Source organism: Streptomyces azureus, from assembly GCF_001270025.1.
GTDB lineage: Bacteria > Actinomycetota > Actinomycetes > Streptomycetales > Streptomycetaceae > Streptomyces > Streptomyces azureus.
In genome coordinates this window covers 1-55,851 of the sequence record NZ_DF968186.1, presented here as the reverse complement: position 1 = coordinate 55,851, position 55,851 = coordinate 1, and the positions used below count along the sequence as shown (strand labels likewise).

Below are 55,851 nucleotides of genomic sequence, written 5' to 3'. Positions count from 1 at the left end.
GTTCCTCGGGGACAGCCAGCTGGGCGAGCAGTTCACGAAGAAGGGCAGGCCCGTGGCCGTGACGGTCCGGCTGGACAAGTCGTCCGCCACGAAGAGCGGTTACAAGTGGTCGTCCGTGGACGGGCCGCCGTTCAAGCTGACCTCCATGACGCTGGCCTCGGGGTCGATCCGGCTGGCCGAGCAGCATCCCGTCGACTGGCTGCTGCCGTGACCGCGACCGCACCGGACGCCCGGGGGCGCCGCCGCGCCGCCCCCCCGAAGCGCAAGGTGCCCAAGGCCGGGGCGAAGACCGTCCGCACGCCCACCGTGCTCCAGATGGAGGCCGTGGAGTGCGGCGCCGCCTCCCTGGCGATGGTGCTCGGCCACTACGGCAAGCACGTCCCGCTGGAGGAGCTGCGCATCGCCTGCGGCGTCTCCCGCGACGGCTCGCGCGCCAGCAACCTCCTGAAGGCGGCCCGCAGTTACGGCCTGACGGCCAAGGGCATGCAGATGGACCTGGCCGCCCTCGCCGAGGTGAAGTCGCCGGCCATCCTGTTCTGGGAGTTCAACCACTACGTCGTCTACGACGGCATGGGCCGCCGCTTCGGCCGCCGTGGCGTCTACATCAACGACCCCGGCAAGGGCCGCCGCTTCGTCCCCATGGAGGACTTCGACGGCAGCTTCACCGGTGTCGTGCTGGTCATGGAGCCCGGCGAGGACTTCACCCGGGGCGGCCGCAAGCCCGGCGTCCTGGGCGCGATGCCCGCCCGGCTGCGCGGCACCGCGGGCACGATGCCCGCCGCGGTCCTGGCGAGCTTGCTGCTGGTGGCGGTCGGCGCGGCGGTGCCCGCACTCAGCCGCACCTACATCGACGAGTTCCTGATCGGGAACCAGACCTCGCTGCTGCCGACGCTGTTCACGGCGATGGCGGCGTGCGTCCTGTTCACCGTCGTCCTCACCTGGCTCCAGCAGGCCAACCTGCTGCACGGCCGCATCATCTCCTCGACCCTCTCCAGCGCCCGCTTCCTGCGCCATCTGCTGCGGCTGCCGGTGACGTTCTTCTCCCAGCGCAGCCCGGCCGACCTGGTGCAGCGGCTCCAGTCCAACGACGCGGTCGCCGAGACGCTGTCCCGCGACCTCGCGGCGGCGGGCGTGGACGCGGTCGTCGTCGTCCTGTACGCGGTGCTGCTGTACACGTACGACCCGCAGCTGACGTTCGTCGGCATCGGCGTGGCGCTGCTGAACGTCGTGGCCATGCGGGTCGTCATCCGGCTGCGGGCCACGCGCACGGCCAAGCTGCGCGCCGACACGGCCCGGCTCACCAACACCGCCTACACCGGTCTTCAGCTGATCGAGACGATGAAGGCCACGGGCGGCGAAGACGGCTACTTCCGCAAGTGGGCCGGGCAGCACGCCACCACGCTGGAGGAGCAGCAGCGGCTCGGTGTGCCGAGCGCCTGGCTGGGCGTGGTCGCGCCGACGCTGGCCACCCTCAACAGCGCGCTGATCCTCTGGATCGGCGGCATGCGGGCGGTCGAGGGTCACATCTCGGTCGGTCTGCTGGTCGCCTTCCAGGCCCTGGTCACCCGGTTCACGGCCCCGCTGACCCGGCTGAACGGCGTCGCGGGCCGCATCCAGGACTTCGCGGCCGACGTGGCGCGGCTGAAGGACGTGGAGAACTTCAAGGCCGACCCGCTCTACGGCCGCCCCGAGTCCGGCGAGTCGACGCGCCGCCTCCAGGGCCACGTCGAGCTGGAGAACATCACCTTCGGCTACAGCCCGCTCGACAAGCCCCTGCTCACCGGCTTCGACCTGACGGTCGGTCCCGGGCAGCAGGTCGCGCTGGTCGGCGGGTCCGGCAGCGGCAAGTCCACGGTGTCGCGGCTGATCTCCGGCCTGTACGCGCCGTGGGAGGGCGTGATCCGCATCGACGGACAGCGCATCGAGGACATCCCGCGCGGGGCGCTGGCCGCCTCCGTCTCCTTCGTCGACCAGGACGTGTTCCTCTTCGAGGGCACGGTCCGCGACAACGTGGCGCTGTGGGACCCGTCCATCCCGGACGAGGCGGTGGAGGACGCGCTGCGGGACGCCGCCCTGTTCGACGTGATCACGCGGCGTCCGGGCGGCATCCACAGCAAGGTCGAGCAGGACGGGCGCAACTTCTCCGGCGGGCAGCGCCAGCGCCTGGAGATCGCGCGGGCGCTGGTGCGCCGGCCGAGCATCCTGGTCCTCGACGAGGTGACGAGCGCGCTGGACGCGGAGACCGAGCTGGGCGTGATGGACAACCTGCGCAGGCGCGGCTGTGCCTGTGTGGTGATCGCGCACCGGCTCAGCACGGTCCGCGACAGCGACGAGATCGTCGTCCTCCAGCACGGCACGGTCGTGGAGCGGGGACGGCACGAGGACCTGGTGGCGCGCGGCGGAGCGTACGCGGCACTGGTCAGGGAGCGGTGAGATGACGGCCGTTCAGGGACACGAGGGCGACCTCGTCCTCAACGCGTTCGGGCAGATGGGCTCGCGCATCGACTGCGCCGGGTTCAACCGCCTCGACCTGGAGGGCCCGCAGGTACTGTGGCTGGTCGCGTCGGGAGCCGTCGACCTGTTCGCGGTCGACGCCGGGCAGCAGGGCCACTGGCACCACCTGGGCCGCCTGGAAGCGGGCTCGCTGGTGCTCGGGCCCGTGGCGGGGCCCCAGCACACCCTGGTGGCCCGCCCGCTGCGCGACTGCGTGGTGCACCGCATCGGCCTGCGCGAGCTGTACCAGCCCGCCAACACGGCGACCTGGTCGTACGACGAGTACGGCAACCCGCAGTACGTGCCGCCGACGACGAGTCCGCTGGAGTACGCCCTCGCCCTGGGGGTCGGCCGCAGCCTGTCGATCCTCTTCCAGGCGCCGATGGCGACCGAGCGGGCCGCCGCGCCCACGGACGACGACGTGTTCTGGATGCAGGTGCCGCCGGGCAGCGTCCAGTACGGCTCGCTGTACGGCGCGGAGGCCGCGGCCGACCTGCTGATGGACCCGGCGCTGTGGCAGACCATGGTCGACCAGCAGTATCGGCTGCTGACCACGCTGGACCGCTGGATCGAGCAGCTGGAGCGCACCCACGAGTCGCGCACGGCCGAGGGCATCAAGGCCGGTGAGGCGGTACGCGCCCAGGCCGACCAGACGCTGCTGGCCTCCATCGGCAAGCGGTCGTCGAAGCGGACCACCGCGGCCGACGCCGACGCCACGTACGCGGCGTGCAAGCTCGTCGGGCAGGCGGCCGGGATCAGCCTCACCGAGCCCACCCAGAAGGGGACGGGCGGAGACCGCCTCGACCCGGTCGAGCAGGTCGCCCTGGCCTCCCGCGTCCGTACCCGGTCCGTTCGCCTGGACGGCCGCTGGTGGCGGGACGACGTCGGGCCGCTGGTCGGTCACCGGGCCCTGTCCGGCGCGCCGGTGGCGCTGCTGTGGCGGCGCGGCGGATATGTCGCCGTCCATCCGTCCACCGGGCGTGAGACACCGATCGAGAAGGCCAACGCCGACGAGTTCGAGCCGCGCGCGGTGATGTTCTACCGCCCGCTGCCCGAGCGGCGGCTCAGCCCGCTCAGGCTGCTGCGGTTCTGCATGCGGGGCACGCGCCGCGACCTGACCGGACTGCTGCTCAGCGGACTGGTCACGGTGGCGATCGGCGCGCTGGTGCCCATCGCGACCGGCAAGGTGCTCGGCGAGTTCGTGCCGAAGGCGCAGACGGACCTGATCGTGCAGGTGTGCCTGGCGGTGATGCTGAGCAGCGTGGTGGCGGCGGCCTTCATGCTGATGCAGAACCTGACCATCCTGCGGCTGGAGGGCCGCATCGAGGCCACGCTCCAGCCGGCCGTGTGGGACCGGCTGCTCAGACTGCCGACGAGGTTCTTCACCGAGCGCTCCACCGGCGAACTGGCCAGCGCGGCCATGGGCATCAGCTCGATCCGCAGGCTGCTGGCCGGGGTCGGTCCGACGGTCGCCCAGTCGGTGACGGTCGGGGCGATGAACCTGGGGCTGCTGCTGTGGTTCAGCGTGCCGATGGCGATGGCCGCGGTCGGCATGCTCGTGGTCATCGCGGCCGTGTTCCTGGGGCTCGGGCTGTGGCAGGTGCGGTGGCAGCGGCGGCTGGTCGTGCTCTCCAACAAGCTGAACAACCAGGCCTTCCAGACGCTGCGCGGTCTGCCCAAGCTGCGGGTGGCCGCCGCCGAGAACTACGCGTACGCCGCGTGGGCGTCCCAGTTCGCGCGCAGCCGGGAGCTCCAGCAGAAGGTCGGCCGCATCAAGAACCTCACGTCGGTGCTGGGCGCGGTGTACCTGCCGCTGTGCACGCTGCTGATGTTCATGCTGCTGGCGGGTCCGGCCCGGGGCTCGATGTCGGCGGCCGCGTTCCTCACCTTCAACACCTCGGTGACGATGGTGCTGACCTCGGTGACCCAGCTGACGGGCGCGTTCGTCTCGGCCTTGGCCGCGCTGCCGATGTTCGAGGAGATCAAGCCGGTGCTGGACGCGACGCCGGAGGTGCGCACGGCGAGCACGCGTCCGGGGCCGCTGTCCGGGGCGCTGGAGGCGCGGCGGCTGTCCTTCCGCTACTCGGACGACGGTCCGCTGGTCCTGGACGACGTGTCGTTCGAGGTGCGGCCGGGCGAGTTCGTCGCGGTCGTCGGCCCGAGCGGCTGCGGCAAGTCGACGCTGCTGCGCCTGCTGATCGGCTTCGACCGTCCGGTGTCGGGCAGCGTCCTCTACGACGGTCAGGACCTGGCCGCGCTCGACCAGTCGGCGGTGCGCCGCCAGTGCGGTGTGGTGCTCCAGCACGCGCAGCCGTTCACCGGCTCGATTTTGGACGTCATCTGCGGCACCGAGCCGTACACGCCGGAGGAGGCGATGGCGGCGGCCGAGATGGCCGGGCTCGCCGAGGACATCAAGCGGATGCCGATGGGCCTGCACACCATCGTCTCGGGCAGCGGTGCCGTCTCCGGCGGCCAGCGCCAGCGGCTGATGATCGCCCAGGCGCTGATCCGCCGTCCGCGCATCCTCTTCTTCGACGAGGCGACCAGCGCCCTCGACAACGAGACCCAGCGCACGGTCATCGAGAGCACCAAAGCCCTCAACGCCACCCGGATCGTCATCGCCCACCGGCTGTCGACCGTGCTGGACGCCGACCGGGTCGTGGTGATGGAGGACGGCAAGGTCGTCCAGCAGGGCCCGCCCGCCCAGCTGCTCGCCGACACGGGCGGCCGGCTGCACGAGCTGGTGCGGCGCCAGATGGCGTGAGGATCCGCGGCCTGCGGTGGCGCGTCTTCGCCGTACCCCGCGGCCCGGACCGTTGGGCTCTGTCAGAAGTGGGTACCCACGGCCCATGCGAATGAGCGTGGTGGACGTGGGATCGAAGACGGTCAGACTGGTGGTCGCGGACGCGGACGACGGCGTACCGCTTCCGGTGCACACCGCCAAGTGGCGGCTCAGGCTGTCCGAGCAGGTCACACCGGGGGGACCCATCCCGGAGCCGGCCGTGGAACAACTGGTGCACGCGGTCGCCGAGGCGAGCCGGACCGCCACCCGGTGGGGTGCGGCCGGCCCGCTGGCGTTCGCGACCGCCGTGGTGCGCAGCGCCCCGAACCGGCAGGAGGTGCTGCACACCGTCCGGGCCCGTACCGGCGTGGACCTGTGCACCCTGCCGGGCGAGGTCGAGGCGGAACTGACGTTTCTCGGGGCCCGGCGCTGGATGGGCTGGCGGTCGGGGCCGCTCGCGCTGCTCGACATCGGCGGCGGCTCGCTCGAAGTCGCCTTCGGGCGCGGCAGGTTGCCCGACTTCGTGGCGTCGTTGCCGCTGGGCGCGGGGCGGCTCACCCATGAGTTCTTCGAGGACGAGGACCCGCCGTCACCGGAGCGGGTGCGGGCGCTGCGCCGCAGAGTCCGCCACCAGCTGCGGGACGTCGCGGCGCGCATCCGCTGGGAGGGCCCGCGCACCGCGGTCGCCACCTCCCGCACCTTCCAGCAACTGGGACGGCTGTGCGGTACGGCGCCCGGACGCCACGGCCCGTTCGTGGACCGGCAGTTGCACCGCGCGGCGCTGCGGGAGGCGATCCCGCGGCTGGCCGCCCTGCCCGCCGCCGAACGCGCGCTGCTGCCCGGCATCTCCGCGCCCCGGGCGGCGCAGAGCCTGGCCGGAGCGGTGGTCGCTCACACCGCGATGAAACTGACCGGCCTCAGGTCCGTCACGGTCTGCCCCTGGGCGATCCGGGAGGGCGTGCTGCTGCGGCACATCGAGGACGGCCCCGCCTGGTGGGCGGAGGTCACCCGCCGCAACGAGGAGGCGGCCCCGCCCGACCCGGTGCCGCTGCGCATCGCCACCGCCTCCAGCTGAACACCGGCAGACCGGAAGACCGGAACGGACGCACCGAACGCAGGAGGGAGACCCCCGTGTCCCAGGACAAGAATCACGACAGCCCCGACAAGAAGCCCGAGACGGCGCTGGAGGAGGTCCTGCGCGAGATCGAGGACGCCGAGAACCGCACCCAGGACTCCGCCGAGCAGCGACGCCACCGTGGCGAGGCCGGAGAGGCCATCACCCCCAACACGCGCGCGCAGGAGGAGTCCCGCGGGGACTGAAACGGGGGATCCGGAGGGGCCTGGCCTCGGCCCGGCCCTCCATGACGTGCCGGAGTGCCTTCCCGCGCCGGTGCTACGCGGGTAGGTGACCCCGGGCGCCGGCCGGGTACCCGGTGCGCATGGAGCACCACCGTGAAGAACCAGGACTGCCACCCTCGCGCGGCCCGCTGAGCAGGGGCGTCGAGGCGTACCTGCGGGGCGCGGGCCGGCTGCCCCGCCTTGAGGACGTCGCCCGTGCCGAGGTGTACGGCGAGGATCTCCAGCTGGCGCTCTACCTGTGCTACGAGCTGCACTACCGCGGGTTCGCGGGGGTGTCCCCCGACCGCGAGTGGGACCCCGACCTGCTGCGTATCCGGGCGGCCCTGGAGCACCGCTTCCTGTCCGCCCTGCGTGCCGACGCCCGGGTCCACGACAGCGTGGACGAGGCGCTGGCGGACCTCCTGGTCGAGCCCGTCGACGGCGCGGGCGTCACCCACTTCCTGCGCGACGAGGGCGAGCTGTGGCACCTGCGCGAGTACGCGGCGCAGCGCTCTCTGTACCACCTCAAGGAGGCGGACCCGCACGCCTGGGTGCTGCCGCGGCTGTGGGGCCGGGCGAAGGCGGCGATGGCGGCGGTGGAGTTCGACGAGTGGGGCGGCGGCCGAGCCGACCGCGTGCACGCCCGGCTGTTCGCCGACCTGATGACGGACCTGGACCTGGACACGACATACGGCCGGTACCTCGACGCGGCGTCCGCCGAGGCCCTGGTCACGGTGAACCTCATGTCCCTCCTGGGCCTGCACCGGGCCCTCAGGGGTGCCCTGGTCGGCCACTTCGCGACGGTCGAGATCACCTCGTCACCGGGGTCGCGGCGACTCGCCGAGGCGATGCGCCGCACCGGCGCCGGGCCCGCTGCCGAGCACTTCTACGACGAGCACGTCGAGGCCGACGCGGTCCACGAGCAGGTGGTGCGCCACGACGTCATCGGCGGTCTGCTGGCGGAGGAGCCGCACCTGGCCCCGGATGTCTCGTTCGGGATCGACGCCACCGAGTTCGTCGAGGACCGCTTCGCCGCCCGACTGCTCGCCGACTGGCGCGCGTCGCGTTCGTCCCTGCATGCTCCGCTTGCCCGGGAATCCGCCCATATATCCTGAACGCCCGGGTACCCGAGCATCGTGAACCCACTGGTACCCCCGGGCGTGTACGCCCCGCAGGAAGACACCGAGTTGCTGGTCGGCGCCCTGTCCGACGAGCCGTTGCCGCCGGGCGCGGAGGTCCTGGACGTCGGTACCGGCACCGGCGCCCTGGCCTTGGAGGCCGCGCGCCGGGGTTTCCGTGTGACCGCCGTGGACGTGTCGCTGAGGGCAGTGTGGGCCGCGCGGCTGAACGCTGTACGGGCGGGGCTGCCGGTCCGCATCCGGCACGGGAATCTCTTCGATCCGGTGCGCGGCGAGTCGTTCGACCTGATCCTGGCCAACCCGCCGTACGTGCCGGCGCCGGACGGTGCCGGACGGCCGCGGGGGGCGGCCCGCGCCTGGGACGCGGGCGACGACGGACGGCTGGTCGTGGACCGGATCTGCCAGGAGGCGCCTGATCTGCTGCGTCCGGGCGGGGTGCTGCTGCTGGTGCAGTCCGCGCTGAGCGGCCCGGACCTGACCGTCGGGCAGCTGCGCTCGTCCGGTCTGAAGGCCGCGGTGACGTGCCGGCAGCGGATCGCGTTCGGCCCGGTGCTGCGCGGCCGGGAACGCTGGCTGCGGGAGCGGGGGCTGCTGTCCACCGCCGAGGACAAGGAAGAGCTGGTGGTCGTCCGTGCCGAACTCCCCGTCTGACCGGTCCGCGGCGCCGCGCCGCGTCACGGTCCAGCGCAAGGGCCCGCTGCTGGTGGAGGGTCCGGTGGAGGTGGAGCTGGAGGACGGTTCCGTCGTCACCTCGGACCGTTTCCGCGTGGCCCTGTGCACGTGCCGCCGCAGCCGGCGCTATCCGTGGTGCGACACGAGCCACCGCGACCGGGCCTGAGCCCGGTGGCGGTGGCCGGCGAATCCAGGGGCCGGCGGGCGGCCCCACTCCGCCCACCGGCCCCCTTGTACGAGATCGCAGGTCCCCGCGACAGCGGCCCGGCTCCCCAGCCTCGAGCCGCCGCGCTTCACGGGAACGGCGCGATCCCGGTCTTTCAGAACGCGAAGACGCCGGAGCCGTAGGCGTTCTTCACGCACTCGTTGGAGAACGTGCGCTCGTAGGAGACTCGCCGGCCCTGCCAGACACCGTCGACGGTGACGACCACCGGGTCGTACTGCTTGGTGCACATCACGCCGTCCGTGGCGGTCAGGGCGTGGACGTCGCCGCCGACACCGCGCAGTTCCGCGCAGGCCGAGCCGGCGACCGGGTGCGTGCCGGAGGGCCTCGGGGCACAGGTCAGAGTGACCGCGCGTTCCGGAGTCGCGGCGGCCGCGCTCTCACCGTGGCCCACCGTGAGAACGAGGGCCGACGGGGCGTAGAGCGCGGTGGGGGCCTGACCCGGACTGGCTAGCGCGGCCCCGGACAGGGGTCCGCAGACGGCGGTGGCCGTCAGGCCGAGGGTCATGGCCCAGCGCGCGGTGTTCCGCATTGTGTGCATCCTTCCGCTCGATTACAGGGTGTGCCGGCCCGTGCTCGATCGGTGCCCGGGGCGGCGACCGCGAGTCTGCCGAGTCCGCCTCCGAAACACACATCGACCCCACCGGTTTCAGTAACATTGCGTGTTGAATCAGTGGCGTGAAGTTACGGAATGCGCCCGCGCGAAGCCCGTAACCGCGCGGACTCCGGGATCAGGAAGCGGCCAGATGGCCGATTTCCGCGTGTTCGTTAATAGGCCTGAAACATTCCGATTCCGCTCTCGGCCGACTGCTTCGCGGCCCCTTGTGTTCATGCTCAGGCCGAGTAATCGTCATTACATGATTACGACAGAGCAGCGAGAGAAACTGCGCGGCTGGTTCGCCGGCCGTCTGCCCGACGACCTCTTCGAGGAACTGACCGAGATCACGGTCGACCGCGAGGAGATCACCGTGATCGGCCGCGTCCCCGAACCCCGGCTTGCCGAGGACGCCCCGGCCGCCGAGCGGGAGGCGGCCCTGGAGAGCCGGGTGCAGGAGTTCCGGGAACGCACGCGCGAGGAGCGGATGGCCGTGGCCCGGGAGGCCGAGCACCGGTTCCGACGGAAGGTGTCCTGGGGTGTGGAGTGCGGCGGGCGGCGGACGCTCTTCACGCACGTGGCCGCGCCCGTGATGACGCGGCTGCGCCAGCCGGAACGCCAGGTCCTCGACACCCTGATCGCCGGCGGCGTCGCCCGCAGCCGCAGCGACGCGCTGGCCTGGTGCGTGCGCCTGGTCCAGCGTCACACCGACGACTGGCTCACGGAGTTGCGCGATTCCCTCGAACACGTGCAGCGGGTCCGGGCCCAAGGGCCGGACGCCGAGCCGGATCAAGCGGATCACGCTGAGCACACGGATGACGAGGAGTGACCACAGAGTGGAGGATCGGTCCACTCACACCACCGAGAATGGATGAACCGTCCTCTGGTGTCATCCGCCTGCTCGCGGTGACCTCCGCGAGCGCGCTGTTCCTCCTCGGCGCCGTGGCGTTCGCGGGCGATTTCGACCCCTCGTACGCGGGCGCTTTCACCGACTCGGCGGACGCGGCGACGACGGCCCTGTTCTGCCCGTCGTTCATCGGGGCGACGCTGATCGTGCTGTCGAACCCGGTGTCGTTCGGGGCGGTCCTCGGCGACTGGTCGCGTTACATCCCGGCGAGCACCCCGCGCCGGAAGGTGATCGGGGCCGCGTTCCTGTCGCAGATCGCGACGCTGCTGCCGTTCCTGTTCGGCCTGACGACCGCGAGCATCATCGCGAACAAGGCGCCGCAGTACGCCGATCCGGCGGCCCCCGACTTCGTGGGCGGGCTGCTCGCGATCTCGCCGGGCTGATTCTTCCTGCCGATGTGCCTGCTCGCGCTGATCGGCGGCATGGCGACGGGCACGACCGCGCTCTACGGGACCGGGCTCGACTTCTCGTCGGTGTTCCCGAGGCTGTCCCGGGTCCAGGCGACGCTGCTGGTCGGCGCGTTGTCGATCGGGTTCGTCTTCGCCGGCCGGTTCGGGCTGGACCTCGTGCGGTCCATCTCGGCCTTCGCCACGGTGATCATCACCTGCACCACTCCGTGGATGGTCGTGATGATGCTGGGCTACTGGACACGGCGCGGCTGGTACGACCCGGAGGCGCTCCAGGTCTTCAACCGCCGTCAGCGCGGCGGCCGTTACTGGTTCGCGCACGGCTGGAACTGGCGGGGCGTGACCGCCTGGTGGGTCTCGGCGCTGACCGGCGTGCTCTTCACCAACCTGCCCGGGCAGTTCGTCGGACCGCTCGGCGGCCTCGCGAACGGGGTCGACATCGGCCTGCCCGTGTCGCTGGTGGCGGCGGCGGTGCTGTTCCTGACTCTGCTGCGGCTGTTCCCCGAACCCCGGGCGGTGTACGGGCCCGAGGGCGCGCGGCTGGCCCGGACGGCCGACGTGCCGGTGCCGCCGGTCACCGGGCCCGGCGACGAGGGGGCGTTGTCAGACCCTTCGGCTACGTTGCCGGCATGACCAACTTCATAATGGCGGCAGGGACGTGGCTCGGGGCGTGGGCGTGGGACGAGGTGGCCGCGGAGCTGCGCGGCGCCGGGCATGACGTCCATCCGCTGACACTCTCGGGCCTCGCCGAGAAGCAGGGTGTGGCGGCCGGACCGGAGACGCACGTGCGGGACATCGTCGACGAGGTGGAGCGCCTCGGCCTGCGCGACGTCGTCCTCGTGGGCCACAGCTACGCGGGCATACCGGTCGGGCAGGCAGCCGAGCGGATCGGTGACCGGTTGCGGCGCGTGGTGTTCGTCGACGCGAACGTGCCGGTGGACGGGGAGTCGTTCCTGTCGGGCTGGCCGAGCGACGCCGTGCGGCAGGCGATCGCCGAGCACGACGGGTTCTGGCCGCCGCTCGGCGCACCGGACTACGCGGGGCAGGGGCTGACGGACGAGCAGATCGCCCGGATCGTCGACGCGACCCCGCATCCGGGTGCCACGCTCACCGAACCGGCCGTGCTCGCCGGCCCCTTGGGCGAGCTCCCGGCGACGTATGTGAAGTGCCTCCTCGACGGGGACGAGCCGATGCCGGCGGTGGCCGAGCTCCTCAAGAGTGACAACTGGGAGCTCGTGGAACTGGACACCGGCCACTGGCCGATGTTCTCGCAACCGCACGCACTCGCCCGCCTCCTGGACGCGGCGGGGGGCCGCCCCTGATCCGCCATCGCGCATACCGCTCGGTATCGTCGGCCGTGGGCCACGGTCTCGACGAGGAGACGACGAGAGGCGGTTGCGTACGGTGGGCAAGCACTGGGCGGACTTCCAGTACGAGATCTATCTGAACGGGATGACGGGTGCCGTACCACGGCTGCCCACCGATCTGACCCGGCTGGAGGAGCTGACCGAGCAGCGGCTCGGGCCCGGCCCGGTCGGCTATGTGGCGGGCAACGCGGGCAACGGCAGCACGGCCCGCGCCAACCGGGCGGCCCTGGAGCGCCGTCGGATCGTGCCGCGCATGCTGCGGGACGTGCACGAACGCGACCTGTCGGTCGAGGTGCTGGGCCGTGCCCTGCCGGCCCCGCTGGCGCTGGCCCCGGTCGGGGTGCTGTCGATCATGCACCCGGACGCCGAGTCCGCCGCTGCCCGGGCCGCCGCCGCGCAGGGCGTGCCCTTCGTCCTGTCGTCCGCGTCAAGCACGCCCATGGAGCAGGTCGCCGAGGCGATGGGCGACGCCGAGCGGTGGTTCCAGCTGTACTGGCCCAGGGACCCCGAGGTGGCCCGCAGTTTCCTGAACCGAGCGAGGGCGGCCGGGTTCAGCGTGCTCGTGGTCACCCTGGACACGCCGCTGCTGGCGTGGCGGCCGCGCGATCTCGACCAGGCGTATCTGCCGTTCCTGCACGGCGTCGGCACGGCCAACTACTTCTCGGACCCGGCCTTCCAGGCGGGTCTGGCCAAGCCGGTGCACGAGGATCCCAACGCGGCCGTGACGCACTTCGTGGGGATGTTCGCCGACCCGGCGAAGAGCTGGCCGGACCTGGCGTTCCTGCGGGAGAACTGGGACGGCCCGATCGTCCTCAAGGGCGTTCTGCACCCGGACGACGCCCGGCAGGCCGCGGAAGCGGGCATGGACGGTGTCGTCGTCTCCAACCACGGCGGTCGCCAGGTGGCCGGGTCCGTCGCGACGGCCGACGCGCTGCCCCGCGTGACGGAGGCCGTGGGCGACCGGCTCACCGTCCTCTTCGACAGCGGCATCCGCACCGGCGACGACATTTTCAAGGCACTCGCCCTCGGCGCCCGCGCCGTCCTCGTCGGCCGCCCGTACGTCTACGGTCTCGGCCTCGACGGCCGGCCGGGCGTCGAACACGTCATCCGCTGCCTGCTGGCCGAGCTCGACCTCACCCTCGCCCTGTCGGGCCATGCCACGCCGGGCACGATCGGTCCGGCCGACCTCGTCGAGGACCCGGCCTGACACGTGGGCTGCGCGACGCGCGCGCCGCGCAGCCCCGCTCGGGCCCGGGGCCCGTGGTCACGCCGTGCGGCCGTGGGGCAGGGTCACCTGCCGGGCCGTCGGGCCCTCCTGTTCCTCGATCGACAGGGAGCCCGCCGTCGTCGGCACGGGCTCGGCCTGCCAGCGCTGCTCGTCGGAGCGGTCGCGGACCTTGACGACGACGTCGGCATCGGGGTCGTCGTTGGTGGAGGCGAGGGCGAGCTGCTCGTCCCAGCGGGGCAGCAACTCCCCCTGCACGGTGAGGTCGTAGCGCACGTCCTCGCCCCGCTCGGCGTCCTCGTCGGCGCAGGTGCCGAGGACGACGACGCCGGCGTCCTTGTGCGAGTCCAGGCACAGGCCGGGATCGGCGACGCTGCGCAGCAGCCCGTCGTTCTCGTACGTCCACTGCTGGGTCCACGCCGTCGAGCACTCCGCCAGCTTCGTCCCCGAGCCCTCCTTCGGCAGGTCCCGGACGTCGAGGCACAGGCCGGCGCCGGCGTTGCGCAGCCGCGTCACGCCCGGTGCCGTGGGAAGCCCGGCCGTGTCGGGCGGCGTCACGGACTCGGCGCCGTTGCCGCCGACGGCACTGTTGGAGCCGGCCGGGTCGGCCTGGCCGCCGTCGTAGGACGACGCGTTGATGATGAGCACGGTCGCCAGCACCCCGGCCGACACCGCGCCGACGCCCGAGAGCAGCGCCCGGGAGGAGCGCATCGCGTCCGGGATGCGTGCGCCCGGAACCCGGCGGACCTGCATGGGGATCCGGGACAGCAGGCGGTGGCGTCCGCCCTCGAGCCGCCCTCCGCCGCGCCGGCCCGCACGCCCACCCCGCGTGCCGTGCGAGGTCCGGCCCGGGCGCGAGTCGAGGTAGCGGCGGACGCCCCAACCGAGCACCGCTTCGGCGATCAGCGGGCCCAGCCCGCCCTCGAAATGGCTCAGTTGCTCGGCCGCGTTCCGGCAGTAGCGGCACTCCGCCAGATGCTCCTGGACGTCGGGCAGCAGTGCGCCGCCCCGGCGGATCGGGACGTCGAGGAGGCGGTTGTAGAAGCGGCAATCCTGGGTCGGTGCGAGTTCGCTATGGGCATGTACACAACCCTCGCGGAATGCGGCACGCGCCTGTTCGAGTGCGGCCGACGCGATGTCGGTATCCATGCCCAGGAGGCCGGCCGGGACGCTTAAAGGATCGGCCTCGACCTCGACGTGCCAGAGCAAACAGCGCGCGGCCGCGGGAAGTGCCTGAAATGCCCGCTCCGCGAGGGCGCGATTTTCGGGCGTCATGGACGTCGCCGCGCGCAGCCCGCGCCCTCCGGCCGGTTTCTGCAACGCTGGCAGCACCGCGGATATTCGATCGTCGCCGGACCACTCCCGGACTGTGTCGCGCACGGTCACCAGAAGCGCCGGGCGCAGCGCGACGGCCGACTCGCCGAAGGCGAGGCGGTTCAGGGTCCGGTGGAAGGCGGTCCCCGTGACCATCTCGGCGACCTGCGCCGACGAGGCGAGACAGATGACCGCGTACTCGTACACCGGCTGCCAGTGCCGCGCCATGAGCAGCGCGACGGAATGGGCGGCGACCCCGCCCTGCGGGCTGCCTCTCAGCGGGGCGGCGAGAGATTCGTCGGATTCCCCGGCATCCCCGCCGGGCGGGGGATACGGAGGACGAGGGGGGTGGGGGGTGGGCACTGAGATGGTTCCTTCCCACGCGCATGTGACACACGGAAGTCCTGCCGCCGAAAAAGGAGCCCGGTTGGTGCGTACCTCTTTTGGCGCGGCGCGGGAGGTGCGAATTCACCGACGGCGAATCGGACCCGGTCTGCGAAACGCGTGCGACACTCGGCCATTCCCCCCGCACGTCCGTTTCACTCTTGCACAACCCCCACACGACCAACAAGGCGCCCGTGCACATCAAGCCCATTGACAGAAAGTCAGAAACGGGAACGCATGCGCGCTGGTCGCACCGGTTTTCGACGTTTTCAGATCTGCCAGGACCGCAGCCGGTCCGCGGCGCCGTAGACGTCGGTGGTGCCGGCCATCAGGTCGCGGGCGAGGTCGACGAGAGCACCGTAGGGCGGGTCGATGCCGACGCCGCTGACGAACATGTAGGCCACGGCCGTCGCGCACGCGAAGCGGGCGTTGGCCGATGGCAGGGGGCGGAGCACTGTGATGGTGTGCAGCAGCGCGGCGGCCCGCCAGGCCGCGTCGGAGTTCACCCCGAGGCGCGGCGGGTCGACGCGGTGCCGGGCGACGGCGGCGACCAGTGCGGAGAAGTCGTTGACGGTGGGCTGGTCCGGCAGGACCTCTTCGTGGCGCTGAAGCAGCCAGGGCACGTCGATATGGATGACGGGTGCCATCGGTCAGGCGGCCCGCCCTTCGCCCTTGCTGGGCGATTCGTCGTCGGGGAACGCGGCGGCGAACTCGTCGGCGTGGGTCGCGAAGAACCTGCGGAAGGCCTCCGCGCCCTCCTGGAGGGCCCGGTGGCGGGCTATGTCGGCCGCGGCCGCCTCGCGGACAAGCGCCTTCATGGACGTACCGCGCTCCTTGGCGATCTGCCGCAGGTCCTCAAGTTCGCGGTCGCTGAACTCCACGTTGAGAGCTGGCATGCCTTTACGGTACCGCTCGGGTACTGACTCGTAAATACCCCCTGGTCAGAGGGCAGGACATGCGGTACCGGAGGCGACACGCCCCGGCCATCCGCTGAGATCTGCATCACATCACACCGCGCGATGTCACATTCCGGGTTCCCGAGCGGCTCGCAGTAGTGAGCGCGTCTCTGGGAGGACCAAGCATGACCGAGATCCCCGTGTCCGGCACCGCCGCCCCGCTCGACGAGGCGACCGGGGTGTTCGTCGACCATCGCGAGCTGCTGTTCGGCGTCGTCTACAACATGCTCGGCAGTGTCGCCGACACCGAGGACGTCCTGCAGGAGACATGGCTGTCCTGGACGGCCCGCGGCGGGGGCGCTCCCCTGGCCGGCGTCGACAATCCCCGCGCCTATCTGGTCCGGGTGGGGGTCAACCACGCGCTGCGCCGCCGCGCCGTGATCAGCCGCAGACAGGAGACGTACGTGGGCTCCTGGCTGCCCGAACCCCTGGTCGCCGACGAGGCGACCGACACCGCCGACGGCCCGGCCCTGCGCTCGGAGTCGGTGTCGCTGGCGATGCTGGTGGTCCTGGAGGCGCTGACCCCGCTGGAGCGGGCCGTGTTCGTCCTGGGCGAGGTGTTCGGCTACCCGCACGCCGAGATAGCCGAGATCATCGACCGCTCCCCCGCCGCCGTACGGCAGTTGGCGCACCGGGCCCGGGAGCACGTGCACGCGCGGCGGCCGCGGTACGAGGCGCATCCGCGGGTGCGGCGGGAGGCGACCGAGCGGTTCGTGCGGGCGGCGCTCGGCGGGGACATCGCCGAGCTGATGGAGGTCCTCGCGCCGGACGTCACGGCGTGGACCGACGCCGGCGGCAAGCGCAAGCCGGCGACCCTGCGCCCGGTGCACGGCCGGGACAAGGTGGCCCGCCTGCTCACGTCCGGCCGGGGCGGCCCGAGCAACCCCGTGTTCCGCTACCGGCGCGTCAACGGCGACGACGCGGCGGTGCTGTTCGACGGGGACGCGCCCTACGCCGTCCTGGTCCTGGACCTCACCCCGGAGGGCGACCGGGTGCGGGGCATCTACGTCGTCGCCAACCCGGACAAGCTCGCCCACCTGCCCAGGGAGGCGGCGTGAGGGCCGTCGAGCGGCCCGGGAGGGGCGAGCGCCTCGCCGACTGGTTCGACGGCCGGCTCGGCACCCACACGCTCGGCCGCAAGTACCTGCGCAAGGTGTTCCCCGACCACTGGTCCTTCCTGCTCGGCGAGATCTGCCTGTACAGCTTCGTGGTGCTGGTCCTCACCGGCGTGTATCTGACGCTGTTCTTCCATCCGTCGATGAACGAGGTGACCTACCAGGGGAGTTACACACCGCTGAACGGCGTGCGCATGTCCGAGGCGTACGCCTCGACGCTGGACATCAGCTTCGACGTGCGCGGCGGGCTGCTGATCCGGCAGCTGCACCACTGGGCGGCGCTGGTCTTCGTCGCCGGGATGCTGACGCACATGATGCGGCACTTCTTCACCGGCTCGTTCCGCAAGCCGCGGGAGATCAACTGGCTGTTCGGCTGGCTGCTGCTCTTCCTCGGCCTGTTCGAGGGCCTGTTCGGCTACTCGCTGCCGGACGACCTGCTGTCCGGCACGGGCCTGAGGTTCGTGCACGGCGCGCTGCTGTCGGTGCCGATCGTGGGGACGTACCTGGCGATGTTCCTGTTCGGCGGCGAGTTCCCCGGCGACGACATCGTGGCCCGCTTCTACTCGCTGCACGTCCTGCTGATCCCCGGGGTCATGGCGGCGCTGATCGTCGTCCATGTGCTGCTGGTCGTGTACCACAAGCACACCCAGTTCGCGGGCCCCGGGCGCACCGAACGCAATGTCGTCGGCGCGCCGTTCATGCCGGTGTACCTGGCGAAGGCGGGCGGGTTCTTCTTCCTGGTGTTCGGGGTGCTCGCGCTGATGGCGGCGGTGGCGACGATCAACCCGGTGTGGTCGTACGGCCCCTACCGCGCCGACCAGGTGTCCACGGGCGCCCAGCCCGACTGGTACCTCGGCTTCGCCGAGGGGCTGGTGCGGATCATGCCCGGCTGGGAGATCACGCTGTGGGGCCACACACTGGTGCTGGGCGTGTTCATCCCGATCGTGGTGTTCCCGCTGCTGCTGCTCTTCATCGGCGTGTACCCGTTCCTGGAGGCCAGGTTCACCGGTGACGGGCACGAGCACCATCTGCTGGACCGGCCGCGCAACCGCCCGGTCCGCACGGCGATCGGGGCGGCCTGGATCAGCCTCTACCTGGTGCTGCTGGCGGGCGGCGGGAACGACATCGTGGCGACCCGCTTCCACCTGTCGATCAACACGGTGACCTGGGCGGTGCGCATCGCGATGTTCGTCGTCCCGGCCGTCGTCTTCGTCGTCACCCGGTGGATCTGCCTGGGACTCCAGCTGCGCGATCGGGAGCTGGTGCTGCACGGCCGGGCGACCGGCGTGATCAAGCGGCTGCCGCACGGCGAGTACGTCGAGGTGCACGAGCCGCTCGACCAGGCCCGGCTGCACACCCTGACCGCCCATGAGCGGCCTCCGGAACTCGTGCTCAGGAGTAGGCGCGACAGAACTCCCGAACAGTCCGGTTGAACGGCTCCGGAGCCTCGATGTTGCTGAGGTGCCCGGTGCCGGGCAGCACGACCAGGGTGGCCTCCGGGATCGCCTCCAGGAGCGGACGGGCGACGAGGTCCACCGGGGAGCGGGTGTCGAGCTCGCCCCACAGCAACAGGGTCGGCACCGTGATCCTGGGCAGCAGGTCGCGATGGTCGGCCTCGGCCATGATGGTGAGTTCCGTCCGCATGCTCCGGGGCCGGGTGTCGGCGGACATCACGGACAGCAGGCGGACGGCTTCGGCCGGTGGCCGCCCGGCGAACAGGCCGGGCATGGTCGGTGCGAACTCCTCGGCCGGGACGGCGAGCATCCGCTCCGCCCCTTCGACCCGCGACCGCACCTCCGCCGGGGGCAGCGAGCCCTTCCAGCCGGCGTAGGTGTCGACGAGGACGAGCGTTCGGACGAGCTCGGGATGGTGCCGGTAGAGCTCCAGCACGACGGTCCCGCCCCAGGACAGGCCGCCGACATGGGCGGGGCCGAGGCCCACGTCCTCGATGACGGCCGCCAGACAGCGGGCGTAGTCCGCCAGGACGAAGAAGGGCGGTACGTCGGAGGAGCGGCCGGCCCCGGGCTCGTCCCAGGCGACCACTGTGAACTCGTCGGCCAGGTCCGCGAGCTGCGCACGCCACAGGCGGGCGTCGGTCGTGGCGCCGTGCGCGAGCACCAGGGGCGGGCCCCGGCCGTCCCGGTCGTAGGCGACCTCGATGCCGGCTACCCGCACCGCGTGCATGACACCAGGCTACGCGCGGGTGCCGGAGGCGTCCTGTCGGCGGACTCCCCGGCACCCGGCGCGCTCGTCCGGCCTACCCCTGGTCCGCCACGAAGGCGGCCATGCGGGTCAGGGCGGCGTTCCAGTTGATCGTGTGCTCGTTGGTCGACCAGGACTGGATGTCGTCGATGTAGCAGAACTGGCCGACGCAGCCCTGGAGTTTGCTCTGTGCGTAGGGGTCCTGGATGCTCGAGTTCGGTCCTCCGGCGAGGGTGCCCTTCGGCGGGTTCGGCAGGTTCGGGTCGAGCTGGCGGGCGTACCAGCGGCTGTGCTGGTTCTGGGCGCTGACCTCGCCGTAGCCGGTGACGTAGGAGATGTTCAGCGCGTTGCGGCCCAGGACGTAGTCCATGCTCTGGAGCGCGCCGTCCCGGTACTTCGAGGCGCCGGTGATGTCGTACGCGGTGGCGAGTACGACGGCGTTGTTGAGGATCTGGTGGCTGGAGCCCCAGTCGTACTTGTTGCCGTCCGGCGCGTACGGCATGCCGTAGGGCTGTGCCTTCAGCGTGGCCAGGTAGCGGTCGGCGCCCTTGACGACGGACTGGCGGACCTTGTCCCGGCCGGGCAGTTTGTTCGGCACCATGGCGAGGTCGAGCCGTCCCGCCGCGGCCGTGCGGGCCCAGTCGAAGCCGAGCGGGCCGAAGATGTCGGCCGTGTGGACCGGCGACTTCAGGAGGTACTCCTCGAACCGCTTCTCGCCCGTGCTGAGGTACAGCTCGGCCGCCGCCCAGTAGAAGTCGTCGGTGACGTCGCTGTCGGGGTAGGCGCCGCCGCCGATGCCGTCGCTCTCGGAGGCGTAGCGGTCGGGGTGGGCGAGCGCCGCCGACCAGGCCTTGCGGGCGGCCGCCAGCGCTCTGTCGGCGAACGTCTTGTCGTAGGGCCGGTAGAGGCGGGCCGCCTGCGCCGCCGTGGCCGCGAGGTTGAGGGTGGCCGCGGTGGACGGCGGGTGCAGTTCGCGCTTCTGCGGGTCCTCACTGGGCAGCAGCGGCAGGCCGGTCCACTGCTCGTCGTGCATCTTGTGGTGGGCCATGCCGGCCAGCGGCTTCCCGCCGGGCACCTGCATCTTCAGCAGGAACTCCAGCTCCCAGCGGGCCTCGTCGAGGATGTCGGGGACCTTGTTGCCGCTCTCGGGGATGGCGAGCGTGCCGTCGCCGAGCTTGCCGGCGTCGCCGGTGCGGGCGTGCAGCGCGCGCTCGTGGGTGCTCAGCACCTCCCAGGTGGAGATGCCGCCGTTGACGACGTACTTGCCGTGGTCGCCGGCGTCGTACCAGCCGCCGCTGACGTCCAGGGTGTAGTCGCAGACGCCGGGCTGGCACGGCACGGCGGTGTCGCCCTTGTTGGGTGCCACGCCCACGTGCCCGGCGGGGCGTCCGTAGCCGGGCCGCAGGTCCTCGCGTATCGCTATGCCGCTGCGCTGGGTGTAGTAGTACTTCGCCGAGTCCACCCGGAGCCGCTCGTAGGCGCTCGCGTCGATGTCGAAGGGGCGGCTGGTCTCGCCGTCGGCGACGAGGGTGAAGCGCGTGCCCTTCTTGCGGTAGGCGCCGAAGTCGATGGAGTGGACGTTCTGCCCGGAGGAGGCGTCCACGCCGCGCGGCACGCTCGTGCCCCGGGCGACCACCGTCCCGCCGGAGTTCTTGAGTTCCCAGGGCAGTTTCGCCGTGGCGTCGGTGACCAGGGTGGCGTTCTTCGGCCCGGCGGGCAGATAGGCGACCTGGTTGACGCGGACCCGGGGCCCGGTGTCGGGCTCGTACGGCTCCGGCGCCACTCCACCGAGCAGCGAGACGTCGTCCAGGCAGAAGCGCCAGGGATCCGCGCTGCCGCCGAGCTGGAAGCCGACCTGGGCCTGGGCGGTGTCCACGGGCGCGGTGAAGGTGTAGGAGTAGGTGTCGCCGGAGACGCTGAGCTGCGGCGACACCTCGTGGTAGGTGTCGTACGGCGACACCGACAGGCCGACGATGGCCCGCACGACGTGTCCCGCCGGCGTGCCGGTCGCGCTGAAGGAGAAGCGGTACGACTCCCCCTTCACCAGGGTGATGTCGTTCTGCCCGACGGCGGCGTCCCAGCGGTTGGTGGTGCCCCCGGGGACGTCGGCGCAGAGCCGTCCGTCGGACAGGCCCGCGGTGACGTTGCTGGTCGTCCACCAGGGGTCCGTGGTGGTGTCGAAGGTGCCGTTCCTGACCTGCTCGGTCTCTTCGGCCCCGGCCGGCGCCGAGGGCAGCGCCGTGAGCGCGGTCGCCAGGAGGGCCGTCAGGGACAACAGGGCGGTTCTGCGTCGTTTCACGTCCGGGCTCCTCTGAGGAGGTGCGGGTGACGCTCGGCGTGGGAGCGCTCCCAGATGCAGATGCCCGCCATGGTTGTGGCTGATGTGACGCCCCGTCAACGGTCCGGACGGGACTGGCTTGTCGCCGCCCGCCCGGACCGTGCCTCCCTAGGATTCAGGCGGCCGGGGTCTCCAGCCGGCTGATGCGGAGGGCACCCCGGGCCTCATCGGGGTGGCGGCTCGTCATCGTGAGCCGGATCCGGGAGCCGCGGACGGCCTTGAAGGTGATCACCGTCAGGGCGTCGGAGGCGGTTGCCCAGTCGATCGCCATGTCCTCCACGGCCCGCCACGCACGGCCGTCCCACACCGCCACCTCGACGGCCGCGGGCAGGCTGTGCGTGGCGTCCACGGTGAAGGAGACGTCCACCCGGTCGAAGCCCCGGGTGCGTCCGTGGTCGACCGTGACCCAGTCCTCGGTGCGGGCGCCGTCGAAGGCGGGCAGCAGGGCCGTGGCCTGCTTGTAGAAGCCGTTGGACCAGCCGGTGGCCGGGTCGCCGTCGAGCATGGCGGCCGGCAGGGTGTCCGGGCGGCCTGAGTAACTGGCGTCCGCATGGGGGTAGTCGACGGGCGCCGGGTGCTCCGGCCGGAAGGCGGGCGGGGCGGTCTCGGCCCGGTCCCCCGCCCGGGTGGCGCGTACGGTCGCCGTGCCGGTGCGCAGGCCGTCGGCGCGGGCGGTCACCTTCAACGTGCCCGCCTTCGTGCCGGAGCGGACGATGGCGAGGGCCTTGCCGTGGAAGGCGGTGCGGGTGCTCGCCTGGTAGCGCTCGGCGCTCTCCTGGCGGCCGTTGTCGAGCCCGGCGAGGGAGCCGCCCGCCACCTCGAAGGAGAGCAGGTGCTCCGCGTCGGGCACCACCACACCGCGCCGGTCGACCACCTCGGCGGTCACGAAGACCAGCGAACGCCCGTCGGCGGCGAGGGACTCGCGGTCCGGCGTCAGGCGTACCGCGTGCGGGGCGCCGGCGGTGCGCAGCACGTCGGTGGCGACCACCTTGCCGTCCCGCCGCGCGACGGCCTTCAGCTCGCCCGGCCGGTAGGGCACCTTCCAGGTCAGGTGCAGCTTGCCAGCACTGCCGTTCGGGCTGGTGTAGCTGCCGGGGTAGGGGCCGTCGGTGAAGTTCTTGTCGTCGCCGGTCGCCTCGGTCGTCTCCAGGTACGTGCGGCCGTCGACGGTCTTCTTGGTGTCGAACCGCCGTACGCCCAGGGATTTTCCGTTGAGGTACAGCTCGACGGTGTCGACGTTGGCGTACGCCCAGACCTCGACCGTGTCGCCCTCGGCGTGGTTCCAGGTCATCGGCAGCAGATGGACCATCGGCTTCTCGGTCCACTGGCTCTGGAACAGGTAGTACATGTCCTTGGGGAAGCCGGCGGTGTCGACGGCGCCGAAGAAGGACGCCTTGACCGGGAAGACGTCGTACGGCGTGGGCTCGCCGATGTAGTCGATGCCCGACCACAGGAACTGCCCGGTGAACCACTTGCGGTCCCGGTCCTTCTTGTGGCCGTACTCGCCGCTCATCGTCCAGGAGGCGAGGTTGTTGTCGTAGGAGGAGGTCCCGCGCCTTCCCGGCGTGTAGTTCTCGCCGGTGTTGAGGTGCTCGGGCTCCTGGTACTCGCCCCGGGTCGAGGTCTCCGACGAGGACTCGGACTCGAAGAGGAAGAGGTGCGGGTAGGCCGCGTGCAACTGGTCCACCGACTTGGCGGTGTTGTAGTTGAGGCCGAGGCCGTCCAGCTTGGCCAGCATCAGGTCGGCCGCGGAGCCCTTGGCGGGGAGGCGGCGGTACTTGTCGGAGCCGATGACCAGCGGGCGGGTGTCGTCGGCGGCCCTGATCGCGGCGATGATCCGGTCGGCCATGGCGAGGCCGGCGGTGGAGGTGGAGTCGGGGACCTCGTTGCCGATGGACCACATCAGCACGGCGGGCGAGTTGCGGGCCGCCAGCACCATCTCGGTGGCGTCCTTGTCGCACCACTCGTCGAAGAACCGGCCGTAGTCGTAGCGGTTCTTGCCGGTGCGCCAGCAGTCGAACGCCTCCACCAGCATGACGATGCCCAGCTCCTCGCAGACCTGGATCACCTCGGGCGCGGGCGGGTTGTGGGAGGTGCGCAGGGCGTTGACTCCCATGGACCGCATGATCTCCATCTGGCGGCGGATCGCGTCGATGCTGACCGCGGCGCCGAGCGCGCCGAGGTCGTGGTGGAGGTCGACGCCCTTGAGCTTGTGGTGGGTGCCGTTGAGGAAGAAGCCCTCGTCCGGGTCGAAGCGGAAGGTGCGGAAGCCGAAGGGCGTGCGGTAGGTGTCGGTGATCCTGCCGCCGACGCGCAGTTCGGTGTGCAGGGTGTAGCGGTGGGGGGCCGCGATGTCCCACAGGTCGGGGCGCCGGACCGTGAGTTCGTGGGTCTCGGTCTTCTCGCGGGCGACGGCGGTCGTGGAGGAGGTACGCCCGACCGTCCGGCCCTTCGGATCGACGATCCGGGAGACGACCTCGACGTCGGCGCCCGCGCCCGACGCGTTGACCACCGACGTGTCGATCCGTACGACGGCCCGTTCGGCGGAGATCTCGGGCGTGGTGACGCGGGTGCCCCAGCGGGCCACGTGCACCGGCTCGGTGATCACCAGGCGGGCCTCGCGGTAGATGCCGCTGCCCGAGTACCAGCGGCTGCTGGGGAGCCGGTTCTGCACCTTGACCGCGAGCACGTTCTCGGTGGTGCCGTCGGTGTGCACCAGGCCGGTGAGGTCGAGGGCGAAGCCGGTGTAGCCGTAGGGGTGGCGGCCGGCCTCCTTGCCGTTGCAGTAGACGGAGGAGTCCATGTAGACGCCGTCGAACTCCACCGAGATCCGCTTGCCGGCGAGGGCGGGCGGCAGCGTGAAGGCGAGGCGGTACCAGCCGAGGCCGCCGGGGAGGAAGCCGGTGCCGCTGGTGGTGCCGTGCTCGGTGGTGGGGGTCTGCTCGATGCTCCAGTCGTGCGGGACGGCGACCTCGCGCCATCCGGAGTCGTCGTGCCCGGGAAGGTGGGCGTCGGCGTAGTCGCCGGTCGGGTCGGTGATCCCGCCCGGGTTGACCAGCGCGAAACGCCAGCCGTCGCGCAGGGCGACGGTGCGGCGGCCGGACGCGCCGCGCGTCTCCTCGGCGGCCCACGCCTCCCGGACGCCCAGCAGTGTTCCGGCCGCGGGCGCGGCGGCGGAGGCGAGCAGGACCGATCTGCGCGTGACCGACATGACGGCTCTCCCTCATCAGGGACCAGAAGTACTCACAACCCATCGTGAACAAACAGATTCTGTCGAGGTGTCACACAGGGCCGTCAAGAGTGCGGAAGCGCCGTTCTGCCCCAGCGGTCACATCGGCCGGAATCGCGCCTTGACCGTGCGAGGCCGTGCGAGCCCGTGCGGCACAGGGGTTACCGGTCCACGTCCGGCGCCCACGGACTAGTCTGGAACTCAAGCGACCTCCCTGATCACTGTGAGTGTCCGTATGGAGTGGCGACGATGAGTCCGGACGAGCCGTTCGACGATGGCGTGGCCGCCCGTGCCGTCATCGCCGCCGACGGCACTCTCACCGAGTGGAGCGAGGGCGCACGCCGTCTGCTGGGCCACACGGCCGCCGAGGTGCTGGGCCGCCCGGCCGCCGAGCTGCTGGCCGACGGAGCGGAGCCGCCGCCCGTGCCCGCCGACGGCCGCTGGAGCGGGACACTCACACTGCGTCACCGCGACGGGCACACGGTCTCCGCGTGGGTGCTCGCCCACCGCAGACCGCCCGACGGCCCGGAGACGGCCGAGTGGCTCGCCGTGTCCCCGCCGGAGGCCCCCGGCCCGGAGCTGCCGGACGACCCGCTGGTGCGAGCTGCCCTGACGCAGTCGCCCTGCGCCACGATGATCTTCGACGAGCGACTGCGGCTGCGCGGCGTCAACGACGCCATGGCGGACCTCCTCGGGCTGCCCGCCGACCGGATGCGGGGCCTGCGGCCCACCGACATCGGCAGCCGGCCGCAGAACGCGGAGCTCGAGGAGTATCTGCGCCGCGTGCTGAGCACCGGCCGGCGGCAGGACATGCAGACGTACATGAAGGCCAGCGGCGAGAGCCGGGCCGCGCACGCCTGGCTGGCCCGGCTCGCACCGCTGACCGACGATTCGGGGCAGGTGCGGGGCGTGTGCGTGACCGCCCACGACTTCAGCGACCAGTACCGGTCACGGGAGCGGCTCCAGCTGGTCAACGAGGCGAGCGTGCGCATCGGCACCACCCTCGACGTCACCCGTACGGCCCAGGAGCTGGCGGACGTGTGCGTCCCGGCGCTCGCCGACTTCGTCAGCGTCGACCTGCTCGACGTACGGGAGCACGGCGGCGAGTCCGCAGGCCCGCCGGCCCCACCGGTGAGCCTGCGCCGGGCCGCCCACCAGTCGGTCAACCCGGGCAGCCCCGAGGCCGTGGCCAAGCCGGGGCAGGTGGACGTCTATCCGGAGGACTCCCCGCAGGCCGCCTCGCTCATCTTGGGTCATGCGATCGTGGCCTCCGGAGCGGACGGCGGCGATCTCGAGAAGTGGCTCGCCTGGGACCCGGTCCGGTTCCGGCGGATCCGCGAGTACGGCATCCACTCCACATTGTCCGTGCCGCTCCAGGCCAGGGGCACGACCCTCGGGGTCGCGGTCTTCACCCGCTTCCGGCGCCCCGAGCCCTTCACCGCCGACGACGTGCTGCTGGCCGAGGAGGTCACGGCCCGGGCCGCCGTCTGCATCGACAACGCCCGCCGCTACTCCCGCGAGCGCGAGACGACACTCACCCTGCAACGCAGCCTGCTGCCCCGCACACTGCCGCGCATCGCTGCTGTGGAGGCGGCCTCCCGCTACCTTCCCGCCACCCGCTCCGGCGTGGGCGGCGACTGGTTCGACGTGATCCCGCTGTCCGGGATGCGCGTCGCGATGGTCGTCGGCGACGTCGTCGGCCACGGCATCCAGGCCTCGGCCACCATGGGCCGGCTGCGCACCGCCGTCCGCACCCTCGCCGACATCGATCTGGCCCCCGACGAGCTGCTCACCCACCTCGACGACCTGGTCGTCCGGCTGTCCCAGGAGTCCGGCGGCGACGCCGGCACCGGGGAGGTGGGCGCGACCTGCCTGTACGCGGTCTACGACCCCGTGTCGCGGCGCTGCACCCTGGCCCGGGCCGGGCACCCACTGCCTCTCGTGGTCCCGCCGGACGGCCCGGCCCGGCAGCTCGACCTGCCCTCGGGGCCCCCGCTGGGGGTCGGAGGGCTGCCGTTCGAGTCCGCCGAGGTGGAGCTGCGGGAGGGCAGCGTCCTGTCGTTCCACACGGACGGGCTGCTCGCCAGCCGCGAGCGGGACGTCGACGCGAGCCACCGGATGCTCCGTGAGGCATTGTCGGCTCCCTCCGACTCCCTGGACGAGACCTGCGACCGCGTGCTGCACGCCCTGCTCCCGCCGGGCGGCTCCGCCGACGACGTGGCCCTGCTGCTGGCCCGCACCCGCGGCCTGCCGTCCTCCCAGGTGGCGACCTGGGACATCCCCGCCGACCCGGCGCTGGTGGCCCCCATCCGCAAGCAGGTCGTCGACCAGCTCGACCGCTGGGGGCTGATCGAGGCCACGTTCACCGCGGAGCTGGTGGTGAGCGAGCTGGTCACCAACGCCATCCGCTACGGCGCCCCGCCCATCCGGCTGCGGCTGATCCACGACGCGTCCACGCTGATCTGCGAGGTGTCGGACACCAACCACACGGCGCCACACCTGCGCCGTGCCAAGACCTGGGACGAGGGGGGCCGCGGTCTGCTCCTGGTCGCCCAGCTCACCCAGCGCTGGGGCAGCAGGCACACCACCGAGGGCAAGACGATCTGGGCGGAGCTGGAACTGCTCGACGGGATGTGAACGGACGCGGTTTCTCCGTTGCGCGGCGGTCTCCGCTCGGTCCTCGGCTCGCCGACCGCCTGCGGCGTCGAGCACCGAGCGGGGACCGCCGCACAGCAGTTGCCCGCCCCGCCCCGGCACCGGTACCCGCGGCCACACGTCGGACTGCGTGCCTCCGTCGGCCGGATGGATCCCGGGCCGGGCAGCGGAACTTCCCGGTCGTGGTGCCAACGTCTCGTCGCGCACCTGCACCCTGCGCGGCTGTCCGGGCGCCGCGTTGCGTCCGGCAGGCAGCTGGGCCCCGACCCGAAGCGCACGCCCGGCGAACCGGCGGCCGTGACACTGGCCCCGGCCGCCTGGGCAGGGCCGTCGTAGCTCTCTTGCCGACCTCTGGTTTCATGGGCGGGCACGGCCTGATCACGTCGCGGAGGACGCCGCCCTGAACACCCCGCTCGCCGAAGTCCTGTCCGTGGCGCTGCTGGCCGCCGTGCTTGTCTGGGCCGTGCTCCGTCCGCGGGGGCTGCCCGAGGCCGTGTCGGCGGTTCCCGCCGCCGGGCTCGCCGTCGCTGTCGGAGTGATCCCGCCGGACCACGCCTGGGAGGAGATCCAGCGGCTGGGGCCCGTGGTCGGCTTCCTCGCGGCCGTGCTGGTGCTCGCCCACTTCTGCGACGTCGAGGGGCTGTTCACGGCGTGCGGGGCGTGGACGGCCCGCTGGGCGGCGGGGCGTCCCACGCGGTTGCTGACCGCGGTGTTCGCGCTGGCCTCCATCATCACGGCCGTGCTCAGTCTGGACGCCACCGTCGTTCTGCTGACACCGGTGGTGCTCGCCACCGCCACCCGGATGGGCGTCCAGGCCCGGCCGCACCTCTACGCGTGCGCCCATCTGTCGAACACCGCCTCGCTGCTGCTGCCGGTCTCCAACCTGACCAACCTGCTGGCCTTCACGGCGAGCGGGCTGAGCTTCACCCGGTTCGCGGCGCTGATGGCGCTGCCCTGGCTGGTGGCCATCGCCGCCGAGTACCTGGTCTTCCGGCGCTTCTTCGACGACGAACTGGCCGCTCCTCTCCCCTCCCCCGACCCCGCAGGGCCTCCCGAGCTGCCCTTGTTCGCCCTGATCACCGTGGGCTGCACGCTCGCCGGGTTCGTCGTGGCCTCCGCCCTCGGCATCGCGCCGGCGTGGGCCGCCCTGGCCGGTGCGCTCGTGCTGGCCGTGCGGGCGCTGCTGCGGCGGCGGGCCACTGCGCTGACGGTGGTGCGGTCCGCGGCGCCGGCCTTCCTGGCGTTCGTGCTCGCCCTCGGCGTCGTCGTGCGGGCGGTCGTCGACCACGGGCTCGCCGACGCGCTCCACCGGGTGCTGCCCGGCGGATCGGGCCTGCTCACGCTGCTGGGCGTGGCCGCGCTGGCCGCGGTCCTGGCGAACCTCGTCAACAACCTGCCCGCGGTACTGGTGCTGCTGCCGCTGACCGCCGGAGCCGGTCCCGGTGCCGTGCTGGCGGTGCTGCTCGGCGTGAACATCGGCCCCAACCTCACCTACGCCGGATCGCTGGCGACCCTGCTGTGGCGGCGGATCGCGCAGCAGCACGGACAGCGGGTCGGGCTCGGGGAGTTCACCCGGCTCGGACTGCTCACGGTGCCGGCCACGCTGGTGCCGGCCGTGGTGGCGCTGTGGCTGTCACTGCACGTCGTCGGGGTCTGAGCGCGCGTCCGGTCAGCGGTGGCCATCCCCGCCGCCACCGTAGCCGCCGTACCCGTAGCCATAACCGGGGTAGCCGTAGCCCGGGTAGCCGTAGCCGGGAGAGCCGTGCTGGCCGTCCCCGTCGCAGGGGTAGCCGTAGCGGTAGCAGTCCGAGCCGGTGGGGGCCGCGCTGGTCGGGGTCGGCCGCGGTGTCGCCGACGGGGTGGCGGGCGGGGTCGGTGTCGGTGTCGCCGTGGGCGTCTTCGACGGCGTGGGGGTGGGCCGCGGCGCCGGGGCGGCGGCGTTCCAGTTGACGACCTCCATCTGGAGGTCCGCCTTGGAGGTGTCGATCGCCCAGCGCTGGACCTCCTCGTCCGCCCGGGTCTTGAGGACGAGGGCTCCCGAGCCGTCGGTCGCGGCCGGAGCCAGGGCGAGGTTCTGGTTCCAGCGGGGCACCAGGGCGCCCTGGAGGGTGAAGTCGTAGCGGATGTTCCTGGTGTCCGGCCGGGACGCTCCCGTGCACGGGGCCAGCCGCACCGAGTAGCCGAGCTGCGAGTCCAGGCACAGATCGGGGTCGGCGCCGTTGCGCAGCAGGCCGTCGGTCTCGTACGTCCACTGCTGGGCGGCGGCCGACGAGCAGGTGGTGAGTTCGGCCTCCGCGTCCTCGACGGCCTTGTCGCCCTCGATACCGACGCACAGTCCCGAGGCCACGTTGTGCAGCCGGCCGCGCAGGGCCCCCTTCTCGGCGTCGCCCGCCCCGACCCAGGACGAGTCGCTCGTCGACTCGCCCGCATCCGGGCCGGGCGTCTCGGAGGGCCGTCCCGCACCCGGCTGCGGGGAGCCCTCGCCGGAGTTGAGCAGGGACCACAGGACCAGCGGGAGGACGACCAGGCCACTGACGGTCAGGATGCTCACGCTGACGGTGCGGCGGCGGGCGGCACGGCGGGCGGCCTTGTGAGCGGATCTGCGGGCCGCTGTGCGGTGGCCCTCGGCGCGCGGGCCAGGGGTGGTTCCACTGGCCGGTGGGGCGTCGGGCGGGGCGGGGAAGCCGTCATGGGCGGGAGCCTGCGCTGCTCCCTCTGTCGCGGGGACGGGTGGCGCGGCCGCCGTGCCGACCGGGTCGGTGAACGACTCCCCGACCATGCCCGCGAGGACTACGGGGTCGGGGAAGGCCTCACCGGCCACACCGCCGGGGAGCCCCCTCTCCGCGATGGCCGTCTCCGTGCCCGGCCGCGGGGCGTCGGTCACGTCGCTCTCCGCGGCGCCGCTCGGTCTGCTCTCCGCGTACTCTCGCCCGCCCCAGCCCAGCACGCCCTCCGCCAGGGCGAGACCGAGCCCGTGGTTGAACTGGTCGAGCTGGTCCGCGGCAGCGGCGCAGTGCCCGCAGCGCTGGATATGCGCGCGTAGATCCGGGTCGATGTCGAGGGCGCCACGCCGGTACGTCACGTCGAGCAGGCGCAGATAGCGCCGGCACTCCTCGTCGGGCGCGAGTTCGCGGTGCAGCTGGAGGCTCTCCTCGCGCAGCCGGTCACGGGCCCGGCCCAGTTCGACGCGGGCGCCCTCCTCGTCCAGGCCGAGCAACCCGGCGGGGACGGCGAGCGGTTCGGCCTCGACCTCGACGTGCCACAGCAGGCAGCGCGCGGACTGGGGCAGCCGCTGGAAGGCGCCGGACAGCAGGCGCCGGTGCTGCTGGGGCAGCAGCCGGGCGGCCACCCGCTCCCCCTCGCCGGCCCCGGACAGCAGTTCCGGGTGCAGCATGTCGCGTCTGTGGTCGGTGGCCCACTCGGCCGCGATACGCCGTACGGTGACGAGCAGGTGGGGCCGCCACGCGGAGGTGGGGCCGTTCTGGCGCAGGGTTTCGCCGAAGATCCGGGTGAAGGCGGCGGTGGTGAGTATTCCGGCGGAACGCGGACCGTCGGTGCACAGCCGGGCGTAGGCGGAGGCCGCCTCCCAGTGCCGGTCCAGCAGTTCGCCGACGGGGTGAAGCGCGGGGGTCGCCCCCGTCCACTTCCTGAGCTCGGCGCTCAGTTGCTCGTCCGTCGCGCCGATCCTGCGGGCCGGACCCGGGGAATTCGACGGGCCTGCGTCGTTCACGGCTGCATTCCTCTCAAGGACATGCGGAATAAAAAGTCCATACCAAGGGGTATGTCGGCCCGGTGGCCTTGCGCACACGAAGAAAGGCGTGTTGTCCGGACGCCGACAAGGCACACCTTTGCACAGGTCAGCGACAGGGAACAAGGGATCTCGCGGTTTCGTGCATTGCGTACGCGGTCAGGGCCTTTTGACGGTGTGTCAATGTGTGGCGCGAAAGGGATTTCCGGGCTGTCCGTTCTGTTTTTCGCGGCGCGTTTCCGCTCGACCCCGGGCGTCGCCCGGAAACCATTGAACTGCTGCCTGCACAGCAGCTCACCCCCTCGGGCCTTCCCGGCATGGCCCTTTCCAGGTCTACTCCCAGAACCAATGACCATACCGTTACTCAACCCCGCGGACCGCCTTGTACCGCGTTCCGGTACGCGCCGGGAGGTGTCCCGTAGCGCTCCCGGAAGACGCGGTTGAAGTGGAAGGGGCTGGCGAAACCCGAGGCGGCGGCGACGCGTTCCACGGGCAGATCGGTGCCTTCGAGCAACCGGGCGGCGTGACGCAGCCGCGCCTCGCGCAGGGCGCGCATGGGCGACCGGCCGAGCTGGCGGCTGAACAGATGGGCGAAGCGGGACGGTGACAGGGAGACCTGCCCGGCCAGCGAGCGGACGGTGTGCGGGGCGCCGGGGTCGGCGTCGATCAGCTCCTGGGCCCGTTGGATCCGTGCGTCGAGGCCGGGACGGGGCGCCGCCGGGCGGGCACCGGCGGTGGCGAGGAGAACGATCTCCTCCAGTGCGCACAGGGCCAGTTCACGGGCGGCGCTGCCGTGCGCGACGGCGATCTGCCCGTCCGGGGCCACCACGTCGGGCGGTGCCCCGGCGCCGGGCCGGTGGGCATCGGCGTGCATCCGCCGGAACGCCGCCTCGACACGGCCGTGCACTCCGGCCGGGGCGGACGCGACCGCATACACTCCGTCACCGGCGTCGTACGGCCGCAGCCACCCGGCCCACGACGGGCGGGCCTGGCAGTGCGCCCACCAGAACCGCCAGTGCCGGGCGCCGGGCCCGACCGCGTAACCGTGCGGGACCCCCGGGGCGAGCACGACCAGCCGGCCCGCGCCGGCCGAGGTCTCCACCCCGCCCTGCCAGAGCCGTCCCCGGCCTGCCGTGGTCCAGGTGAAGAGCCAACTCGCGGACCCGCGCGGCCGGTTGACGCCGTATCCGGGCGGCTGGTCGAAGTGGCCGACCACGACCAGGCCGGGCGGCGGTGCGGGGTCCCCGTCGTACCCGTGCTCAGCAGTGCCGGGCAATCCGTCAGCACGCACGGGCATCCCCCTCGGTGGCTCGGTGGCCTAGCGTGTCGAGCCGGGGACACCTGACCGAGGAGTGCGCTCATGACAGTCACGGGCAATGGCGCCGCCGGCGCACCCATTCTGGACCCTGCCGCGCTCCGGCGGCACCGGGAGCGTTTCGAGGAGGACGGTTTCACGGTCGTGCGCGGGCTCTTCGGGGCCGACGAGACCGAGCGGCTGTGCGACGAGTTCTCGGCGCTGCGTGCGGCCGGCCCGGTGCCCGGGCACTTCGAGCCGCGCGCGGCCGGGCCGGGCGCCGACCCGCTGCACATCTGGCCCCGGGTGATGCACCCCCACGAGATCAACGACCTCGCTCGCGACGTCCTGCTGGACGCCCGGCTGCGCACGGTTCTGGAGGTGCTCCTCGGCGAGGAGGTCCTGGCCGCGCAGAGCATGTTCTACTTCAAGCCGCCGGGAGCCCGGGGACAGGCGCTGCACCAGGACAACTTCTATCTGCGGGTGGAGCCGGGCACCTGCGTGGCGGCCTGGCTGGCCTGCGAGGTGATCGACCGGGAGAACGGCGGGCTGGAGGTCGTGCCGGGCACACACCGGATGGACCTGTTCTGCCCGGAGGAGGCGGATGCGGGGGTGTCCTTCGCCCGGGAGTACGTTCCGCCGCCGCCCGGATTGGCGCCGGTGCCGGTGGACATGGAGCCGGGGGATGTCCTGTTCTTCAACGGCAGCCTGGTGCACGGGTCGCAGCCGAACCGTGCGGTGGATCGGTTCCGGCGGTCGTTCATCGGGCATTACGTGGGGCGGTCGGCGGAGCGGATCGGGGGGTTCTACCGGACGTTGACGATGAACGGGGCGAGGGTGGAGCTGCCGGAGAGCGAGGGGGCGGGGCCCTGCGGGACGGAGTTCGCGCCGCAGGGGCCCCACTGAGCGCTCCGCGGGAAAGGCGACAGTCCGTCCGCGGGGCCGTTGCGGCTGGTCGCGCCCACGCGGCGGAGGCGCACATTGATACAGCCCCGCGCCCCTGTGGGACGACTTCAGTGACCGGCGATCGGATGCGGCGTGCGGGGCCGCTCCAGTTCCTCCAGCTCCTTGCCGCTCAGTTGGAGTTCCACGGCGGCCACCGCGTCCTAAATGTGCCCGGGCTTCGACGCTCCGAGGATCGGCGCGGTCACCGCGTCCTGGTGGAGCAGCCAGGCGAGGGCGACCTGGGCACGAGGCACCCCCGCTCCCCGGCGATGCGGGTGACCGCCTCGACGATGGTGCGGTCGCCCTCCTGGTACAGGCTGCTGCCGAAGGAGGCGGTGGCGCTGCGCTCGGTCGTGGTGTCCCAGTCGCGGGTGACGCGGCCGCGGGCGTGCGGGCTCCAGGGCAGCACGCCGACACCCTGGTCCGCGCACAGGGCAGCGTCTCGCGCTTCTCCTCGCGGTAGAGAGAGGTTGCAGCGGTTCTGCACGGAGACGAAGCGGGTCCAGCCGTTCAGCCGGACGGAGGGGCCCACGGTCGGCTGCGACTGACCGTCAGCCGCGTTCGACCAGGTCCAGCGCCCCTTCCCAGACGAACTCCGGCCGTCCGCCGTCCTCGTCCGGCTCTCCGGTGTACGGCTGCCCGAACCGCACGCCCATCCCGCGCAGCCGTTCGAGACTGTCCCGGTAGGCGGGGTGGAAGGCCAGCGCGTCGGCCACGCACGGCAGGACGGCGATCGGCACACCGAGCCCCGCGACCTCGCACAGGGTGCCCAGGGCGAGGGTGTCGGCGATGCCGGCCGCCCACTTGTTGACGGTGTTGAAGGTGGCGGGCGCGACGACCACGGCGTCGGGCGCCGGGAACGGGCGCGGCTCACCCGGCGTGCGCCAGGCGGACCGGATCGGGCGGCCCGTCTGTGCCTCGACGGCCGCGGTGTCGAAGAAGCCGTTCATGGCGACGGGCGTCGCGATGACACCGACCTCCCAGTCGCGCTCCTGCGCGGCGGTGATCAGTTTGCTGACGTCCGCGGCTATACCGGCGGCGCAGACGACGACGTAGAGGAAGGGCTTCCGGGTGGACTGTTCGGTCATCCCGGAAACCCTAGTGACTCCCCCGGGTTCACCGGACGGGGAACGTGGCTCCGCGCTCCGGCTCCGGCCGTGGGCCGAAGATGCGGCGCTCCCGCTCCTCGATCGGTACGTCGTTGATGCTCGCCTCGCGGCGGGTCATCAGACCGCGCTCGTCGAACTCCCACAGTTCGTTGCCGTAGGAGCGCCACCACCGGCCGTCGGTGTCCCGGCACTCGTACTGGAAGCGGACGGCGATGCGGTTTCCGTCGAAGGCCCACAGGTCCTTGCGCAGCGCGTACTCCTGCTCGCGCTCCCACTTCCGGGTCAGGAACTCGGCGATCTCGGTGCGGCCGGTGACGAAGACGTCGCGGTTGCGCCAGACGGAGTCCTCCGAGTAGGCGAGGGCGACCTTGTGCGGATCGCGGGTGTTCCAGGCGTCCTCGGCGGCCTGGACCTTCTGCGCTGCGGTGTCCCGGGTGTAGGGCGGCAGCGGCGGGCGCTCGGTCATGGGTCCTCCTCTGATCGGCTGTAGAGAACGAGCGTTCTCCACAGCGGCTGCTACGATAGGAGAACGCTCGTTCTCGCGTCAAGGAGTGGTCGTGCATGGACAGCGCAGTGGCCCGGGAGCGGGCGCTGGACGCCGCCGAGGAACTGTTCTACGGGCGAGGTGTGCAGTCCATCGGCATGGACGACGTCCGCGGCACGTCCGGGGTCTCGCTCAAGCGGCTCTACCAGCTGTTCCCTGCGAAGGAGCAGCTGGTGGAGGCGTATCTGGAGCGGCGTGACGCGCGCTGGCGCGGGCAACTGGCCGGGTACGTCGAGCAGTACGGGGAGCCGCGGGAGCGGATCCTGGCCGTGTTCGACTGGCTGGGCCGGTGGTTCGGCGAGCCGGACTTCCGGGGCTGTGCGTGGATCAACGCGTACGGGGAGCTCGGCGCGACGTCCGCGCGCGTGGCCGGCCAGGTGCGCGCGCACAAGCGGGCCTTCCGGGACTACCTCACCTCACTGGTCGACGCGGCGGGGCTGCCCGGCGCGCTGGCCGGGCAGCTGTTCCTGCTCGCCGAGGGTGCCATGGTCACGGCGGGTGTCACCAGGAGCGCCGAGCCCGCGGCCGAGGCGCGGGAGGCGGCCCGGCTGCTCCTGGAGGCCGCGTGATCCGGTGTCAGCCCACCGTCTCGGAGACGGTGATGGCGCTCACCGGGCAGGCCCGGGCCGCCTCCCGTACCAGCGGACTGCCGCTGCCGTCCTCCCGGCCGGGCAGCAGGGCACCGTAGCCGTCGTCGTCCTGGGTGAACACGTCCGGGGCGGTCAGGGCACACTGGCCCGCGCCGATGCAGACGTCCTTGTCGATGTCGATGTTCATGGCGGAAGCTTCTTACCAGGTCACCGGGAGTTCCAGCATCCCCTGGATCGTGTCGCCCGGTTTGAAGGGGATCTCCCCGGCGGGAGCGGCCAGGCGCAGCGTGGGCAGCCGGTCGAAGAGGGTGTGCAGGGCGATCTCCAGTTCGGCGCGGGCGAGGTTCTGGCCGAGGCACTGGTGGATGCCGAAGCCGAAGGCCACGTGGTGCCGGGCCGGGCGGTTCCAGTCGAGCGTGTCCGGGTCGGGGTAGACCGTCTCGTCCCGGTTGATGACGGAGGTCGCGAAGACCACGCCGTCACCCTTGCGGATCGTCGTCCCGGCCACCTCGATGTCCTCGACGGCCAGGCGCAGCAGGCCGTCGGCGATCGACAGCATCCGCATCAGCTCCTCGACCGCGGCCGGCAGCAGGCCCGGGTCGGCGCGCAACTCGGCGAGCCGCTCGGGGTGCTGGAGCAGGGTGTAGGTGCCGAGCGAGATCATGTTGGCGGTCGTCTCGTGGCCCGCGACCAGCAGGATGAGCGCCAGGGCGGTCAGGCCCTCGCGGTCGAGCGCGCCGTCGCGCAGCTGCCGGTGGACCAGGTCGTCCAGCAGGCCGGTGCCGGGGTCCTGCCGCTTGCGGTCGATCAGCTCGCCGAAGTACGCCTCCAGCCGGTCGCGGGCGTCCTCCACGTCGGCGGCCTCCGGGCCGCGCAGCAGCCGTCGTGACTGGGTCTCGAAGAAGTCGTGGTCGGCGTACGGGACGCCGAGCAGGGCGCAGATCACCATGGACGGCACGGGCAGCGCGAAGGTGTTCACCAGGTCCGCGGGCCGGCCCTGGGCGATCATCGCGTCGAGCCGCTCGTCGACGATCTGCTGGATCCGTGGCCGGAGTTCGACGGCCCGTTTGAGGGTGAAGTCGCCGACCACCATCCGCCGCTGGGTGCGGTGCTCGGGATCGTCGACGCCCAGCAGGGCCGTTCTGCGGTTCTTGAGCCCGGCGAACCGCCGGGTCGGGGCGGGGAAGCCGGGACGGCTGCGGTTGGAGGAAAGGCGCGGGTCGGCGAGCAGCGCGCGGGCGGTCGCGTGCCCGCTGACCAGCCACGCCTCACGGCCGTCGAAGAGGGTGATACGGGTCAGGGGGCGCTCGCCGCGCAGCGGATCGTAGGCGGCGGGCGGCTGATAGGGGCAGGTCCGGCTCTGGGGGAAGGCGACGGGTGCGGTCGTTTCCGTCATGAAGACCTCGCAGACGAAGTGTGCGTCATGCCGATTCTCATTAGATGCCCGGGGCACCTATAGGACGACGCGAAGTTCGGCCAGATCGGCGCCCGCTGTGCAACATGACCGAGGAATGCCGTCTTCCACTTCGAACGCCGGGCGTCGGGAACCGGGTGCCAGGGCTTGACCCTTGCGGGAAGCCGAGGTGCGGCGGTGCCGGTTCGAAAACCGGTTGCCGACAGGACGGGACAGGCCCCAGGATCCAGCCATGCCTATGTTCGCCGTCCTTCTTCCGCTGTCCGCCGCCGCTCCTGCCGCGCGCCTACAGCAGCGGTCCGGCCGCCGTGGAGAGCCGACACCTCCGCGGTCATGACGGCCGCGCTCGTCGCGGGGCTGCTCGCCGGGTACGGCATCGCCGTCCCCGTCGGCGCGGTCGGGACGTACCTGGTCTCCCTCACCGCCCGCACGTCCCTGCGCACCGGTGTCTGCGCCGCGCTCGGCGTCGCGACGGCCGACGGGCTGTACGCCCTCGCGGCCACGCTCGGGGGAACGGCCCTGGCCGGTGTGCTGCGGCCGGTGCTCGGGCCGCTGCGGTGGGTCTGTGTCCTGGTGCTGCTCGCGCTGGCGACGTGGGGCGCGGTCACCGCCGTGCGCGAGTACCGCGGCCACCGGCTCGCCACGCGGACAGCCCCCGCTCCCCCGGGTCCCGCCCGGGCCTACCTGGGGCTGCTCGGCATCACCCTGCTCAACCCCACCACCGTGATCTACTTCGCGGCGCTCGTGCTCGGCTCCCAGGCGACGGGCCCGGCCGGCCCGCTGGAGCAGGGCGTCTTCGTGCTCGCCGCCTTCACCGCCTCCGCGAGCTGGCAGGTGCTGCTCGCCGGGAGCGGAGCCCTGCTGGGGCGGGCGCTGACCGGTCACCGGGGCCGGCTGGGGACGGCGCTGGTGGCGAGCGGGGTCATGACGGTCCTGGCCGTGCGGATGGCGCTGGCGCCGGGGTGAGGTGCCCGGCCGGCCGGGATGTGGCGCGGTACGGATGATTCGCGGGGCTGCCGGTGTTGAAGGCGGGTGCCAGTCAGCCGTGACGCGACGATGGGACGGATGCCATGCCTCTCGAGGGCGAGTACGAACCCAGCCCGACGCAGTGGGTGCGCAAGCAGGTGGAACTGTACGAGAGCTCCGGCGGCACGGAGGGGACGACGCTCCAGGGCTCGAAGATGCCGGTGGTCGTCCTGACCTCACGGGGTGTCAGGAGCGGCAAGCTGCGCAAGACACCGCTGATGCGGGTGGAGCACGAGGGGCGTTACGCCGCGGTCGCCTCGCTCGGTGGCTCACCCAAGCACCCGGTCTGGTACTTCAACATCAAGGCCGATCCGCACGTGGAGCTCCAGGACGGTCCGGTCAAGCAGGACATGACCGCCCGTGAGGTCACGGGCCAGGAGAAGGCCGAGTGGTGGGACCGCGCCGTCGCGGCGTATCCGGCCTACGCCGACTACCAGAAGAAGACGGACCGGGAGATACCGGTGTTCGTGCTGGAGCCGACTGACGGCGGGTGAGTCCACGGGGGCTTCGGACACGCCCCGGGGGATTCCGGCCGGGCGGAAGTCAGCCCTTCGGGCAGGCCGGCATCGGTCCGCCGCCCAGGCGCCATGTCTCCGGCCGCAGGGGGCGAAGCGGTCCCCGCCCGTCCGGCCGGCGTCCGGGACGCCGGACGCGCCCCGTAGTCGCTCCCTCGGGGCCCGCCCGGAACGACGACCACCCGGAGCGGGCCGGAGAAGCCGACCACCCTGTCCGGGGTGGTCGGCGAAAAACTTCTCCGGGGCGTTGCATGAACCGTCCGCGACGGGGCACGCGAGGGTCAGGCCCCGCCGCGTTCCCCCGTCGCGGCGGGGCTTTCTGCTGCCTCCCGCGCGCGACGGTCGGTGACGTCGAGGAATATCTGGTCGGCCTCGGGGACCGTTCGGGCGATGGAACGCTTGATGCGGACGGCGACGTCCTCGACGCGCTCGCTGTCCAGGCCGGGCACGAGGTCGACGCGGGCGGCCACGAGGGCGGAGTCGAGGCCCGTCTTCATGGTGAACAGCGCCTCCACGCTGTCGATCTCCGGCTGTGCCCGCAGCAACTCCCGGATCCGCCCGCTCGCCTCCCGGTCGGCCGCCTCGCCGATCAGCTGGTCGCGGGCGTCACGGCCCAGCCGGTAGGCGACGTAGACCAGCAGCGCGCCGATCGCCAGGGAGGCGGACGCCTCCCACACCACCTGGCCCGTGACCATGTGCAGCGCCATACCGGCGATGGCCAGCGTGACGCCGAGCACCGCGGTGCCGTCCTCGGCGACGACCGTGCGCAGGGCGGGGTCGCGCAGCCCGGCGACCGTGCCGCCCTGCCGGCGCACCTGGTACAGCGCGCGCAGCAGAGAGGCGCCCTCCGCGAGGAGGGCGATCCCGAGCACGATCAGACCGGCTACATAGCCGCCGAGTTTCTCCTCCCCTCCGCTCGCCAGGGCCTCGATGCCCTGGAAGAAGGAGAAGCACCCGCCCATGACGAAGATCCCGACGGCCGCGAGGAGCGACCAGAAGAACCGCTCCTTGCCGTAACCGAAGGGGTGACGCCGGTCGGCGGGGCGGCGGCTGCGGCGCAGTGCCGCCAGCAAGAACACCTCGTTCATGCTGTCGGCCACCGAGTGGGCCGCCTCCGACAGCAGCGCCGGTGATCCCGCGGCCAGGCCGCCCACCGCCTTCGCCGCCGCGATCACGAGATTGGCAGCGAGCGCCACCAGCACGGTGACGCGTGTCCTCCGATCAGATCCTTCTTCACTCACCCACGCCGATTGCCCCGGTCGGCGGTGCTCACACCGTGCCGTCGGCGGAAAAACGGGAACGCGTTCACCAGGACACACGCACGACAAGCAGGCCACACGTATGCCGAAGGAGGTCATCCCCATGAGCCGCGACGACGGCGACGACGGCAACAGCGCCTACGGAAGGAGGTCGTTCAAACGGTCCAAGGCGCATTTCACGGACCGGATCACAGCCGACGGCCGGGACGGCTGGCCGGTGGAGGCCGGCCGCTACCGTCTGGCCGTCAGCCGAGCCTGCCCGTGGGCGAGCCGGTCGCTGGTCTCCCGGCGGCTGCTCGGTCTGGAGGACGCGCTGTCCCTGGCCGTCGCCGACCCGATCCAGGACGACCGCAGCTGGCGCTTCACGCTGGACGAGGACGGCCGCGACCCGGTCCTCGGCATCCGCTATCTGAGTGAGGCGTACGACCGCCGGGAGACGGACTACCCCGGCGGTGTCAGCGTGCCCGCGATGGTGGACGTGCCCAGCGGGAAGCTGGTCACCAACGACTACCAGCAGATCACGCTCGACCTCGCGACCGAGTGGACGGCCCTGCACCGGGAGGGCGCGCCCGACCTGTATCCGCGGAAGCTGCGCGACGAGATCGACGAGGTGATGGCGGACGTCTACGAGGACGTCAACAACGGCGTGTACCGGGCGGGTTTCGCCACCGAGCAGGAGGAGTACGAGATCGCCTGCGCGGGCGTGTTCCGGCGGCTGGAGCTGCTCGCGGAGCGGCTGGAGCGGCAGCGGTACCTCGTCGGCGACACCATCACCGAGGCGGACATCCGGCTGTTCACCACGCTGGTCCGCTTCGACGCGGTCTACCACGGCCACTTCAAGTGCAACCGCTGGAAGCTGACGGAGAACCGGGTGCTGTGGGGCTACGTCCGGGACCTCTATCAGACGCCCGGGTTCGGCGACACCGTCGACTTCGACCACATCAAGCGCCACTACTACCAGGTGCACACGGGCATCAACCCGACCCGCGTCGTGCCGCTGGGCCCTGACCTGTCCGGGTGGCTGACCCCGCACCACCGCGAGGAACTGGGCGGCCGGCCGTTCGGTGACGGCACGCCGCCCGGGCCGGTCCGCGCCGAGGAGCGGGTCCCGGCCGCGGGCACACCCTGACCACTTTCCACCCACCCTCACCGTTCAAGGAGATTCACGTGGCAAAGAAGAAGAAGCTTCCCTTCGCCTACCAGCCCCTCGGGTTCGTGCTGGGCTGGTCGGGCGGCTGGCTGGCCGGGCTGGCCTTCCGCAAGACGTGGATGGCGATCCGGCATGAGGAGGACGCGCCCGACGCGCTGGACAAGGACCGCGGCTGGGGCGAGATCCTGCTGGCCGCCGCGGTCCAGGGCGCCATCTTCGCCGTGGTGCGCAGCGCCGTGGACCGCGCGGGCGCCAAGGCCATCGAGCGTTCCACCGGCACGTGGCCGGCCGGGGAGAAGGGCGGCCGCGACTGAGAACGAGGCGGCCCCGCCCCGCCGGTGCGGCGGGGCGGGGCCGCCTCGCGGCGCGGGAAGCGGCCGGATGGGCGCCGGCCTGAGGGGCCGCCGCACACCGCGTCCGTCAGCTGTCGGCCTTGTTCGTTGCCCGTACGGAGATCACAGCAGCACAGCCGGCAGCCGGCCCGCCGCCTCCGGTCAGCCCTGTTTGGGTGCGGTCGGTGGGGTGCGGCGCAGGACGAAGGAGTGGCCTGCCGGGTCGGCGTAGCCGCGCTCCTCCAGGGGGCCCGAGGCCTCCTTGGCCTCCAGGGGGCGGCCGCCGAGGGAGATGACCCGGCGTTCCACCGCGTCGAGGTCGTCCACCACGAACTCCAGGTGGGCCTGGAGGGAGTTCTCGGGGCGGGGCCAGCTGGGCGGTGTCGCGTTGACGTCCCGGCGCAGGGCGACACGGAAGCCGTCCGCGCTCTTGATCTCCACCCGGTTGGCGGTCGCGTCCGCCTCTTCCCCTTCCAGCAGCTCCTTGTAGAACACGGCGAGCTTCTCGGGCTCGGCACAGTCGAGCACCAGGACACCCGCTTTCACCAGTGCCATGTCTCCTCCGCAGGATTCCGGCCGCGGGGCGTCGTGCCCCGCGGCCCTGTACCTAGCGGTTATCCCGGTCCGGCCGATTCAGTCGGCCGTCAACCACCGTCCGTCGCACATGAGTTCGCGGCCGTCCAGTTCGTCGGCCTCCCGCCAGGCCTGCACCCGCTGCGGCACGACGCGGAAGTAGAGGTACGGCGTGGCCAGCCGGCGGGGGTCGAACCCGGTCTTGGCGGCGAAGAGTTCGGCGTCCTGCTCGGTCAGCTCGCCGGGTTGGACGGTCTCGACGGTGCCCTCGACGAGCACGACGTCACGAGTCGGCCCGATTCCGACGCGGGCCCGGCCGCTCGCGGCCAGATTCCGGCCGGTGGGGCTCGACGCGGGTGTGGCGAAGAGCAGGTATGAGCCGTTCCAGAGAAAGGACAGCGGGACGAGGTACGGCGTCCCTGACGCGCTGTCGGCCGTGGCGACCCAGGCGTCCACGTCGTGCTCCAGACGGTGCAGGGTGTCCTTCGTGCGCTGCTCAGCGCTGCGTGCGGGTTCGGACGTCATCGTCGGCAATCCTCCTGAAGCGTCGTCAACGGACGCTTAACAGTGTGACGTTCCGAGGCTGCGGAGGCCCGGCGGACAAGCCGATGCCGGGTGAGGGCGAGGGAGTATACGCAGCTCAAGCGGTTCGGGCAGTAACGGAGATCACGGCAGGGTCACCGAATGGCCCATTCACGCCTTGGGCAGTCTCGTACCGCTTCTCGGTTCAACTTTCGTACTGCGAAGAAGAGTTCGAGTGTGCGGACGGTCACGACACCGTCCGCTCGCAGGGGTGGGGGGCTCTGCGGTCCGTCTCCCGAAAGGAAGCACATGCCTCAGGACGTCCGGTTCGATCTCCCCTTCGACACCCCGGTCAGCGAGCATCTGGAGTACGCCCGGGCACGTCATCTGCGCTGGGTGTGGGAGATGCGCCTGGTCCGCAGCCGGGAGGGGTTCGAGGAGTACAAGTCCTGGGACCTGCCCCAGGCGGCCGCCCGCACCTATCCGCACGCGTCGGCGGACGACATGGTCGTCCTGATGAACTGGTTCTCACTGGCCTTCCTCTTCGACGACCAGTTCGACGCCAGTCAGCCGGACCGCGCCGACCGCATAGCGGAGGTCGCACGGGAACTGATCGTCACTCCCCTGCGGCCGGCCGGCAGTCCTCCCCGTGTGGCCTGTCCGATCACCCTCGCCTGGGCGGAGGTGTGGAACCACCTCTCGCGTGACATGTCCCTGACATGGCAGACGCGTTTCGCCGCCTCGTGGGGGCGGTTCCTGGTCGCGCACTGCGAGGAGGTAGACCTGGCGGCCCGGGGATTGGAGGGCACGCTGGGGCTCGACGAGTACGCCGAGTTCCGGCGTCGCACGGTCGGCATCCACCACAGCATCGACGCGGGCGAGCGCAGCCGCGGCTTCGAGGTGCCGGCTCAGGTGATGGGGCATCCGGTGATGGAGCGGATGCGTGATCTGGCCGCGGACACCATCGGGTTCATGAACGACATCCACTCCTTCGAGCGGGAGAAACGGCGCGGCGACGGCCACAACCTCATCGCCGTGCTGCGCCGGGAGCGGGGCTGCTCCTGGCAGGAGGCCACCGACGAGGCGTACCGGATGACGATCGCCCGTCTCGACGAGTACCTCGAACTCCAGGCGCGGGTCCCGCAGATGTGCGACGAGCTGCGGCTCGACGAGGCGGAGCGGGACCGGGTGCGGATGGGGGTCGAGGCCATCCAGCACTGGATCAACGGCAACTACGAGTGGGCGCTGACCAGCGGCCGCTACGCGGCGGCGAAGGAGGGCCCCGTGGCGACGGCCGAACTGGCCGGGCGGGGCTCGGTGGACGACCTGCTGACCGTGTGACGACGGGGCGGTGCCCGGCCGGTGTCCGGCCGGGCACCCCGCTAGGTGCGCTGTTCGGAGAGGTTGGTGAGCGGGGCCTGGCACGCGCATCTGCGGCGTTGTCGTCGGGGCTCCCCCGGGCTCTCGGCTCCGCCCGAGCAGGGGGACCCCCATCGCGTCGACTCCCTCCTCCGCCTTGCAGCTGCACGCACTTGGCCCCGCTCACCGGCGTGACAGGATGCCGTCGATTCCCTGCGACCTGATCCGAACGACAGACCCTAGACGGGGAACTCGACCGGCAGGCTGTCCAGCCGTGACTCCCACGTGGAGGCGGTCGAGGTGAGCTCCTCCGGGGGCACCGCCAGGGTCAGGCCCGGCAGGCGGTGCAGCAGCACGTCCACGGCGATCTCGATGATGGACTGGCCGATGCTCTGCCCGGGGCACTCGTGCGGGCCGGAACTGAACGCCAGATGGGCCTGGTTGCCGTGGACCGAGACGCCGGTGTCCGGCCGGATCTCGGGGTCGACGTTGCCCGCCGCGAGGCCCAGGATCAGCAGGTCGCCCTCCTGGATCTGGTGGCCGCCGAGTTCCAGGTCGCCGGCGGCGAACCGGCCCGGCAGCACAGCCAGCGGGGGGCTGTTCCACATGACCTCCTCCACCACGGCCGAGATGTTCAGCTGCCCGCTGATCAGCCCGGAGAGCCGGGAGGTGTCGGTGAGGACCAGCTGGAGGACCCGGGCCAGCAGGTTGCTGGTCGTGGTGTGCGCGGCGATCAGCACCAGACGCAGATGGCTGACCACCTCCTCCTCGTCGAGGCCGGCCGCGTGCCCCAGCAGCGCGGTGGTGAAGTCACCACCGGGTTCGGCCCGCTTGCGCTCGGCCAGTTCTCCGAGGATCGCCATGATGCGGTCGTTGTGCGCGAGGGCGTCCTCACCGCCCTTGAGGACCTGGGCACAGGACTCCACCAGGTCGCGCCCCTCCGCCTCGGGCAGCCCGAGGATGCGAGACAGGACGAGCATCGGCAGGTACTCGGCGTAGTCCGCCACGAGGTCGGCGCGTCCGGTGCCCGCGAACGCGTTGATCTGCTTGTTCGCGAAGTGGGTCGCGTGGCGCCGGATGCCCCGGACCGCGGCGGCCTGGAGTCCGTCGGTGACGGCGGACCGCAGCCTGCGGTGCGGCTCGCCGTCCTGGGACACGCAGTCGGGCCGCCAGCCGATCATCGGGATCAGCGGCGAGGTCTCGTCCACACGCCCCTCCGCCCAGTCCCGCCAGATGCGCGCGTCCCGGCTGAACTGGCGGGGGTTGTCGAGCACCCGCCGGTTGTCGCGGTAGCCGAGGACGAGCCAGGCGGGCACGTCGCCTTCGAGCAGGACCGGCGCGACGGAGCCGTGTTCCTTGCGCAGCCGCTCGTAGATGCCCACCGGGTCGGTCGCGGCCTCCGGCCCGTACAGCCGGGTCAGGTCGGTCCCGTGGTGGGCTACGGGGCAGCCTCGCATGGCCTGGAGGCCGTTTTCGTTCTGATCGTTCATCGGGGCTCCAGGGCCACGGCCGAGCGTTCCTTCAGGTGGTGGATGAGGGCGACGAGGACGTCACGGCTGGAGGCCCGGTCGCGCGCGTCGAAGGCCACGACCGGAGTGTGCTCGGGGATGTCCAGGGCGTCCCTGATCTCCTCGACGGGGTAGTTCCGGGAGTCGGGGAAGACGTTCAGCGCGACGACGAACGGGACTTTCTGCCGCTCCATCTCCTCGATCGCCCGGAAACTGGATTCCAGGCGGCGCGTGTCCACCAGGACGATCGCGCCGAGCGCCCCCTTGAACAGCCCGTTCCACAGGAACCAGAACCGCTCCTGGCCCGGCGTGCCGAACAGGTAGAGCACCAGGCTCTCGTTGATGCCGATCTTGCCGAAGTCCAGGCTGACGGTGGTCTGCGTCTTGTCGGCGACACCGATGAGATCGTCGACGTCGGCGCTGGCCTGGGTGAGGGTCTCCTCGGTGGTGAGCGGCTTGATGTCGCTGACCGACCGGACCATGGTGGTCTTCCCGGTGCCGAACCCGCCGGCGATCATCACCTTCACCGAGCGGGTGTCCCCGGCCGCCCGCCCTCCGGGTTGGTCAAAGCCTTTCAAGTCCACTGAGTACCTCCTCAAGGAGCGCGAGGTCGGGCCCGCGGCCGGCGTCGTGTGCCGGGATGGGATCACGGGCTTCTACACGACCTGCGTCCAGCAGGTCCGACAGCAGCACGGCGAGAATGTTGAAGGGCAGCCCGAGGTGGGCGCCGAGTTCGGCGACCGACAGCGGATCGCGGCAGCGGCGGAGGATCTCCTCGTGCTCGTGCTGCATGCCCGGTAACGGGGCGGCGCGGGCGACGACGAGGGTCGCCACGTCGAGGCTCGACGCCGAACCGCCCGGTCCGCTGCGTCCTCCGGTGAGGACGTAGTAGCGCTCGAGACCGGACGGGTCGGACGGCCTGCGGGGAGCACTCATCCAGAGTGCTCCTCCAGGCGCGGAGTGGTGCCGAGAAGCTCACCCATCCTGCGGGCCAGGTCCCTCATCTGGTGCCCGAGCAGGCCCTGGTCGAGGCCCTCCCTGGCGAGGACCCCGAGGTACGTCTCCACACCGGCCCGTACGACGAAGAGGTGCCCGCCGTCGACCTCGATCATCGCGAGGCGCAACTGCCCGGCGTACTTGGGGAACTGCTCGGCGACCGGCTGGGCCAGCGCCTGGAGGCCGGCCACCACGGCGGCGAAGCGGTCGACGTCGTCGGGGTCTTCGGCGCCGTAGGAGGTGATGGCCTTGCCGTCGCTGGAGGCCACCAGGGCGAAACGGATCTCCTGGATGCTCTCGACGAGATCGCGGAGCGCCCAGCTCACATCTGTTCCTTGCTGCGTCATGAGGACTAGTCGCTCTCTTGGGTGCGGTGCTCTGTGAACTCGCGGCCTGCGGTGGTGTCGCGGTCGTCGGCCGCCTGGGACGCCTTCGCGGCGTCGCAGGCGGTGGCGAAGGCCGCGAGACCGGAGAAGGAGGCGTCCGGCGGGACGGCGGAGACGGCCGTGCTCCGGTCGCTCCGCTCGGCCCGCCTGGGCCCGTCCGTCTCGTTCCGCTTGCTGCGGCGCCGGGGCAGTCCGCCGGGTGTGGTCTCCACGGCCTCGGACTCCGCGGCCGGTGCCGGTGCGTCGACCGTCTCGCGGGCCGGGGCGGGCGCGGCGGGGCGGGCCTCAGGGGCGGGCGCGGCCTGAGTGGTCGACGCCGCGGGCAGCGGGCTGAAGTACTTGTGCGGAACCACGACCACCACGGAGGTGCCGAGCCACGGCGAGTCCGCGAACGTGACACGGATGCCGTAGCGGCGGGCGAGGGCGCCGACGACGCGCAGACCGATGCTCGCGTCCTCGGTGATGCCGCCGAGGCCCGCGCCGGGCGCGGTGCCCGCGAGGGCGTGCTCGGCCTCGCGCTTCTTCTCCTCGCTCAGGCCCTTGCCGGAGTCCTGGATCTCGATGCCGACGCCGTTGGGGACCTCCTTGCCGGAGATGAGCACCGGCTCGCTGGGCGGCGAGTAGCGGGCCGCGTTGTCCAGGAGGTGGGCGAAGATCAGCGTGAGGTGGTCCACCAGGCCGCCGTCGACGCCGAGTTCGGGCAGGTGGCGCACCTGGACGCGGTGGAAGTCCTTGATCCGGCCGATTCCGCCGCGCACCACGCTCAGCAGCCGCTGCGGTTCCTGCCACTGGCGTCCCGGACGGTCCGAGCCGCCGAGCACACCGATGCTCGCGGCGAGCGAGTCGGCGGGGCCGAGTTCCTGGTCGAGCTCCATCAGACCGCGAGCGACGGCCGGGAGCCTGCCGTGCTCGCCCTGCATCTCGTGCAGCCGGCCACGGAGCTTGCTGGTCAGCACGTGGATGCGGTTGCCGATGCTGATCACGGCCTGCTCGGCGGAGGTGGAGCGGTCGAACTCCGCCTCCAGGCCGATCAGGGCGGTGCGCAGCAGCTTGCGCAGTTCCGCCTGGAGGTCGGCGCTGACCTTCGCACACTGGTTGACGGTCGGCAGGACGTCGTCGATGGCCTCGCCGGAGCGCAGCTTCTCCATCGCGTCGGGCAGTTGCTCGTCGGCGAGCCGGGCGACCGCCGCGAGCTGGTGGGACAGCTGCTCCTGCCAGACCTCGGCCTGGTCGGCGAGCTGGGCCTCGTAGGACCTGGCCTGCTCGGTCAGCCGTTCCTCGTATGCCCGGGACTGGTCGGCGAGCTGCGACTCGTACGTGGCGCTCTGGTCGGCGAGACGCCGTTCGCAGGCCGCGTTCTGCTCGGTGAGCTGGGACTCCAGGGTGGCGCGCTCGGCGGAGAACTTCCGTTCCAGGCCCGCCACGTGATGCTGCCACTGCTGGTTGTGCTCGGCCTGCGTGGTGCGGAAGGAACCCTCCGCCCGGTGCAGTTGGGCCCGGGTGCGCAGCAGCAGGCGCACGCACACGGCACCGGCCGCCGTCGCCGCGACACCGGCGACGGCCGTGGCTAGTCGCTCCGAGCTCATGAACGTGGCGGCAACCGTCCCGCCTCCCAAGCCCAGCGGCATCAACCACCAGCTGTACCAGGCGACAGGGGCCCGCGCCGCCGGTGGCGGAGTGGCGAGTTCCATCTGCATCCTTCGAAGCAACACGATCGAACGGGGGGTGTGGACCGCACTCATGAGTACGCACTGCGAGTCGACAGGACGCGATCGCCTCAACTCGCAGCGCTGATGGGAACCTTATCGGGTTTGGACCCGCAAGGATCAACCTCATCCCCCACCCGACGCGAGGGTTCCGGTCACGCTCCGACAGAAAGAAACAGGTCGGTAAATGGCTTTGTTGCTTGCCCAGTTGGGCGGCCACCGGGGGCGCGCCCGAGTCAGCGAGCGGTCTGGAACGTGCGGCGGTAGGCCTGCGGCGTGACCCCGATGGCCGCATTCAGGTGCTGGCGCAGGGAGGCGCCGGTCGCGAAGCCGACCCGGCCAGCGATCTGATCCACCGTCAGGTGGCTGGATTCCAGCAGGTGCCGGGCCCGGGCCACGCGCTGCTGAATCAGCCAGCGGCCGGGACTGAGGCCCACTTCGTCGTGGAAACGGCGGGCGAAGGTGCGCAGGCTCATCCGGGCGTGGGCGGCGAGGTCGGCCAGGGTGAGCGGTTCGCCGAGGCGCTCCAGGGCCCAGGAGCGGGTGGCCGCGGTGCTCGCGGCGCCCTGTTCGGGGACGGGCTGTTCGATGTACTGGGCCTGGCCGCCGTCCCGGAACGGCGGGACCACGCAGCGGCGGGCGACGGTGTTGGCCAGCCGGCTGCCGTGGTCCTTGCGGACCAGGTGCAGGCAGATGTCCACGCCGGAGGCGGCTCCGGCGGAGGTGAGGAACGGGTGGTCGTCGACGAACAGCACGTCCGGGTCGAGGTCGACGTGCGGGAACATGCGCCGGAACCGGTCGGCGACCTGCCAGTGGGTGGTCGCCCTGCGTCCGTCGAGAAGCCCGGCGGCGGCGAGGACGAAGGCGCCGGTGCAGATGGACACGACGCGCGCCCCGGGGCGGATGAGCGCGAGCGCGGCCAGGACGTCGCCAGGCACCTCGTCGGTCAGGCAGGCGGGCGCGACGGGCGCGATCACCACCGTGCCGGCCGTGGCGAGCGCCTCCGGGCCGTGCTCCACGGTGACGCCGAAGTCCGCGTCGGTGCGCACCGGACGGCCGTCGACCGAGCAGGTCAGGACCTCGTACCGGCCGTCGGCCGCACCGAGGATCCGGCTGGGGATGCCCAGTTCGAACGGGTACACGCCGTCCAGGGCCAGAACCACCACTCGCTCACGTCGCATGGCACGATCCTATCGAAGGTTGGCATTCCTGCCATTGGCGGGCCGGGCGCGGCACGGCACGCTGGGACACCATGAGCACACAGAACACGATGCGAGCCATCAGCCAGGACGTCCTCGGCGGTCCCGAGGTCCTCAAGGAAGTGGAAATCGAGCGTCCGGAACCCCGGCCGAACGAGGTGCTGGTCCGGGTGCGGGCCGCCGGGGTCAACCCGACCGACTGGAAGCACCGCGCCACGGGCGGTTTCCTGGGCGATCCGCCCTTCGTCCTCGGCTGGGACGTCTCCGGGGTGGTGGAGGCGGTCGGCATCGGCGTCGCGGCGTTCGCGCCCGGTGACGAAGTCTTCGGCATGCTGCCGTATCCGTTCGGGCACGGCTCGCACGCCGAGTACGTGATCGCTCCGGTCCGCGCCCTCGCGCGCAAGCCGGCCGGGATCGACCACGTCCAGGCGGGTGCGCTCCCGCTGGTGTCGCTGACCGCGTGGCAGGCGCTCGTCGAGCACGCGGACCTGAAGTCCGGGCAGCGGGTGCTGATCCACGCCGCGGCGGGCGGGGTCGGGCATGTGGCGGTGCAGGTCGCGAAGGCGCGCGGCGCCCACGTGATCGGCACCGCGAGCGCGGGCAAGCACGCGTTCCTGCGGGAGATCGGCGTGGACGAGGCGGTGGACTACCGGGAGACGGACTTCACCGAGGCCGTGAAGGACGTCGACGTCGTCCTGGACACGATCGGCGGCGACAACTCCCTGCGCTCGCTGCGCGTGCTGCGCCCGGGCGGGGTCGTGGTGTCGATCCTGCCGGCGGGCTCGGACGACTTCTACAAGGAGGCCGAGCGGCTCGGTGTGCGAGCGGTCCGGATGCTGGTCGACGCCGACCGCAACGGCATGGAGACGATCGCGGAACTCGCCGGGACGGGCAGGCTCCGCCCCACGATCGCCGGGACCTTCCCGCTGGCCGCCGCCGCGGAGGCGCACGCCTCGGGCGACACGGGCCGGACCACGGGGAAGCTGGTGCTGGTGAACGACTGAGCCGACGGGCGGCTGGTGAGGGGGATGGGGCGGACAACCAGATCCCGCCCGGCGGCCGTCCACAACCCGCACCAGCCATCCGGCCCCGTCGATCACAACCGGACCAGCGGGGCAGCCGGCCGCGTCAGAACGTCAGGACCGGCTTGATCGTCTTGCCCGACCTCATGTCCTGGACCGCCCGGTCGATGTCCCTGAAGGGATACGTGCTGATCAGGCGGTGCAACGGGAGCCGGCCGTCCTTCACCAGGCGGACCAGGGCGGGGATCACGGTCTGGGTCTCGCTGTCGCCGAGGGTGAGGCCGACGATCCGCTTGCCGCCGAGCAGGCCGTTGACGTCCAGGGCGACCTCGGTACCGAAGGGCGGGGCGCCGACCACGACCAGAGTGCCGCGGGCGGCGAGCGCGTCGACGCCCTGGCGCAGGACGCCGACGTTGCCCGTGGTCTCCACGACACCGTCCGCGCCCTGGCCACCCGTGATGCCGGCGAGCGCTTCGGCCAGATCCCCCCGGCTCGTGTCGACGGTGTGCGTGGCGCCCAGCTCCGTCGCCAGGGAAAGGCGTTCGGCGACCCGGTCGACGGCGACGATCCGCGTGGCCGGGGCGAGGGCCGCCGCCATCACGGCCGACAGGCCTACCGCTCCGGCGCCCAGGACGACGACCGTGCTGCCCGTGTCCGGCTTCAGGACGTTCCAGACGGCACCCACGCCGGTCTGCACGCCGCAGCCCAGCGGGGCGATGGACTCCAGCGGCACGTCCGGGTCGACCTTGACGAGGCTGCGCTCGTCGGCCAGCGCCCGCTCGGCGAAGGAGGACTGGCCGAAGAAGTGCCCACCCAGGGCCTCTCCCCCGCGGCTGATGGTGCTCGTGCCGTCGGCCCGGCTGCCGCCGAGCAGGTTCAGCGGCAGCCAGGTCGCGCAGTACGCGGGGTGCCCGCCGCGGCAGTTGCGGCAGTCGCCGCAGGAGGTGAAGGAGAGCAGGACGTGGTCGCCGGGCGCCACGCCGGTGACGGCCGAGCCGACGGCCTCGACGACGCCCGCTCCCTCGTGGCCGAGGACCCCGGGCAGCGGGAAGGGCAGTCCGCCGCTCGCCACACCGAGGTCGGTGTGGCACAGGCCGGTGGCGACCATGCGGACCAGCGCCTCGTGCGGGCCGGGTTCGTCGAGGACGACGTCGGAGAGGGTGAAGGGCGCGCCGCCGGACTCGACGACCGCGGCACGGGTGGTGGTGGGCATCGTGAGAGCTCCTTGACGGTGTCTCAGTCGAGCGAGACGACGACGGACTTGACCTTCGTGTAACCGGCGAGGGCCTCGGGCCCGTACTCGCGGCCGTAGCCGGAGTCCTTCACGCCGCCGAAGGGCACCGCGGGGTCGAGCATCGCCCAGTCGTTGACCCAGACGATGCCGGCCTGGAGCCGGTCGGCGACCCGGTGCGCGCGGGCGAGGCTGGTGGTCTGGATGCCCGAGGCCAGGCCGTAGGGGGTGGAGTTGGCGAGGGCGACGGCCTCGTCCTCGTCGTCGAAGGGCTGCACGGTGAGCACCGGGCCGAAGATCTCCTCCTGGATCACGCGGGAGTCGTTCGACAGGTCGGCGATGACGGTCGGCCGGTAGTAGTAGCCGCCGTCCAGGTCGAGCCGTTCGCCGCCGCAGACGATCCGGGCGCCCTCCTTGCGGGCCAGGGCGACGTATTCCTCGACTTTCTTCAGGTGCTTTTCGGCCGCCATCGGGCCGATGACCGTGGCCGGGTCGCGCGGGTCGCCGATCGGCACCCCGGGTACGGCCTCGGCGAGGATGCCGAGCAGCGTCGGGTACACCGAGCGGGCCACCAGCAGGCGCGGCCCGCCCATGCAGAACTGGCCGGTGTTGAAGACGAAGCCCTTGATGACCGCGCCCACCGCCTTCTCCAGGTCGGCGTCCTCGAAGACGAGGTGGGCCGCGTTCCCGCCGAGCTCCATGGTGACGGGCTTGAGGGCCTCGCCGGCGACGCTCGCCACGTGCCGGCCGATCGCGGTGGAGCCGGTGAAGGCGACCTTGTCGACACCGCGGTGGCGCAGCAGCGCCTCGCCGGCCACCGGCCCGCTGCCGGTCACGACGTTGACCACGCCGTCGGGCACACCCGCCTCCTGGAAGAGCCGGGCCATGTACAGGGCGCTCAGCGGGGTCTCGTCGGCGGGCTTGTGGACGACGGTGTTGCCGGCCGCCAGCGCCGGGCCGAGCTTGCTGCCGGCGAGGATCAGCGGGAAGTTGAACGGGGTGATCGCGGCGACCACGCCGAGCGGTTCGCGCTTGGTGTAGGCGAGGGCGTTCATGGGGGTGTCGCGCAGGGCGCCGTCCTGGCTCTGCGCGAGGTTGGCGAAGTACTCGTAGTCGTTGGCCGCGTTCGTCACGTCGACCGCGCCGCACAGTGTGATCGGCTTGCCGACGTCGAGGCTCTCCAGTGCGGCGATCTCGTCGGCGTTCTCGCGGATCAGCTGGGCGACGCGGTGCAGCACCCGGCCCCGCTCGCGGCCGCTCAGACCGGACCAGGCTCCGGCGTCGTAGGTCTCGCGGGCGGCCCGTACGGCCGCGTCGACGTCGGCCGGGCCCGCCTCCGCGACGGTGGTGACGACCGTGCCCCGGGACGGGTCGACCACCTCGGTGCGCGCCCCGTCGGCGGCCTCGCACCACTGGCCTCCGATGAACAGCTGTCCGGGGTCCCTCTCGAAGGTGGTCATCGCCGCTCCTCAGCGTCGTCGCCAAGATTTCAACAAACAGGATTCCTGTTGATTCGCAGTCTCTTTACAGACAGGTTTCCTGTCAATGCTCTAGCCTGCATCCATGCTCGACGCACAGGTGACCAAGGCACCCCCTTCCCTGCTCTACATGGTCAAGCAGGTGGAGCTCGTCGTGCGCTCCCACCTGGACGAGCTGGTCAGACCCTCCGGGATCACCGCTCTCCAGTACACCGCGCTGACCGTGCTGGAGCGACACGACGGACTGTCGGCGGCCCAGCTGGCGCGGGACTCCTTCGTCACCGCGCAGTCCATCGCCGACCTCGTCCGCTCCCTGGAGGGCCGCGGGCTGGTGCGCCGGGAGCGCAATCCCCGCAACCGCCGCGAGCTGCTGCTCCTGCTCACCGACGCCGGCCGGGAGCTGCTGGCACGGCACGCCGGGCCCGTCCGGGAGCTGGAGGAGCGGATGGTGCGCGACCTCACGGCGCACCAGACCGAGCAGTTCCGCCAGGCTCTCATCAAGGCCTGGCACGCCCTGTCGTAGCCCGGGACGCACGCCGGGGAGCACACCCGCTCTCACGCCCGCGCACACCCCCGCGCGAACCTCGGCCAACTCGGCCGTAATTCAGAGACATATGTCAATCGAACATGCTCAAATTCACTCGTTGGGGGGTAACTTGCAGGGCGGGGAACGGTTCTGATGACCGCGGCCCCTCCCCACGCACGGAGCAGGCTGGAGGCGATCTCGTCGTGCGGCAGGAACCTGCACCGCTCACCCGGCATCTGCGCGTCCGACAGGAACGGGGGCACACGGTGCTGGAGTTCCGTGGCGAGATCGACCTCGCCGCGGCCACGGAGATCGCCCCGCACCTGGACCGGGAGACGAACCGCCGCGCCGCCCGGGTCGTGATCGACCTCAGCCGGATCGAGTTCTTCGACTGCTCGGGCCTGCGGCTGCTGTACCGGGCCAGGAGCCGGGTGCTCGACCGGGACGGGCAGCTGCTCCTCGTCTGCGCCCACCCGCTGACGCTGCGCGTCCTGCGTATCACCGGCCTGTCCCGGCTGCTTCCCCCGCAGCCGACGCTGGACGCGGCCCTGGAGCAGCCGGAGGCGGCGTCCGGCTCCGTGTGAAGCCCGAGTGCGCCCTGCCGTGCTTCCGCTGACATCTTCCCCTCCTCAACCGACCGGTCTGGCAAGGCCCGTTGCGGGCATCCGGACAGTAGGAAGGAGGGCCGTCGCATGACGACTCCCGTCAAGCGTCTCCCCAGGCGCGTGCCCGGCTGGGCGAAGGTGGTGGGCGCGCTGGTGCTGGTGCTCGTCGTGTTCTTCGCCGGGATCCGGCTGAGCGTGGTCCCGGGCCTGAAGGACCTGTTCGGCACCGAGACCCAGGACCGGTCCGGCCCCGCGCTGCTGAAGTCCATCCAGGACCTCAGCCGTTACGACGCCGCCTCCGGCAACTTCCAGGTCGTCGTGGACCTGGAGAAGGACGCCAAGTTCCTCCCCGACGCGATCCGCGGCACCCGCACCCTGTACGTCGGTGCGGGCACCGTCGACGCCTACGTCGACCTGGGCAAGGTCGGCGACGACGACGTACAGGTCAACGGCGACCGCACGTCCGCCACGCTCCGGCTGCCCCACGCGCAACTGGGCCGGCCGGCCCTCGACCCCGACCGTTCCTACGCCGTCTCCAAGCAGCGCGGTCTCTTCGACCGCCTCGGCGACCTCTTCTCGGACAATCCCAACGGCGAACAGGCCGTGCAGAAACTCGCGGTACGGCACATCGGCGACGCGGCGAAGGAGAGCGAGCTGACCGCCCGCGCCGAGACCAACACCAGGAGCATGCTCGAAGGCCTGCTGCGCTCTCTGGGATTCAAGGAGGTACGCGTCTCGTACGGGAACTGAGGGAAGCGGCGGCGCGTGGGGAAACCGCGGCCGGGAACGGTCCGCGGCGGCATCGTCGGCGCGCCCGTGGGTAACCGCCTTAGCACCCAGAGATGTTGAAGACTGGAGGACAGAATGGCCGGTGCAGCCTCACGTGTCCGTACGGCCGGCTCCGGCCGTGAGCGACGCCCGCTGCCGCTGCCCGTCCGGCTGCTGGCGATGCTGTGCGCCTTCGCGTTCATGGTGGCCTTCGCCGTGGTGCTGGCCCGGCTGACCCTCCAGCCCTCGCCCGCGTCGGAGGCGCTGACCCACACCAATCTGCATCCGGGCCGCTCGCTGAAGGCCTATCTCGACCAGCCGGAACTGCGGGACGCCGTCCGGCAGATCGGCGGCAACATCCTGCTGGGCATCCCCTTCGGCGTCCTCGTGCCCGTCGTCGCCCCGCGCACCCGCGGCATCCTGCGCGTGCTGCTGCTGACCGCCGTGGTCATGCTGCTGGTGGAGTTCGCCCAGGGGGCGCTGGTCACCGGCCGCGCCTTCGACATCGACGACGTCATCCTGAACACCGCGGGCGCGCTGATCGGTTACCTGCTCCTGGGCCGCCGGCTGAGCCGCGCGGTCCATGCGCGCAGGCCCCGCGGCGGCCGGGCGGGGAAGAAGCCGGCGTCCGGCAGGGCCTAGTAGTGCTTGGTCAGGTCGGTGTGCGGGTGGGTATGTCGCGGTGGCAGGTGGGGCAGGCGCCGG

The 55,851-nt window shown here is 71.8% G+C and carries 51 protein-coding genes and 3 pseudogenes (1 of these 54 only partly in view); 29 read left to right on the top strand and 25 right to left on the bottom strand.

Going from position 1 to position 55,851, the window contains the following annotated elements; all coding sequences use genetic code 11:
- From AOQ53_RS00540 to AOQ53_RS00505, 8 genes are all read left to right on the top strand, one after another.
- Window positions 1-211: the final stretch of an HlyD family efflux transporter periplasmic adaptor subunit gene (locus tag AOQ53_RS00540; protein ID WP_059413851.1), read on the top strand. 596 nt of this gene lie to the left of the window's left edge; the window shows 211 of its 807 coding nt (coding positions 597-807); its start codon lies off the left edge, out of view; it ends in the stop codon at window positions 209-211.
- Window positions 208-2,433, top strand: coding sequence for an NHLP family bacteriocin export ABC transporter peptidase/permease/ATPase subunit (locus AOQ53_RS00535; RefSeq protein ID WP_174523209.1), 2,226 nt, complete (start codon window positions 208-210; stop codon window positions 2,431-2,433). Before AOQ53_RS00540 ends, AOQ53_RS00535 begins: the two co-directional genes overlap by 4 nt.
- 1 nt (window position 2,434) lies before the next feature.
- The gene (locus AOQ53_RS00530) at window positions 2,435-5,257 is read left to right on the top strand and encodes an NHLP bacteriocin export ABC transporter permease/ATPase subunit (RefSeq protein ID WP_059413849.1); all 2,823 of its coding nucleotides are present in this window, start codon (window positions 2,435-2,437) and stop codon (window positions 5,255-5,257) included.
- 85 nt (window positions 5,258-5,342) lie between these two features.
- The gene (locus tag AOQ53_RS00525; RefSeq protein ID WP_059413847.1) at window positions 5,343-6,350 is read left to right on the top strand and encodes a Ppx/GppA phosphatase family protein; all 1,008 of its coding nucleotides are present in this window, start codon (window positions 5,343-5,345) and stop codon (window positions 6,348-6,350) included.
- 56 nt (window positions 6,351-6,406) lie between these two features.
- Complete coding sequence (locus AOQ53_RS00520; RefSeq protein WP_059413846.1) at window positions 6,407-6,595, top strand: hypothetical protein; 189 nt, start codon at window positions 6,407-6,409, stop codon at window positions 6,593-6,595.
- Window positions 6,596-6,714: 119 nt separating this feature from the next.
- Window positions 6,715-7,728: an iron-containing redox enzyme family protein gene (locus AOQ53_RS00515; RefSeq protein ID WP_059413845.1), complete on the top strand. Its 1,014-nt coding sequence runs from the start codon at window positions 6,715-6,717 to the stop codon at window positions 7,726-7,728.
- Between the two features lie 21 nt (window positions 7,729-7,749).
- Entirely contained in the window at window positions 7,750-8,403 is a 654-nt protein-coding gene (locus AOQ53_RS00510) for a HemK2/MTQ2 family protein methyltransferase (protein ID WP_059413842.1), read from the top strand.
- Window positions 8,384-8,590, top strand: a complete 207-nt coding sequence (locus AOQ53_RS00505; RefSeq protein WP_003994890.1) for a CDGSH iron-sulfur domain-containing protein — start codon at window positions 8,384-8,386, stop codon at window positions 8,588-8,590. The genes AOQ53_RS00510 and AOQ53_RS00505 overlap by 20 nt, the downstream gene beginning before the upstream one ends.
- A gap of 154 nt (window positions 8,591-8,744) precedes the next feature.
- On the opposite strand, the gene AOQ53_RS00500 is transcribed toward AOQ53_RS00505, so the two are convergent.
- Window positions 8,745-9,179 carry a protease inhibitor gene (locus AOQ53_RS00500; protein WP_059413840.1) on the bottom strand — a complete coding sequence of 145 codons (435 nt, stop codon included), beginning with the start codon at window positions 9,177-9,179 and terminating at the stop codon, window positions 8,745-8,747.
- Window positions 9,180-9,504: 325 nt separating this feature from the next.
- Here AOQ53_RS00500 and AOQ53_RS00495 point away from each other — a divergent pair, with 325 nt between their 5' ends.
- From AOQ53_RS00495 to AOQ53_RS00480, 4 genes and pseudogenes are all read left to right on the top strand, one after another.
- Window positions 9,505-10,071 (top strand): hypothetical protein, encoded by a 567-nt coding sequence (locus tag AOQ53_RS00495; RefSeq protein WP_059413838.1) that lies wholly within the window; start codon window positions 9,505-9,507, stop codon window positions 10,069-10,071.
- Between the two features lie 62 nt (window positions 10,072-10,133).
- Window positions 10,134-11,189: pseudogene (locus AOQ53_RS00490) on the top strand (purine-cytosine permease family protein); the annotation flags it as partial.
- On the top strand, window positions 11,186-11,878 hold the full coding sequence (locus AOQ53_RS00485) for an alpha/beta fold hydrolase (protein WP_059413835.1): 693 nt from the start codon (window positions 11,186-11,188) through the stop codon (window positions 11,876-11,878). The pseudogene AOQ53_RS00490 and the gene AOQ53_RS00485, both read left to right, overlap by 4 nt.
- Before the next feature lie 82 nt (window positions 11,879-11,960).
- A complete protein-coding gene (locus AOQ53_RS00480; RefSeq protein ID WP_059413833.1) occupies window positions 11,961-13,130 on the top strand; it encodes a lactate 2-monooxygenase in 1,170 nt (389 codons plus the stop codon).
- A 57-nt stretch (window positions 13,131-13,187) separates the two neighbouring features.
- On the opposite strand, the gene AOQ53_RS00475 is transcribed toward AOQ53_RS00480, so the two are convergent.
- From AOQ53_RS00475 to AOQ53_RS00465, 3 genes are all read right to left on the bottom strand, one after another.
- Entirely contained in the window at window positions 13,188-14,825 is a 1,638-nt protein-coding gene (locus AOQ53_RS00475; protein WP_059413831.1) for an RICIN domain-containing protein, read from the bottom strand.
- Window positions 14,826-15,115: 290 nt separating this feature from the next.
- The gene (locus AOQ53_RS00470; protein ID WP_059413829.1) at window positions 15,116-15,493 is read right to left on the bottom strand and encodes a toxin Doc; all 378 of its coding nucleotides are present in this window, start codon (window positions 15,491-15,493) and stop codon (window positions 15,116-15,118) included.
- A 3-nt stretch (window positions 15,494-15,496) separates the two neighbouring features.
- Window positions 15,497-15,742: a hypothetical protein gene (locus AOQ53_RS00465; RefSeq protein ID WP_059413827.1), complete on the bottom strand. Its 246-nt coding sequence runs from the start codon at window positions 15,740-15,742 to the stop codon at window positions 15,497-15,499.
- A 185-nt stretch (window positions 15,743-15,927) separates the two neighbouring features.
- Here AOQ53_RS00465 and AOQ53_RS00460 point away from each other — a divergent pair, with 185 nt between their 5' ends.
- The gene (locus AOQ53_RS00460) at window positions 15,928-16,860 is read left to right on the top strand and encodes a sigma-70 family RNA polymerase sigma factor (protein ID WP_059413825.1); all 933 of its coding nucleotides are present in this window, start codon (window positions 15,928-15,930) and stop codon (window positions 16,858-16,860) included.
- A complete protein-coding gene (gene qcrB / locus AOQ53_RS00455) occupies window positions 16,857-18,350 on the top strand; it encodes a cytochrome bc1 complex cytochrome b subunit (protein WP_059413823.1) in 1,494 nt (497 codons plus the stop codon). The genes AOQ53_RS00460 and qcrB overlap by 4 nt, the downstream gene beginning before the upstream one ends.
- Here the strand turns inward: qcrB and AOQ53_RS00450 are convergent.
- The 3 genes from AOQ53_RS00450 to AOQ53_RS00440 form a co-directional block, all read right to left on the bottom strand.
- Complete coding sequence (locus AOQ53_RS00450; RefSeq protein WP_059413821.1) at window positions 18,310-19,101, bottom strand: alpha/beta fold hydrolase; 792 nt, start codon at window positions 19,099-19,101, stop codon at window positions 18,310-18,312. The two genes, qcrB and AOQ53_RS00450, sit on opposite strands and share 41 nt — an antisense overlap.
- A gap of 73 nt (window positions 19,102-19,174) precedes the next feature.
- Window positions 19,175-21,418, bottom strand: coding sequence for a glycoside hydrolase family 9 protein (locus AOQ53_RS00445; RefSeq protein ID WP_059413820.1), 2,244 nt, complete (start codon window positions 21,416-21,418; stop codon window positions 19,175-19,177).
- 154 nt (window positions 21,419-21,572) lie between these two features.
- On the bottom strand, window positions 21,573-24,668 hold the full coding sequence (locus AOQ53_RS00440; protein WP_059413818.1) for a glycoside hydrolase family 2 TIM barrel-domain containing protein: 3,096 nt from the start codon (window positions 24,666-24,668) through the stop codon (window positions 21,573-21,575).
- Between the two features lie 267 nt (window positions 24,669-24,935).
- Here AOQ53_RS00440 and AOQ53_RS00435 point away from each other — a divergent pair, with 267 nt between their 5' ends.
- From AOQ53_RS00435 to AOQ53_RS00430, 3 genes and pseudogenes are all read left to right on the top strand, one after another.
- Window positions 24,936-27,323: a SpoIIE family protein phosphatase gene (locus tag AOQ53_RS00435; RefSeq protein WP_059413816.1), complete on the top strand. Its 2,388-nt coding sequence runs from the start codon at window positions 24,936-24,938 to the stop codon at window positions 27,321-27,323.
- A 118-nt stretch (window positions 27,324-27,441) separates the two neighbouring features.
- Window positions 27,442-27,674 (top strand): annotated as a pseudogene (locus AOQ53_RS45575) (DUF4232 domain-containing protein); the annotation flags it as partial.
- A gap of 67 nt (window positions 27,675-27,741) precedes the next feature.
- Window positions 27,742-28,998: an SLC13 family permease gene (locus tag AOQ53_RS00430; protein WP_059413814.1), complete on the top strand. Its 1,257-nt coding sequence runs from the start codon at window positions 27,742-27,744 to the stop codon at window positions 28,996-28,998.
- A gap of 12 nt (window positions 28,999-29,010) precedes the next feature.
- Here AOQ53_RS00430 and AOQ53_RS00425 read toward each other — a convergent pair whose 3' ends face one another.
- On the bottom strand, window positions 29,011-31,071 hold the full coding sequence (locus AOQ53_RS00425) for an RICIN domain-containing protein (RefSeq protein WP_059413811.1): 2,061 nt from the start codon (window positions 31,069-31,071) through the stop codon (window positions 29,011-29,013).
- 382 nt (window positions 31,072-31,453) lie between these two features.
- A complete protein-coding gene (locus AOQ53_RS00420) occupies window positions 31,454-32,386 on the bottom strand; it encodes a helix-turn-helix domain-containing protein (protein WP_059413808.1) in 933 nt (310 codons plus the stop codon).
- Between the two features lie 63 nt (window positions 32,387-32,449).
- Here AOQ53_RS00420 and AOQ53_RS00415 point away from each other — a divergent pair, with 63 nt between their 5' ends.
- Window positions 32,450-33,289 carry a phytanoyl-CoA dioxygenase family protein gene (locus AOQ53_RS00415; RefSeq protein WP_059413806.1) on the top strand — a complete coding sequence of 280 codons (840 nt, stop codon included), beginning with the start codon at window positions 32,450-32,452 and terminating at the stop codon, window positions 33,287-33,289.
- 107 nt (window positions 33,290-33,396) lie between these two features.
- On the opposite strand, the pseudogene AOQ53_RS00410 reads toward AOQ53_RS00415, so the two are convergent.
- The 3 genes and pseudogenes from AOQ53_RS00410 to AOQ53_RS00400 all read right to left on the bottom strand — a co-directional run.
- Window positions 33,397-33,839: pseudogene (locus tag AOQ53_RS00410) on the bottom strand (aldo/keto reductase); the annotation flags it as partial.
- 40 nt (window positions 33,840-33,879) lie between these two features.
- Window positions 33,880-34,416 carry a flavoprotein gene (locus AOQ53_RS00405; protein WP_059413804.1) on the bottom strand — a complete coding sequence of 179 codons (537 nt, stop codon included), beginning with the start codon at window positions 34,414-34,416 and terminating at the stop codon, window positions 33,880-33,882.
- Window positions 34,417-34,444: 28 nt separating this feature from the next.
- A complete protein-coding gene (locus tag AOQ53_RS00400) occupies window positions 34,445-34,903 on the bottom strand; it encodes a nuclear transport factor 2 family protein (protein ID WP_059413803.1) in 459 nt (152 codons plus the stop codon).
- A gap of 95 nt (window positions 34,904-34,998) precedes the next feature.
- Between AOQ53_RS00400 and AOQ53_RS00395 the strand changes: the two genes are divergently transcribed.
- Entirely contained in the window at window positions 34,999-35,550 is a 552-nt protein-coding gene (locus AOQ53_RS00395; protein ID WP_059413801.1) for a TetR/AcrR family transcriptional regulator, read from the top strand.
- Window positions 35,551-35,557: 7 nt separating this feature from the next.
- On the opposite strand, the gene AOQ53_RS00390 is transcribed toward AOQ53_RS00395, so the two are convergent.
- Together AOQ53_RS00390 and AOQ53_RS00385 are read right to left on the bottom strand one after the other, a co-directional pair.
- Window positions 35,558-35,758, bottom strand: a complete 201-nt coding sequence (locus tag AOQ53_RS00390; RefSeq protein ID WP_059413799.1) for a ferredoxin — start codon at window positions 35,756-35,758, stop codon at window positions 35,558-35,560.
- Between the two features lie 12 nt (window positions 35,759-35,770).
- Window positions 35,771-36,967 (bottom strand): cytochrome P450, encoded by a 1,197-nt coding sequence (locus AOQ53_RS00385; protein WP_059413797.1) that lies wholly within the window; start codon window positions 36,965-36,967, stop codon window positions 35,771-35,773.
- Between the two features lie 351 nt (window positions 36,968-37,318).
- On the opposite strand from AOQ53_RS00385, the gene AOQ53_RS00380 reads away from it, so the two are divergent.
- The gene (locus AOQ53_RS00380; RefSeq protein WP_059413795.1) at window positions 37,319-37,951 is read left to right on the top strand and encodes a LysE family transporter; all 633 of its coding nucleotides are present in this window, start codon (window positions 37,319-37,321) and stop codon (window positions 37,949-37,951) included.
- A 104-nt stretch (window positions 37,952-38,055) separates the two neighbouring features.
- Entirely contained in the window at window positions 38,056-38,505 is a 450-nt protein-coding gene (locus tag AOQ53_RS00375) for a nitroreductase family deazaflavin-dependent oxidoreductase (RefSeq protein ID WP_059413793.1), read from the top strand.
- Between the two features lie 302 nt (window positions 38,506-38,807).
- On the opposite strand, the gene AOQ53_RS00370 is transcribed toward AOQ53_RS00375, so the two are convergent.
- On the bottom strand, window positions 38,808-39,728 hold the full coding sequence (locus AOQ53_RS00370) for a cation diffusion facilitator family transporter (RefSeq protein WP_059413791.1): 921 nt from the start codon (window positions 39,726-39,728) through the stop codon (window positions 38,808-38,810).
- 160 nt (window positions 39,729-39,888) lie between these two features.
- On the opposite strand from AOQ53_RS00370, the gene AOQ53_RS00365 reads away from it, so the two are divergent.
- Entirely contained in the window at window positions 39,889-40,914 is a 1,026-nt protein-coding gene (locus AOQ53_RS00365; RefSeq protein ID WP_059413899.1) for a glutathione S-transferase family protein, read from the top strand.
- Window positions 40,915-40,952: 38 nt separating this feature from the next.
- Window positions 40,953-41,249, top strand: a complete 297-nt coding sequence (locus tag AOQ53_RS00360; RefSeq protein ID WP_059413789.1) for a DUF4235 domain-containing protein — start codon at window positions 40,953-40,955, stop codon at window positions 41,247-41,249.
- A 180-nt stretch (window positions 41,250-41,429) separates the two neighbouring features.
- Here AOQ53_RS00360 and AOQ53_RS00355 read toward each other — a convergent pair whose 3' ends face one another.
- Complete coding sequence (locus tag AOQ53_RS00355; protein WP_059413787.1) at window positions 41,430-41,822, bottom strand: VOC family protein; 393 nt, start codon at window positions 41,820-41,822, stop codon at window positions 41,430-41,432.
- A 78-nt stretch (window positions 41,823-41,900) separates the two neighbouring features.
- On the bottom strand, window positions 41,901-42,365 hold the full coding sequence (locus AOQ53_RS00350; protein ID WP_059413785.1) for a pyridoxamine 5'-phosphate oxidase family protein: 465 nt from the start codon (window positions 42,363-42,365) through the stop codon (window positions 41,901-41,903).
- A 306-nt stretch (window positions 42,366-42,671) separates the two neighbouring features.
- Between AOQ53_RS00350 and AOQ53_RS00345 the strand changes: the two genes are divergently transcribed.
- Window positions 42,672-43,703, top strand: coding sequence for a 7-epi-alpha-eudesmol synthase (locus AOQ53_RS00345; protein WP_059413783.1), 1,032 nt, complete (start codon window positions 42,672-42,674; stop codon window positions 43,701-43,703).
- Between the two features lie 257 nt (window positions 43,704-43,960).
- On the opposite strand, the gene AOQ53_RS00340 is transcribed toward AOQ53_RS00345, so the two are convergent.
- The 6 genes from AOQ53_RS00340 to AOQ53_RS00315 form a co-directional block, all read right to left on the bottom strand.
- Complete coding sequence (locus AOQ53_RS00340) at window positions 43,961-45,211, bottom strand: cytochrome P450 (RefSeq protein ID WP_059413780.1); 1,251 nt, start codon at window positions 45,209-45,211, stop codon at window positions 43,961-43,963.
- A complete protein-coding gene (locus AOQ53_RS00335) occupies window positions 45,208-45,813 on the bottom strand; it encodes a GTP-binding protein (protein WP_059413778.1) in 606 nt (201 codons plus the stop codon). Before AOQ53_RS00335 ends, AOQ53_RS00340 begins: the two co-directional genes overlap by 4 nt.
- The gene (locus AOQ53_RS00330) at window positions 45,794-46,165 is read right to left on the bottom strand and encodes a DUF742 domain-containing protein (protein ID WP_010040608.1); all 372 of its coding nucleotides are present in this window, start codon (window positions 46,163-46,165) and stop codon (window positions 45,794-45,796) included. Before AOQ53_RS00330 ends, AOQ53_RS00335 begins: the two co-directional genes overlap by 20 nt.
- Entirely contained in the window at window positions 46,162-46,572 is a 411-nt protein-coding gene (locus AOQ53_RS00325) for a roadblock/LC7 domain-containing protein (protein WP_003994857.1), read from the bottom strand. Before AOQ53_RS00325 ends, AOQ53_RS00330 begins: the two co-directional genes overlap by 4 nt.
- A 5-nt stretch (window positions 46,573-46,577) precedes the next feature.
- Window positions 46,578-48,302: an ATP-binding protein gene (locus tag AOQ53_RS00320; RefSeq protein WP_059413776.1), complete on the bottom strand. Its 1,725-nt coding sequence runs from the start codon at window positions 48,300-48,302 to the stop codon at window positions 46,578-46,580.
- A gap of 251 nt (window positions 48,303-48,553) precedes the next feature.
- On the bottom strand, window positions 48,554-49,498 hold the full coding sequence (locus AOQ53_RS00315) for a GlxA family transcriptional regulator (RefSeq protein WP_059413774.1): 945 nt from the start codon (window positions 49,496-49,498) through the stop codon (window positions 48,554-48,556).
- Window positions 49,499-49,569: 71 nt separating this feature from the next.
- Here AOQ53_RS00315 and AOQ53_RS00310 point away from each other — a divergent pair, with 71 nt between their 5' ends.
- Entirely contained in the window at window positions 49,570-50,520 is a 951-nt protein-coding gene (locus AOQ53_RS00310) for an NADP-dependent oxidoreductase (protein ID WP_059413772.1), read from the top strand.
- 124 nt (window positions 50,521-50,644) lie between these two features.
- Here AOQ53_RS00310 and AOQ53_RS00305 read toward each other — a convergent pair whose 3' ends face one another.
- On the bottom strand, window positions 50,645-51,751 hold the full coding sequence (locus AOQ53_RS00305; protein ID WP_059413770.1) for an NAD(P)-dependent alcohol dehydrogenase: 1,107 nt from the start codon (window positions 51,749-51,751) through the stop codon (window positions 50,645-50,647).
- Window positions 51,752-51,774: 23 nt separating this feature from the next.
- Entirely contained in the window at window positions 51,775-53,229 is a 1,455-nt protein-coding gene (locus AOQ53_RS00300; protein ID WP_059413768.1) for an aldehyde dehydrogenase family protein, read from the bottom strand.
- 103 nt (window positions 53,230-53,332) lie between these two features.
- Here AOQ53_RS00300 and AOQ53_RS00295 point away from each other — a divergent pair, with 103 nt between their 5' ends.
- From AOQ53_RS00295 to AOQ53_RS00280, 4 genes are all read left to right on the top strand, one after another.
- Window positions 53,333-53,770: a MarR family winged helix-turn-helix transcriptional regulator gene (locus tag AOQ53_RS00295; RefSeq protein WP_059413766.1), complete on the top strand. Its 438-nt coding sequence runs from the start codon at window positions 53,333-53,335 to the stop codon at window positions 53,768-53,770.
- A 206-nt stretch (window positions 53,771-53,976) separates the two neighbouring features.
- Window positions 53,977-54,357, top strand: coding sequence for an anti-sigma factor antagonist (locus tag AOQ53_RS00290; RefSeq protein ID WP_059413764.1), 381 nt, complete (start codon window positions 53,977-53,979; stop codon window positions 54,355-54,357).
- 108 nt (window positions 54,358-54,465) lie between these two features.
- Entirely contained in the window at window positions 54,466-55,128 is a 663-nt protein-coding gene (locus AOQ53_RS00285; protein WP_059413762.1) for a DUF4230 domain-containing protein, read from the top strand.
- Window positions 55,129-55,242: 114 nt separating this feature from the next.
- Window positions 55,243-55,788 carry a VanZ family protein gene (locus tag AOQ53_RS00280; protein WP_059413760.1) on the top strand — a complete coding sequence of 182 codons (546 nt, stop codon included), beginning with the start codon at window positions 55,243-55,245 and terminating at the stop codon, window positions 55,786-55,788.
- Window positions 55,789-55,851: the final 63 nt, after the last annotated feature.

Coding starts and splice junctions, on each gene's coding strand:
- AOQ53_RS00485 (WP_059413835.1), top strand. CDS start 11,186: ATGACCAACTTCATAATGGCGGCAGGGACGTGGCTCGGGGCGTGGGCG.
- AOQ53_RS00385 (WP_059413797.1), bottom strand. CDS start 36,967: ATGACGGAAACGACCGCACCCGTCGCCTTCCCCCAGAGCCGGACCTGC.
- AOQ53_RS00450 (WP_059413821.1), bottom strand. CDS start 19,101: ATGCACGCGGTGCGGGTAGCCGGCATCGAGGTCGCCTACGACCGGGAC.
- AOQ53_RS00495 (WP_059413838.1), top strand. CDS start 9,505: ATGATTACGACAGAGCAGCGAGAGAAACTGCGCGGCTGGTTCGCCGGC.
- AOQ53_RS00355 (WP_059413787.1), bottom strand. CDS start 41,822: ATGGCACTGGTGAAAGCGGGTGTCCTGGTGCTCGACTGTGCCGAGCCC.
- AOQ53_RS00395 (WP_059413801.1), top strand. CDS start 34,999: ATGGACAGCGCAGTGGCCCGGGAGCGGGCGCTGGACGCCGCCGAGGAA.
- AOQ53_RS00460 (WP_059413825.1), top strand. CDS start 15,928: ATGACCGAGATCCCCGTGTCCGGCACCGCCGCCCCGCTCGACGAGGCG.
- AOQ53_RS00380 (WP_059413795.1), top strand. CDS start 37,319: ATGACGGCCGCGCTCGTCGCGGGGCTGCTCGCCGGGTACGGCATCGCC.
- AOQ53_RS00500 (WP_059413840.1), bottom strand. CDS start 9,179: ATGCGGAACACCGCGCGCTGGGCCATGACCCTCGGCCTGACGGCCACC.
- AOQ53_RS00365 (WP_059413899.1), top strand. CDS start 39,889: ATGAGCCGCGACGACGGCGACGACGGCAACAGCGCCTACGGAAGGAGG.
- AOQ53_RS00280 (WP_059413760.1), top strand. CDS start 55,243: ATGGCCGGTGCAGCCTCACGTGTCCGTACGGCCGGCTCCGGCCGTGAG.
- AOQ53_RS00440 (WP_059413818.1), bottom strand. CDS start 24,668: ATGTCGGTCACGCGCAGATCGGTCCTGCTCGCCTCCGCCGCCGCGCCC.
- AOQ53_RS00465 (WP_059413827.1), bottom strand. CDS start 15,742: ATGCCAGCTCTCAACGTGGAGTTCAGCGACCGCGAACTTGAGGACCTG.
- AOQ53_RS00515 (WP_059413845.1), top strand. CDS start 6,715: ATGGAGCACCACCGTGAAGAACCAGGACTGCCACCCTCGCGCGGCCCG.
- AOQ53_RS00300 (WP_059413768.1), bottom strand. CDS start 53,229: ATGACCACCTTCGAGAGGGACCCCGGACAGCTGTTCATCGGAGGCCAG.
- AOQ53_RS00375 (WP_059413793.1), top strand. CDS start 38,056: ATGCCTCTCGAGGGCGAGTACGAACCCAGCCCGACGCAGTGGGTGCGC.
- AOQ53_RS00405 (WP_059413804.1), bottom strand. CDS start 34,416: ATGACCGAACAGTCCACCCGGAAGCCCTTCCTCTACGTCGTCGTCTGC.
- AOQ53_RS00415 (WP_059413806.1), top strand. CDS start 32,450: ATGACAGTCACGGGCAATGGCGCCGCCGGCGCACCCATTCTGGACCCT.
- AOQ53_RS00420 (WP_059413808.1), bottom strand. CDS start 32,386: ATGCCCGTGCGTGCTGACGGATTGCCCGGCACTGCTGAGCACGGGTAC.
- AOQ53_RS00285 (WP_059413762.1), top strand. CDS start 54,466: ATGACGACTCCCGTCAAGCGTCTCCCCAGGCGCGTGCCCGGCTGGGCG.
- AOQ53_RS00325 (WP_003994857.1), bottom strand. CDS start 46,572: ATGACGCAGCAAGGAACAGATGTGAGCTGGGCGCTCCGCGATCTCGTC.
- AOQ53_RS00525 (WP_059413847.1), top strand. CDS start 5,343: ATGCGAATGAGCGTGGTGGACGTGGGATCGAAGACGGTCAGACTGGTG.
- AOQ53_RS00470 (WP_059413829.1), bottom strand. CDS start 15,493: ATGGCACCCGTCATCCATATCGACGTGCCCTGGCTGCTTCAGCGCCAC.
- AOQ53_RS00350 (WP_059413785.1), bottom strand. CDS start 42,365: ATGACGTCCGAACCCGCACGCAGCGCTGAGCAGCGCACGAAGGACACC.
- AOQ53_RS00305 (WP_059413770.1), bottom strand. CDS start 51,751: ATGCCCACCACCACCCGTGCCGCGGTCGTCGAGTCCGGCGGCGCGCCC.
- AOQ53_RS00295 (WP_059413766.1), top strand. CDS start 53,333: ATGCTCGACGCACAGGTGACCAAGGCACCCCCTTCCCTGCTCTACATG.
- AOQ53_RS00340 (WP_059413780.1), bottom strand. CDS start 45,211: ATGAACGATCAGAACGAAAACGGCCTCCAGGCCATGCGAGGCTGCCCC.
- AOQ53_RS00390 (WP_059413799.1), bottom strand. CDS start 35,758: ATGAACATCGACATCGACAAGGACGTCTGCATCGGCGCGGGCCAGTGT.
- AOQ53_RS00400 (WP_059413803.1), bottom strand. CDS start 34,903: ATGACCGAGCGCCCGCCGCTGCCGCCCTACACCCGGGACACCGCAGCG.
- AOQ53_RS00530 (WP_059413849.1), top strand. CDS start 2,435: ATGACGGCCGTTCAGGGACACGAGGGCGACCTCGTCCTCAACGCGTTC.
- AOQ53_RS00315 (WP_059413774.1), bottom strand. CDS start 49,498: ATGCGACGTGAGCGAGTGGTGGTTCTGGCCCTGGACGGCGTGTACCCG.
- AOQ53_RS00435 (WP_059413816.1), top strand. CDS start 24,936: ATGAGTCCGGACGAGCCGTTCGACGATGGCGTGGCCGCCCGTGCCGTC.
- AOQ53_RS00345 (WP_059413783.1), top strand. CDS start 42,672: ATGCCTCAGGACGTCCGGTTCGATCTCCCCTTCGACACCCCGGTCAGC.
- AOQ53_RS00310 (WP_059413772.1), top strand. CDS start 49,570: ATGAGCACACAGAACACGATGCGAGCCATCAGCCAGGACGTCCTCGGC.
- AOQ53_RS00320 (WP_059413776.1), bottom strand. CDS start 48,302: ATGGAACTCGCCACTCCGCCACCGGCGGCGCGGGCCCCTGTCGCCTGG.
- AOQ53_RS00330 (WP_010040608.1), bottom strand. CDS start 46,165: ATGAGTGCTCCCCGCAGGCCGTCCGACCCGTCCGGTCTCGAGCGCTAC.